At 72.1% G+C, this 57671-nt stretch carries 55 protein-coding genes and 1 riboswitch; of the genes, 49 read left to right on the top strand and 6 right to left on the bottom strand.

What is annotated here, in order from left to right; genetic code table 11:
• Positions 1-120 precede the first annotated feature (120 nt).
• The 10 genes from mltG (at position 121) to nusB (ending at position 9298) form a co-directional block, all read left to right on the top strand.
• Positions 121-1971, top strand: coding sequence for an endolytic transglycosylase MltG (gene mltG, locus PJ985_RS15235; RefSeq protein WP_271684304.1), 1851 nt, complete (start codon positions 121-123; stop codon positions 1969-1971).
• Positions 1971-2816: a shikimate dehydrogenase gene (locus PJ985_RS15230; RefSeq protein WP_271684303.1), complete on the top strand. Its 846-nt coding sequence runs from the start codon at positions 1971-1973 to the stop codon at positions 2814-2816. The genes mltG and PJ985_RS15230 overlap by 1 nt, the downstream gene beginning before the upstream one ends.
• A gap of 121 nt (positions 2817-2937) precedes the next feature.
• Positions 2938-4122 carry a chorismate synthase gene (gene aroC / locus PJ985_RS15225; protein ID WP_271684302.1) on the top strand — a complete coding sequence of 395 codons (1185 nt, stop codon included), beginning with the start codon at positions 2938-2940 and terminating at the stop codon, positions 4120-4122.
• Positions 4119-4634 carry a shikimate kinase gene (locus tag PJ985_RS15220; protein ID WP_271684301.1) on the top strand — a complete coding sequence of 172 codons (516 nt, stop codon included), beginning with the start codon at positions 4119-4121 and terminating at the stop codon, positions 4632-4634. Before aroC ends, PJ985_RS15220 begins: the two co-directional genes overlap by 4 nt.
• The gene (gene aroB, locus PJ985_RS15215; protein ID WP_271684300.1) at positions 4631-5725 is read left to right on the top strand and encodes a 3-dehydroquinate synthase; all 1095 of its coding nucleotides are present in this window, start codon (positions 4631-4633) and stop codon (positions 5723-5725) included. The genes PJ985_RS15220 and aroB overlap by 4 nt, the downstream gene beginning before the upstream one ends.
• Positions 5722-6180 (top strand): type II 3-dehydroquinate dehydratase, encoded by a 459-nt coding sequence (gene aroQ, locus PJ985_RS15210; protein WP_271684299.1) that lies wholly within the window; start codon positions 5722-5724, stop codon positions 6178-6180. Before aroB ends, aroQ begins: the two co-directional genes overlap by 4 nt.
• Positions 6074-7012 (top strand): AAA family ATPase, encoded by a 939-nt coding sequence (locus PJ985_RS15205; protein ID WP_443033491.1) that lies wholly within the window; start codon positions 6074-6076, stop codon positions 7010-7012. Before aroQ ends, PJ985_RS15205 begins: the two co-directional genes overlap by 107 nt.
• 108 nt (positions 7013-7120) lie before the next feature.
• Complete coding sequence (locus PJ985_RS15200; RefSeq protein WP_271684298.1) at positions 7121-8242, top strand: aminopeptidase P family protein; 1122 nt, start codon at positions 7121-7123, stop codon at positions 8240-8242.
• 61 nt (positions 8243-8303) lie between these two features.
• Complete coding sequence (gene efp, locus PJ985_RS15195) at positions 8304-8870, top strand: elongation factor P (protein ID WP_271684297.1); 567 nt, start codon at positions 8304-8306, stop codon at positions 8868-8870.
• A 2-nt stretch (positions 8871-8872) separates the two neighbouring features.
• Positions 8873-9298 carry a transcription antitermination factor NusB gene (gene nusB, locus PJ985_RS15190; protein WP_271684296.1) on the top strand — a complete coding sequence of 142 codons (426 nt, stop codon included), beginning with the start codon at positions 8873-8875 and terminating at the stop codon, positions 9296-9298.
• Between the two features lie 86 nt (positions 9299-9384).
• On the opposite strand, the gene bldD is transcribed toward nusB, so the two are convergent.
• Positions 9385-9885 carry a transcriptional regulator BldD gene (bldD, locus tag PJ985_RS15185; RefSeq protein WP_271684295.1) on the bottom strand — a complete coding sequence of 167 codons (501 nt, stop codon included), beginning with the start codon at positions 9883-9885 and terminating at the stop codon, positions 9385-9387.
• 206 nt (positions 9886-10091) lie between these two features.
• On the opposite strand from bldD, the gene pyrR reads away from it, so the two are divergent.
• From pyrR to PJ985_RS15115, 14 genes are all read left to right on the top strand, one after another.
• On the top strand, positions 10092-10667 hold the full coding sequence (gene pyrR, locus PJ985_RS15180; protein ID WP_271684294.1) for a bifunctional pyr operon transcriptional regulator/uracil phosphoribosyltransferase PyrR: 576 nt from the start codon (positions 10092-10094) through the stop codon (positions 10665-10667).
• Positions 10668-10746: 79 nt separating this feature from the next.
• The gene (locus tag PJ985_RS15175; protein ID WP_271684293.1) at positions 10747-11721 is read left to right on the top strand and encodes an aspartate carbamoyltransferase catalytic subunit; all 975 of its coding nucleotides are present in this window, start codon (positions 10747-10749) and stop codon (positions 11719-11721) included.
• A 2-nt stretch (positions 11722-11723) separates the two neighbouring features.
• On the top strand, positions 11724-13022 hold the full coding sequence (locus tag PJ985_RS15170) for a dihydroorotase (protein ID WP_271684292.1): 1299 nt from the start codon (positions 11724-11726) through the stop codon (positions 13020-13022).
• The gene (locus PJ985_RS15165; protein ID WP_271684291.1) at positions 13019-13654 is read left to right on the top strand and encodes a PH-like domain-containing protein; all 636 of its coding nucleotides are present in this window, start codon (positions 13019-13021) and stop codon (positions 13652-13654) included. The genes PJ985_RS15170 and PJ985_RS15165 overlap by 4 nt, the downstream gene beginning before the upstream one ends.
• Complete coding sequence (carA, locus tag PJ985_RS15160; RefSeq protein WP_271684290.1) at positions 13651-14808, top strand: glutamine-hydrolyzing carbamoyl-phosphate synthase small subunit; 1158 nt, start codon at positions 13651-13653, stop codon at positions 14806-14808. Before PJ985_RS15165 ends, carA begins: the two co-directional genes overlap by 4 nt.
• The gene (gene carB / locus PJ985_RS15155; protein WP_271684289.1) at positions 14801-18112 is read left to right on the top strand and encodes a carbamoyl-phosphate synthase large subunit; all 3312 of its coding nucleotides are present in this window, start codon (positions 14801-14803) and stop codon (positions 18110-18112) included. The genes carA and carB overlap by 8 nt, the downstream gene beginning before the upstream one ends.
• A 63-nt stretch (positions 18113-18175) precedes the next feature.
• Positions 18176-19297: a quinone-dependent dihydroorotate dehydrogenase gene (locus tag PJ985_RS15150; RefSeq protein ID WP_271684288.1), complete on the top strand. Its 1122-nt coding sequence runs from the start codon at positions 18176-18178 to the stop codon at positions 19295-19297.
• Entirely contained in the window at positions 19294-20133 is an 840-nt protein-coding gene (gene pyrF, locus PJ985_RS15145; RefSeq protein ID WP_271684287.1) for an orotidine-5'-phosphate decarboxylase, read from the top strand. The genes PJ985_RS15150 and pyrF overlap by 4 nt, the downstream gene beginning before the upstream one ends.
• A 251-nt stretch (positions 20134-20384) precedes the next feature.
• Positions 20385-20708: an integration host factor gene (locus tag PJ985_RS15140; protein WP_271684286.1), complete on the top strand. Its 324-nt coding sequence runs from the start codon at positions 20385-20387 to the stop codon at positions 20706-20708.
• A 39-nt stretch (positions 20709-20747) separates the two neighbouring features.
• Positions 20748-21341, top strand: coding sequence for a guanylate kinase (gene gmk, locus PJ985_RS15135; RefSeq protein WP_271684285.1), 594 nt, complete (start codon positions 20748-20750; stop codon positions 21339-21341).
• 41 nt (positions 21342-21382) lie between these two features.
• A complete protein-coding gene (gene rpoZ, locus PJ985_RS15130; RefSeq protein ID WP_271684284.1) occupies positions 21383-21658 on the top strand; it encodes a DNA-directed RNA polymerase subunit omega in 276 nt (91 codons plus the stop codon).
• Between the two features lie 114 nt (positions 21659-21772).
• Entirely contained in the window at positions 21773-23011 is a 1239-nt protein-coding gene (coaBC, locus tag PJ985_RS15125; protein WP_271684283.1) for a bifunctional phosphopantothenoylcysteine decarboxylase/phosphopantothenate--cysteine ligase CoaBC, read from the top strand.
• A gap of 106 nt (positions 23012-23117) precedes the next feature.
• A complete protein-coding gene (metK, locus tag PJ985_RS15120) occupies positions 23118-24326 on the top strand; it encodes a methionine adenosyltransferase (RefSeq protein WP_271684282.1) in 1209 nt (402 codons plus the stop codon).
• A 60-nt stretch (positions 24327-24386) separates the two neighbouring features.
• A complete protein-coding gene (locus tag PJ985_RS15115) occupies positions 24387-26537 on the top strand; it encodes a primosomal protein N' (protein ID WP_271684281.1) in 2151 nt (716 codons plus the stop codon).
• 27 nt (positions 26538-26564) lie between these two features.
• Here the strand turns inward: PJ985_RS15115 and PJ985_RS15110 are convergent, their stop codons facing one another.
• Positions 26565-27041, bottom strand: a complete 477-nt coding sequence (locus PJ985_RS15110) for a hypothetical protein (protein WP_271684280.1) — start codon at positions 27039-27041, stop codon at positions 26565-26567.
• A 271-nt stretch (positions 27042-27312) separates the two neighbouring features.
• Between PJ985_RS15110 and fmt the strand changes: the two genes are divergently transcribed.
• From fmt to PJ985_RS15065, 9 genes are all read left to right on the top strand, one after another.
• Positions 27313-28245 carry a methionyl-tRNA formyltransferase gene (gene fmt / locus PJ985_RS15105; RefSeq protein WP_271684279.1) on the top strand — a complete coding sequence of 311 codons (933 nt, stop codon included), beginning with the start codon at positions 27313-27315 and terminating at the stop codon, positions 28243-28245.
• Between the two features lie 59 nt (positions 28246-28304).
• Positions 28305-29708 carry an RsmB/NOP family class I SAM-dependent RNA methyltransferase gene (locus PJ985_RS15100; protein WP_271684278.1) on the top strand — a complete coding sequence of 468 codons (1404 nt, stop codon included), beginning with the start codon at positions 28305-28307 and terminating at the stop codon, positions 29706-29708.
• A gap of 53 nt (positions 29709-29761) precedes the next feature.
• Positions 29762-30436: a ribulose-phosphate 3-epimerase gene (gene rpe, locus PJ985_RS15095; RefSeq protein WP_271684277.1), complete on the top strand. Its 675-nt coding sequence runs from the start codon at positions 29762-29764 to the stop codon at positions 30434-30436.
• 159 nt (positions 30437-30595) lie between these two features.
• Positions 30596-31588: a sugar-binding transcriptional regulator gene (locus PJ985_RS15090; RefSeq protein ID WP_271684276.1), complete on the top strand. Its 993-nt coding sequence runs from the start codon at positions 30596-30598 to the stop codon at positions 31586-31588.
• Positions 31589-31785: 197 nt separating this feature from the next.
• Positions 31786-33222: a GuaB1 family IMP dehydrogenase-related protein gene (locus tag PJ985_RS15085; protein ID WP_271684275.1), complete on the top strand. Its 1437-nt coding sequence runs from the start codon at positions 31786-31788 to the stop codon at positions 33220-33222.
• Positions 33223-33273: 51 nt separating this feature from the next.
• Positions 33274-33729, top strand: a complete 456-nt coding sequence (locus PJ985_RS15080; protein ID WP_271684274.1) for an Lrp/AsnC family transcriptional regulator — start codon at positions 33274-33276, stop codon at positions 33727-33729.
• A gap of 189 nt (positions 33730-33918) precedes the next feature.
• Positions 33919-34719, top strand: a complete 801-nt coding sequence (locus PJ985_RS15075) for a carbon-nitrogen hydrolase family protein (RefSeq protein WP_271684273.1) — start codon at positions 33919-33921, stop codon at positions 34717-34719.
• Between the two features lie 58 nt (positions 34720-34777).
• Positions 34778-36496 (top strand): flavin monoamine oxidase family protein, encoded by a 1719-nt coding sequence (locus tag PJ985_RS15070; RefSeq protein ID WP_271684272.1) that lies wholly within the window; start codon positions 34778-34780, stop codon positions 36494-36496.
• A gap of 145 nt (positions 36497-36641) precedes the next feature.
• Positions 36642-37802 carry a MalY/PatB family protein gene (locus tag PJ985_RS15065; protein ID WP_271684271.1) on the top strand — a complete coding sequence of 387 codons (1161 nt, stop codon included), beginning with the start codon at positions 36642-36644 and terminating at the stop codon, positions 37800-37802.
• Here PJ985_RS15065 and PJ985_RS15060 read toward each other — a convergent pair.
• A complete protein-coding gene (locus PJ985_RS15060) occupies positions 37752-38972 on the bottom strand; it encodes an MFS transporter (protein WP_271684270.1) in 1221 nt (406 codons plus the stop codon). The genes PJ985_RS15065 and PJ985_RS15060 overlap by 51 nt on opposite strands.
• 61 nt (positions 38973-39033) lie before the next feature.
• Here PJ985_RS15060 and PJ985_RS15055 point away from each other — a divergent pair, with 61 nt between their 5' ends.
• The 10 genes from PJ985_RS15055 (at position 39034) to PJ985_RS15010 (ending at position 47122) form a co-directional block, all read left to right on the top strand.
• Entirely contained in the window at positions 39034-40233 is a 1200-nt protein-coding gene (locus PJ985_RS15055; protein WP_271684269.1) for an ROK family transcriptional regulator, read from the top strand.
• Positions 40234-40365: 132 nt separating this feature from the next.
• Positions 40366-40689, top strand: coding sequence for a Type 1 glutamine amidotransferase-like domain-containing protein (locus PJ985_RS15050; protein WP_271684268.1), 324 nt, complete (start codon positions 40366-40368; stop codon positions 40687-40689).
• Between the two features lie 166 nt (positions 40690-40855).
• Positions 40856-40986, top strand: a riboswitch (FMN riboswitch).
• Between the two features lie 182 nt (positions 40987-41168).
• On the top strand, positions 41169-42239 hold the full coding sequence (gene ribD, locus PJ985_RS15045; RefSeq protein WP_271684501.1) for a bifunctional diaminohydroxyphosphoribosylaminopyrimidine deaminase/5-amino-6-(5-phosphoribosylamino)uracil reductase RibD: 1071 nt from the start codon (positions 41169-41171) through the stop codon (positions 42237-42239).
• Positions 42240-42866: a riboflavin synthase gene (locus PJ985_RS15040; RefSeq protein ID WP_271684267.1), complete on the top strand. Its 627-nt coding sequence runs from the start codon at positions 42240-42242 to the stop codon at positions 42864-42866.
• On the top strand, positions 42863-43519 hold the full coding sequence (locus PJ985_RS15035; RefSeq protein ID WP_271684266.1) for a nicotinamide mononucleotide transporter family protein: 657 nt from the start codon (positions 42863-42865) through the stop codon (positions 43517-43519). The genes PJ985_RS15040 and PJ985_RS15035 overlap by 4 nt, the downstream gene beginning before the upstream one ends.
• A gap of 2 nt (positions 43520-43521) precedes the next feature.
• Positions 43522-44811, top strand: coding sequence for a bifunctional 3,4-dihydroxy-2-butanone-4-phosphate synthase/GTP cyclohydrolase II (locus PJ985_RS15030; protein WP_271684500.1), 1290 nt, complete (start codon positions 43522-43524; stop codon positions 44809-44811).
• Between the two features lie 64 nt (positions 44812-44875).
• The gene (gene ribH / locus PJ985_RS15025) at positions 44876-45361 is read left to right on the top strand and encodes a 6,7-dimethyl-8-ribityllumazine synthase (protein ID WP_271684265.1); all 486 of its coding nucleotides are present in this window, start codon (positions 44876-44878) and stop codon (positions 45359-45361) included.
• Between the two features lie 40 nt (positions 45362-45401).
• Positions 45402-45674, top strand: a complete 273-nt coding sequence (locus PJ985_RS15020) for a phosphoribosyl-ATP diphosphatase (RefSeq protein ID WP_271684264.1) — start codon at positions 45402-45404, stop codon at positions 45672-45674.
• Between the two features lie 88 nt (positions 45675-45762).
• Positions 45763-46611 (top strand): ATP phosphoribosyltransferase, encoded by an 849-nt coding sequence (hisG, locus tag PJ985_RS15015; RefSeq protein ID WP_271684263.1) that lies wholly within the window; start codon positions 45763-45765, stop codon positions 46609-46611.
• 19 nt (positions 46612-46630) lie between these two features.
• Positions 46631-47122 carry a PH domain-containing protein gene (locus tag PJ985_RS15010; protein ID WP_271684262.1) on the top strand — a complete coding sequence of 164 codons (492 nt, stop codon included), beginning with the start codon at positions 46631-46633 and terminating at the stop codon, positions 47120-47122.
• A 2-nt stretch (positions 47123-47124) separates the two neighbouring features.
• Here the strand turns inward: PJ985_RS15010 and PJ985_RS15005 are convergent, their stop codons facing one another.
• Together PJ985_RS15005 and PJ985_RS15000 are read right to left on the bottom strand one after the other, a co-directional pair.
• A complete protein-coding gene (locus PJ985_RS15005) occupies positions 47125-48975 on the bottom strand; it encodes an AAA family ATPase (protein WP_271684261.1) in 1851 nt (616 codons plus the stop codon).
• Positions 48972-49607, bottom strand: coding sequence for a uridine kinase family protein (locus PJ985_RS15000; RefSeq protein WP_271684260.1), 636 nt, complete (start codon positions 49605-49607; stop codon positions 48972-48974). Before PJ985_RS15000 ends, PJ985_RS15005 begins: the two co-directional genes overlap by 4 nt.
• Positions 49608-50038: 431 nt before the next feature.
• Here PJ985_RS15000 and PJ985_RS14995 point away from each other — a divergent pair, with 431 nt between their 5' ends.
• Positions 50039-51214, top strand: a complete 1176-nt coding sequence (locus PJ985_RS14995; protein ID WP_271684259.1) for an acyl-CoA dehydrogenase family protein — start codon at positions 50039-50041, stop codon at positions 51212-51214.
• A gap of 81 nt (positions 51215-51295) precedes the next feature.
• On the opposite strand, the gene PJ985_RS14990 is transcribed toward PJ985_RS14995, so the two are convergent.
• Positions 51296-51736 carry a hypothetical protein gene (locus tag PJ985_RS14990; RefSeq protein WP_271684258.1) on the bottom strand — a complete coding sequence of 147 codons (441 nt, stop codon included), beginning with the start codon at positions 51734-51736 and terminating at the stop codon, positions 51296-51298.
• 256 nt (positions 51737-51992) lie between these two features.
• On the opposite strand from PJ985_RS14990, the gene PJ985_RS14985 reads away from it, so the two are divergent.
• The 5 genes from PJ985_RS14985 (at position 51993) to fxsA (ending at position 57663) form a co-directional block, all read left to right on the top strand.
• Positions 51993-52433: an Lrp/AsnC family transcriptional regulator gene (locus PJ985_RS14985; RefSeq protein ID WP_271684257.1), complete on the top strand. Its 441-nt coding sequence runs from the start codon at positions 51993-51995 to the stop codon at positions 52431-52433.
• Between the two features lie 43 nt (positions 52434-52476).
• Positions 52477-54114, top strand: coding sequence for an amidohydrolase (locus PJ985_RS14980; RefSeq protein ID WP_271684256.1), 1638 nt, complete (start codon positions 52477-52479; stop codon positions 54112-54114).
• Between the two features lie 496 nt (positions 54115-54610).
• A complete protein-coding gene (gene lnt, locus PJ985_RS14975; protein ID WP_271684255.1) occupies positions 54611-56302 on the top strand; it encodes an apolipoprotein N-acyltransferase in 1692 nt (563 codons plus the stop codon).
• Positions 56299-57066, top strand: a complete 768-nt coding sequence (locus PJ985_RS14970) for a polyprenol monophosphomannose synthase (RefSeq protein WP_271684254.1) — start codon at positions 56299-56301, stop codon at positions 57064-57066. Before lnt ends, PJ985_RS14970 begins: the two co-directional genes overlap by 4 nt.
• A gap of 3 nt (positions 57067-57069) precedes the next feature.
• Positions 57070-57663 (top strand): FxsA family membrane protein, encoded by a 594-nt coding sequence (fxsA, locus tag PJ985_RS14965; RefSeq protein WP_271684253.1) that lies wholly within the window; start codon positions 57070-57072, stop codon positions 57661-57663.
• Positions 57664-57671: the final 8 nt, after the last annotated feature.

Genomic DNA, 57671 nt, shown 5'->3' with positions numbered 1-57671 from the left:
CGCAGTGCGGTAACGTTCCGCGGAACGCAGCCGTTCGAATACCACGGCCGGCCGCGGTCTGTTCGCGCTTCCGTCCGGGGTGCCGACGACCCGCAGCTGCCTGCCGTCACAAGGGGATCGATGACTGAGTATGGCCGGGGTTCCGGCTCCGAACCGTGGCATCCCGACGACCCGCTCTTCGGGGACCGGGACTGGGAGGACAGGTACGGCACCGCGTCGGGCCGCGCCGGGAGCCAGGCTGCCTGGGAACAGCAGTACGGCGGACAGCAGCAGCCCTATCCGCACCAGAACCACCCCGGACAGCAGCAGTCCTATCCCCAGCAGGACCACCCCGGACAGCAGCAGTACCCCGGACAGCAGCAGTACCCCGAGCAGCAGTACCCCGCGCACCAGCAGTACCCCGCCCAGGGGCAGCAGTACGGTCAGCAAGGATACCCCGGTCAGCAGTACTCCGGGCAGCAGGGACACCACGGACAGCAACACTACTCGGAGCAGCAGTATCCCGGTCAGCACTACTCCGGGCAGCAGTACGACACCCCCGCCGGCGGACAGAACCACTCGCAGCAGTACCACGGCGGGTGGGAGGCCGACCGGGCCTATGGCGGGGATCCCTACGCCCAGCAGCACACCCCGCCGGACGGCACCGGGGAGCACCGTCCCGACATGTACGCCACCGACCGGGCCTATCCGCCGCCCCGGCCTCAGCATCAGCGGCAGGCGCCGGGGCCGGAGCCTGCCCCGCGCCGGCCGGAGGCGCGGGAAGCCGGCCGGGGCCCCGATCCGGACACCGGCTGGGACCCGGGGCCCGACCAGGGGGAGCAGGACTTCTTCGGCGGCCGGGACGACGAGGACGAGGACCGGGACGAGAGCGCGGGCCGCGCCGGTGGGAAGTCCGCCGGCCGGGGCGGAAAGGCGAAGAAGCGGAACCGCAGCGGCTTCGCCTGCCTCGTGATGGCCGTGGTCCTCGTGGGCGGTGTGTCCGCGGTGGTCTACTACGGCTGGCAGACCTACCAGAGCCGGTTCGGAGCCGCACCCGACTACGCCGGGCAGGGCACCGGCGAGGTCCAGGTCGAGATCCCGGAAGGCGCCACGCTGTCCGGAATGGGCAACCTCCTGAGGAACGCCGGTGTGGTCAAGAGTCACGACGCCTTCGTCGAGGCGGCCGGGGCCAACCCCGCGGCGCGGAACATCCAGGCGGGCATCTACACCCTCCGCGAGGAGATGTCCGCGTCGGCGGCGATCGAGATGCTGACCGATCCGTCCGCGCTCAACACCCTCACCATTCCCGAGGGCTGGCGGGCGACCCGGATCTACGAGGCGATCGACGAGCAGCTCGAGCTCCCCGAGGGCACCACCGAGAAGGTTGCGGGCGAGGCAGATCTCGGTCTGCCCGACTGGGCGGAGGGGGACCCCGAAGGCTTCCTCTTCCCCGCGCGCTACAACGTGGGAGGGGACTCCGCGCCCGAGGACGTGCTCCGGCAGATGGTGCAGCGGGCAGAACGTGAGTTCGCCGACCTCGACCTCGAGTCCGAGGCGAAGAAGGTGAACAAGACGGCCCGTGAGGTGCTCATCATCGCCTCGCTGATCCAGGCCGAGGCCCAGGAGGACGACGAGTTCGGCAAGGTCTCCCAGGTCATCTACAACCGGCTGGACATCAACATGCAGCTGCAGTTCGACTCCACCATCAACTACGCGGAAGGCCGATCGACGCTGGATGTGACGGTGGAGGACACCAAGCTCGACAACCCGTACAACACCTACCGGTACTACGGGCTGCCTCCGGGGCCGATCGACAACCCCGGTCACCAGGCCATCGACGCGGCGTTGCATCCGACCGAGGGCGACTGGCTGTTCTTCGTCACCGTCCGCCCGGGCGACACCCGCTTCGAACGGGACCAGGCCGATCACGACAGGCATGTCGCGGAGTTCAACGAGGAGCGGCGCAAGCGGAACCAGGACGGGAACGACTGATGGCCGGTGCTCCGGCTTCCCCCAGGCGGGCGGCGGTGCTGGGCTCACCCATCGCGCACTCGCTGTCCCCGGTCCTGCACCGGGCGGCGTACGAGGAGCTCGGCCTCCGGAACTGGACCTACGACCGCTTCGAGGTGGATGAGTCAGGCCTCCCGGGATTCCTCGACGGGCTGTCGGCGGAATGGGCGGGGCTCTCCCTGACCATGCCGCTGAAGCGCGCCGTGATCCCCCTGCTCGACCGGATCAGCGAGACCGCGGCGTCGGTGGAGGCCGTCAACACTGTGCTGTTCACCGGCGACGGCCGGCGGACCGGGGAGAACACGGATGTCCCCGGCATGCTCGAGGCACTGCGGGAGCGCGGGGTCGACCGGGTGGAGCGGGCCGCCGTCCTCGGCGCCGGGGCCACCGCCTCCTCGGCCCTGGCGGCTCTCGCCCGGATCTGCACCGGCGAGGTGACGGCCTACGTCCGCAGCGCGGACCGGGCCGGGGAGATGCGCCGCTGGGGCACCCGGCTGGGTGTGGAGGTGCGGACCGCTGACTGGTCCGACGCCGCTGAGGCCCTGCACGCTCCGTTGGTCATCGCCACCACGCCGGCGGGCAGCACCGACGCGTTGGCGGGGGCGGTGCCGGAAAGCCCCGGCACGCTCTTCGACGTGCTGTACGACCCGTGGCCGACGGCGCTCGCCGCCGCCTGGTCGGCCCGGGGCGGCCCGGTGGTCGGGGGGCTCGACCTTCTGGTGCACCAGGCTGCCCTCCAGGTGCAGCTGATGACCGGACGCGTCCTCGCGGGGCCGGATCGCATGCGCAGCGCGGTGGAGGCGGTCCGCCCGGCGGGCCGCCTCTGAGCAGAGGGAGGCCGGCCGGCTCTCCGGCCGGTCCGCGACCCGGACGGGCGGCGGACCGGCAGCGCACCCGTGGGATGATCGGGGAGAGCATTCGCACGGTCGAAGTACCCGAGGAGACCCGTTGAGCAGGTTGCGCTGGCTGACCGCGGGGGAGTCCCATGGCCCCGCACTCGTGGCAACCCTGGAGGGGCTCCCCTCCGGCGTGCCGATCACCACGGACATGGTTGCCGACGCCTTGGCGCGCCGGCGCCTCGGCTACGGCCGCGGCGCCCGCATGAAGTTCGAGCGGGATGAGGTCACGTTCCTCGGAGGCGTCCGGCACGGCCTCACTCTCGGCTCCCCGGTGGCCATCATGGTCGGCAACACCGAGTGGCCGAAATGGGAGAAGGTCATGGCGGCCGATCCCGTCGATCCCGGCGAACTCGCCGCCCTGGCACGCAACGCCCCGCTGACCCGGCCCCGCCCGGGACACGCGGACCTGGCCGGTATGCAGAAGTACGGCTTCGCCGACGCCCGGCCGATCCTGGAGCGGGCCTCCGCCCGGGAGACCGCTGCCAGAGTGGCGCTGGGGACTGTTGCCCGCTCGTACCTCGAAGCGACCGCCGGTATCAGGATCGTCTCGCACGTCGTCGAGCTCGGCCGGGCCCGTGCCCCGTACGGCGCTGTTCCGCAGCCCGGCGACGTGGCCGCCCTGGACGCCGATCCGGTGCGCTGTCTGGATCCCGGGGCGAGCAGGGCGATGGTCGCCGAGATCGACCAGGCGCACAAGGACGGCGACACCCTCGGCGGGGTTGTCGAGGTGGCCGTCCACGGGGTGCCCGTCGGTCTCGGCTCTCATGTGCACTGGGACCGCCGGCTCGACGCACGGCTCGCCGCTGCGCTGATGGGCATCCAGGCGATCAAGGGGGTGGAGATCGGCGACGGATTCGGTCTGGCCCGGGTCCCGGGTTCGCAGGCGCACGACGAGATTGTTCCCACCGCGGAGGGCATCCGCCGGACCTCAGGCCGTTCCGGAGGCACCGAAGGAGGGCTCACCACCGGTGAGCTCCTCCGGGTGCGGGCCGCGATGAAGCCGATCGCGACCGTGCCTCGGGCTCTGGCCACTGTTGACGTGACCACCGGTGAGCCGACGAGCGCCCACCACCAGCGCTCCGATGTCTGCGCCGTGCCGGCCGCCGGCATCGTCGCCGAGGCGATGGTGGCCCTGGTGGTCGCGGACGCTGTCGCGGAGAAGTTCGCCGGTGACAGCGTCACCGAGACCCGCCGTAACGTCACCGGGTACCTCGACCACCTGGAGATCCGATGACCGGCCCGGCTGCGGTACTGGTCGGCCCTCCCGGCGCGGGCAAGACGACCGTCGGTACCCTGCTCGCCGACCGCCTGGGACTGCCGCTGCGGGACACCGACGCGGACATCGAGCAGCTCGCCGGCAAGGCCATCCCGGAGATCTTCTACGCCGAGGGCGAGGAGCGCTTCCGTGCGTGGGAGCGGGAGGCGGTCAGGGCCGCACTGGAGGAGCACGAGGGAATCGTGTCACTCGGCGGCGGAGCGGTCCTGGACGCGGGGAACCGCGCCCGGCTGGCCGGCCTGCCGGTGGTATTCCTCGATGTCGCCCTCGCCGATGCGGTGCGCCGGGTCGGCCTCGACGCACCGCGGCCGCTGCTGGCCGTCAATCCCCGGCAGCAGTGGCGCACCCTGATGGAACACCGCAGGCCGTTGTACACCGAGGTCGCCCGCGTGGTGGTCAGTACCGAGGGCCGCAGCCCCGAAGAGGTCGCCCGGACGGTCTTCGACGCATTGGAGCTCAGGACAGCATGACCACCGACACCCCCATCCGAATCTCCGTCAGCGGTACCGCCGGCACCGAGCCGTACGACGTCCTCATCGGACGGGAGCTGCTGGGTGAGCTGCCCGGCCTCATCGGCCGGGATGCCAGGCGCGTCGCGGTGCTGCACCCGGAGGCTCTGGCGGAGACCGGCCGGCTGCTGCGGGAGGACCTGGCCGAGCAGGGCTACGAGGCCATCGCCGTGCAACTGCCGAACGCCGAGGAGTCCAAGACCGCCGAAGTCGCCGCCTACTGCTGGAAAGCTCTGGGACAGACCGGTTTCACCCGCACCGATGTCCTCGTCGGTGTGGGTGGGGGCGCGACGACCGACCTCGCCGGGTTCGTGGCCGCCACCTGGCTGCGGGGCGTGCGCTGGATCGCGGTGCCCACCACCGTGCTGGGAATGGTGGATGCCGCGGTCGGCGGCAAGACCGGCATCAACACCGCGGAGGGAAAGAACCTGGTGGGGGCCTTCCACCCGCCGGCCGGGGTGCTGTGCGACCTCGCGGCGCTGGACTCCCTCCCGGTGCACGACTACGTGTCCGGCCTGGCCGAGATCATCAAGGCGGGATTCATCGCGGATCCGGCCATCCTGGAGCTCATCGAGTCCGACCCGGCAGCCGCCCGCACCCCTGAAGGCCCGCACACCGCGGAGCTGCTGGAGCGTGCCGTCAGGGTGAAGGCCGAAGTGGTGTCGGGGGATCTCAAGGAGTCCGGCCGGCGCGAGATTCTGAACTACGGGCACACACTGGCGCACGCCATCGAGAAGAACGAGCGCTACGAGTGGCGGCACGGTGCGGCCGTCGCCGTGGGCATGGTCTTCGCCGCCGAGCTGGGCCGGATCGCCGGCCGGCTGGACGATGCCACCGCTGACCGGCACCGCACCCTCCTGCAGGCGGTCGGGCTGCCCGTCACCTACCGCGGGGATCAGTGGCCCCGGCTGCTGGAGACCATGAAGATCGACAAGAAGTCCCGGGGTGACCTGCTGCGCTTCATCGTCCTGGACGGTATCGGCCGCCCCGCCGTGCTCGAGGGCCCGGACCCGGCGATGCTGCTGGCCGCGCACGCGGAGATCGCCGCATGACCGCCCCGCCCAGGGTCCTGGTGCTCAACGGTCCCAACCTCGGACGGCTCGGCTCCCGGGAGCCCGATGTCTACGGCTCCACCTCGTATGCCGGCTTGGTGGAGAGGTGCACAGCGCTGGGCGAGGAGCTCGGTTTCGACGTCGAGGTGCGGGAGACCAACGACGAGGCCGAGATGATCCGCTGGCTGCACGAGGCGGCCGACGGGTCGTTGCCCGTGGTGCTGAACCCCGGCGCCTTCACCCACTACTCCTATGCCCTGCGGGACGCCGCCGCCCAGCGCACGGCTCCGCTGGTCGAGGTGCACCTTTCCAACCCGTACGCCCGTGAGGAGTTCCGTCACACCTCGGTTGTCGCGGCGGTCGCCAGCGGGACCGTCGCGGGCTTCGGAATCGGCTCCTACTTCCTGGCTCTGCGCTCTCTCGCCGAGCCGGCCGAGAAGCGGCCGGGCAGCTGAGAAGGTACCGGCCGCGGCAACCCCGCGGCCGGGCAGGCCCGTGCTACCCGGCGTGATCCCGGATAGCGTGTGGCCCCGGCCGGCCGTACACCCGGCCCTTGCACAGAATGCCCCGAGACGGACGGAGTGGCAGCGGATGCATCAGCCAGGCAATGCCCCAGTGCCGCCCCCGGCGCCCCCCGACGGCGGGACGGCCGGTCACATCCAGCTCCCGCCCGCCGGGTTGCTGCCTGCCCCGGCACCCGCTGCCGGGAGTGGGCACGCGGTGGCGGCCCAGGCCGGTGTCGCGGTCCTGCTGATCGGTCCGGCCGGAGCCGGCAAGACCACCGTGGCCCGCTACTGGGCGGAGTCCCGGCCGGTACCTACCGCCCACATCAGCCTGGACGACGTGCGGGAGTGGGTGCGCTCCGGATTCGCGGACCCCCGGACCGGCTGGGACGACCGCTCCGAGGCGCAGTACCGGCTGGCCCGCCGCACCTGCGGATTCGCCGCCCGCAACTACCTCGCCAACGGCATCTCCTGCATTCTGGACGACGCGGTCTTCCCCGACCGCCCGGCGGTCGGCCTGGGAGGCTGGAAGCGTCATGTGGGCCCGGGCCTCATCCCCGTGGTGCTGCTGCCCGGCCTCGAGATCGTTCTCGAGCGCAACGCGGCCCGCAGCGGCACGCGTCGGTTGTCCGACGAGGAAGTGGCCTCCATCCACGGCCGGATGGCCGGCTGGTACGGCTCGGGACTTCCCATCATCGACAATTCCCGGAACGACGTGCCGGCCACCGCCAGAATGCTGGACGACGCGGTGGCCCGCAGCCTCACCACTCCGTCGCAGTGGTGAGCCCGGCCCCCTGACCACCACCGGCGCCGCGGGTCGGAACGCCTGCGAAACGCCCGTCCGGCCGCGTCGGGACGGCCCTCGGCCCGCCGCCCTGCGTACGCTCGGCTCATGCCCGAGGTACACCAGGCCCGACGCTCCCGACTGCGTGCGCGTGTCGAGGCGGCCGACGACGGTGCGATGCTGCTGGTCTCCCGGCCCGCCAACATCCGCTACCTCGCCGGCTCCGCCCCCACCGGCGCGCTGCTGCTCATGGCGTCCGCCACAGCCGCCGGCGGTGACGTGCTTCTCGTCCCGTACGGCGCAGCGCAGGAGCTCGTGGGGCGGCAGGGTGACGACGGGGGTCTGCGCGTCCTGCCGCTGGACGGCGGAGCCGACCCGGTGCTCGCCGCGGCCTCCCTGGCCACCGGGGAGGGCGTGGCCGCGCTGGCGGTCGAGGAGCATCACCTGACGGTCGCCCGGCACCGCGCGCTGGCCGATGCGGCACCTCGGCTGCGCCTGTCCGACCTGGGATGCGCTGTGGAGCAGCAGCGGCTGGTCAAGGACGAGGGGGAGATCGCGGCGCTGCGTATCGCCGCGGAGATCACCGACCGGGCCCTCGGTGAACTGCTGGAGTCCATTCTGGTCGGCCGGACCGAGCGTCACCTCGCCCTGGAGCTCGACCGCCGGCTCGTCGATCACGGAGCTGAGGGTCCTGCTCTGCCCACTTCGGTGGCCGCGGGGCCGCATGCCGGGCTCGCCGGTCACCGTCCCACGGAGCGACGGGTGGAGGAGGGCGATTTCCTGTCCGTCCGGCTGGGAGCCCGGTTCCACGGTTACGGGTGCTGCATCGGCAGGACCTTCGTGATCGGCAGTGCCCCCGACGACTGGCAGCTCGAGCTCTACGACCTGGTGTTCAGCGCTCAGCGGGCCGGGCGTGAGGCCCTGGTGCCGGGCGCGGAGTACCGCGAGGTGGACCGGGCGGCCCGGCGGGTGATCGCCGGGGCCGGGCACGGGGAGGCGCTGGGTCCGCTGACCGGGCGCGGTGTGGGGCTGGAAATCGGGGAGGACCCTCGGTTGTCGCCCGCCGCCATGGGTAGACTGACCCCTTGCGTGCCGGTCACCGTCGAGCCGGGGGTCCACCTCCCCGGCCGGGGCGGGGTCCGGATCGACGACACGCTCGTCGTCCGCTCACTCGCGGACGGCGGACCCGAGCTACTCACCATCACGACCAAGGAGCTTCTCGCTCTCTAGCCTCACGGGGCCGGCGGGAGCCCTTGGTCCCGCAGCAGCAGTCTCAGGAGATTCCGCTACCGTGGCCACCACGAACGACCTCAAGAACGGCATGGTACTCAAGCTCGACGGAGGCCAGCTGTGGTCCGTTGTCGAGTTCCAGCATGTCAAGCCAGGCAAGGGCGGAGCTTTCGTCCGTACCAAGCTCAAGAACGTGCTCTCCGGCAAAGTTGTCGACAAGACCTTCAACGCCGGCACCAAGGTCGAGACAGCCACTGTTGACCGGCGGGGCATGCAGTTCTCCTACAAGGACGGTGCCGACTTCGTCTTCATGGACACGGAGACCTTCGACCAGCTCCCGCTCTCCCCGGAGACGGTCGGTCAGGCAGCCAACTACCTCCTGGAGGGACAGGACTGCACCGTCGCCATCCACGAGGAGAGCCCGCTGTTCATCGAGCTCCCGACGGCTGTCGAGCTCGTCATCGAGTACACCGAGCCCGGGGTCCAGGGGGATCGCTCCACCGGCGGCACCAAGCCCGCGACGCTGGAGACCGGCTACGAGATCGGCGTGCCGCTGTTCATCACCACCGGTGAGAAGATCAAGGTCGACACCCGCTCCGGCGAGTACCTCGGCCGGGTGAACAACTAACCGTGGCTGCCCGCACCAAGGCCCGGCAACGCGCACTGCAGATCCTCTTCGAGGCCGATCAGCGTGCCAGCCCGGCCACCGAAGTCCTCGCGGACTGGGTCCGGCTCGCCCGGACGGACGACCGCCAGCCGCCGGTGAGCGAGTTCACCATGCAGTTGGTCGAGGGGTACGTCGCGCACGCCGACCGGATCGACGAGCTTCTGAGTACCTACTCGGTCGACTGGCCGCTGGACCGGATGCCGGTTGTCGACCGCAACCTGCTGCGGCTGAGCGCCTACGAGCTGATCTGGGAGGACGGGACTCCCGACGAGGTGGCCCTGGACGAGGCGGTGCAGCTCGCCCGGGAATTCTCCACCGACGATTCCCCGGCCTTTGTCAACGGTCTGCTGGGGCGGCTGAAGGACCTCAAACCGACCCTGCGCACCTGAGCGCCGGCAGCCGCGCACTGCCCGCCGGGGGCGGGGACGAGCCGCAAGGTTCGCCCCGCCCCCGGCCGGTGTGCCGGGGGTGAACGTCAGCTGTCCTCGGCCTGCGCGGCGCGCCGGGCGTCCGCCCCGAGCACGCCCCAGCTGATGAGCTGCTCGGTCAGCACGGACGGCGACTGGTCGTAGATCACGGCAAGTGTGCGCAGGTCGTCCTGGCGGATCGAGAGGACCTTGCCGTTGTAGTCACCGCGCTGGCTCTGAATGGTGGCGGTGTAGCGCTGCAGAGGACCGGCCTTCTCCGCCGGCACGTGGGCCAGCCGCTCCAGGTCGAGCACGAGCTTCGGCGGCGGCTCGGCGGCGCCGCCGGGGGTGCTGCCAGGCAGGAGCTCCTGGACGGGCACCCCGTAGAAGTCCGCCAGCTCGGCGAGGCGCTGCACGGTCACGGCACGGTCACCGCGCTCGTAGGAGCCGACCACCACCGCTTTCCAACGGCCCTGGGACTTCTCCTCGACCCCGTGGAGCGACAGCCCCTGCTGGGTGCGGATGGCCCGGAGCTTGGCTCCGAGCTGTTTGGCGTATTCGCTGGACATGTGACTCCCCGGAAGGCTCTGGTGTAACTCACTGTGAGGTTACGCAGCGTGATAAGAGCCGTCAAGCCGGGGCGGAGGAGGAGCCGCTGACCTGGGAGGATGACAAGCACACGGAAGGTCCTGTTATTCTCGGTGCGGGCCTGACCAGGCTCTCCCGACGTCCTTTAAGACCCGTCCCGTGAGGCGGGGAAGGAGGTCCGTTTCGTATGGACAGCAATACCCCTGTGCCCGACCGCTCCGTTCTGGAGCAGCCGGACATCGCGCGGGTCCTCACCCGCATCGCCCACGAGATCGTCGAACGTGCCAAGGGCGCCGACGACGTGGTGCTTCTCGGCATCCCCACCCGAGGGGTCTTCCTCGCCCGCCGGCTGGCCGCTCGGCTCGGGGACATCACCGGCCGCCCGGTCCCCGTCGGCTCGCTCGACATCACCATGTACCGCGACGACCTGCGGCTCGGCCCGGCCCGTGCCCTGGCCCGGACCGACATCCCGGGTGACGGCGTCGACGGGCGACTGGTCGTGCTTGTCGACGATGTCCTCTTCTCCGGCCGCACCGTCCGCGCCGCCCTCGATGCGCTGGGTGACATCGGCCGCCCCCGCGCCGTGCAGCTCGCGGTGCTCGTCGACCGCGGCCACCGGCAACTGCCGATCCGTGCTGACTACGTCGGCAAGAACCTTCCCACTTCGCTCCGGGAAACGGTCAGGGTCCAGCTCACCGAGGAGGACGGCCATGACGGTGTGTTCCTCGGTCAGCGGGCGGACACCCCGGCCGCCGAGCGGTAACGCCGCCACCCGCCCCGCCGGGCCCGCTACGCGCCTGCCCGCAGTCAGCACCCTCCATCACCCCACGGAGCCAGCACGGATGAAGCGCCACCTCATCGCGGCAGCCGATCTCACCCGGGACGACGCCGTCCTGATCCTCGACACTGCCGAGGAGCTGTCCCGGATCGCAGACCGGCCGATCAAGAAACTGCCGACCCTGCGGGGGCGGACCGTCGTCAACCTGTTCTTCGAGGACTCCACCCGGACCCGGATCTCGTTCGAAGCGGCGGCTAAGCGGCTGTCCGCCGACGTGATCAACTTCTCGGCCAAAGGGTCCTCGGTCTCCAAGGGCGAATCCCTGAAGGACACCGCCCTCACGCTGGAAGCCATGGGCGCGGACGCGGTGGTCATCCGGCACCACGACTCCGGGGCGCCGCACCGGCTCGCCACCTCCGACTGGATCCAGGGCAGTGTGGTGAACGCCGGTGACGGCACGCACGAGCATCCGACCCAGGCGCTCCTGGACGCCTTCACCCTGCGTCGCCGCCTCACCGGGCCCGGCACGGGCCGGGACCTCTCCGGGCGCCGGGTCACCATCGTCGGCGACATCCTGCACAGCAGGGTGGCGCGGTCCAACGTCCGGTTGCTGCACACCCTCGGCGCCGAGGTGACCGTCGTCGCTCCGCCCACCCTGGTGCCGGTGGGGGTGCGGCCCTGGCCCTGCGAGGTCAGCTACGACCTCGACTCCGTCCTGGCGACCTCCGATGCCGTCATGATGCTCAGAGTCCAGCGCGAGCGCATGAACGCGGCGTTCTTCCCGACCGAGCGGGAGTACGCCCGCCGCTACGGTCTGAACGGCGACCGGATGGCCCGGATGCCCGACCACGCGGTCGTCCTGCACCCCGGCCCGATGAATCGCGGGATGGAAATCACCGCCGAGGTCGCCGACTCCCCCCGCTGCACCGCGGTCGAACAGGTCGCCAACGGAGTCAGTATCCGGATGGCCGTGCTGTACCTGCTGCTCGGTGGAGCCGAACCCGCCGTTGCCACCCCCCGCACCGAGGAGAACGCGTAACCATGAGCGAAACCACCGGCAGGACCCTGCTCCGCGGCACGCGGGTGCTCGGCGGCGAACCGCAGGACGTCCTGATCGAGAACGGCACCGTCGCCGCTGCCGGCCCGGGGCTGAGCGCCCCCGGCGCCCACGTCGTCGAGGCGGAGGGCCTCATCCTGCTGCCGGGCCTCGTGGACCTGCACACCCACCTCCGCGAGCCCGGACGCGAGGACTCCGAGACCGTTCTCACCGGAACCCGCGCGGCGGCAGCCGGTGGCTTCACCGCCGTGCACGCCATGGCCAACACTTTTCCGGTGGCCGACACGGCCGGGGTGGTGGAACAGGTGTGGCGCCTCGGCCGGCAGTCCGGCTACTGCGATGTGCAGCCGGTCGGCGCCGTCACCGTCGGGCTGGAGGGCAAGCAGCTCGCGGAACTGGGTGCGATGCACGACTCCGCGGCCGGCGTCCGGGTCTTCTCCGACGACGGCAAGTGCGTCGACGACGCCGTGATCATGCGCCGTGCGCTGGAGTACGTGAAGGCGTTCGACGGGGTGATCGCGCAGCACGCCCAGGAACCACGCCTGACCGAGGGCGCCCAGATGAACGAGGGCGTCGTCTCCGCGGAACTCGGTCTCGGCGGCTGGCCGGCCGTCGCGGAGGAGTCGATCATCGCCCGTGACGTCCTGCTGGCGGCCCACGTCGGGTCACGGGTGCACATCTGCCACCTGTCCACCGCGGGATCGGTCGACATCGTGCGCTGGGCCAAGGCCAAGGGCTGGAACGTCACCGCCGAGGTCACCCCCCACCACCTGCTGCTCACCGACGAACTGGTGCGGTCCTACGACCCCGTCTACAAGGTGAACCCGCCGCTGCGCACCGAGGCCGACGTCCTGGCCCTGCGTGAAGCCCTCGCCGACGGCACCATCGACTGCGTGGCCACCGACCACGCCCCTCACCCGCACGAGGACAAGGACTGCGAGTGGGGCGCCGCTGCCATGGGGATGCTGGGTCTGGAGACGGCGCTGTCCGTCGTGCAGCACACCATGGTCGACACCGGGATGCTGGACTGGGCCGGTGTGGCCGACCGGATGTCGTTCCGCCCGGCGGCCATCGGCCGGCTGCCGGGGCACGGGCGCCCGGTAGCGGTGGGGGAGCCCGCCAACCTCACTCTCCTCGATCCGTCATACCGTGGAGCGGTGAACCCCGCGGGATTCGCCTCCCGCAGCCGCAACACCCCCTACCAGGGCCGTGAGCTGCCGGGACGCGTGACGCACACCTTCCTGCGGGGTCGGGCGACGGTCGCGGACGGGAAGCTGACATGAAGACGGTACTGACCGGCCTCCTGGCCGACGGGACGATCGAGCGGAAGTCGCAGGAGGTGACCGACTGGGGCGCCCGGATTGCCTGGACCCTCGCCACCCTGCTGTTCATCGCCCTGCTGTACTGGCTGATGCGCAAGGGATGGCAGCGCCGGGGTGCCCTGCAGAAGGGCCTGCCGGAACTCCCTGCTGCTCCTGCCGCTCCGGGCGAACCCCGGCTGCGCATGACCGGCCGTTACCACGGCTCCACCACCGCCGGAGCGTGGCTGGACCGGATCGTCGTCCACGGGCTCGGCACCCGCAGCAGGGCCGAGCTCAGCCTCACCGGGCAGGGCGTCCAGGTCCTGCGTCCGGGAGCGGCCGACTTCTTCATCCCGGCCGGCCGGCTGCGTGGTGCCCGGCTCGACAAGGGCATCGCGGGCAAGGTCGTCACCGAGGGCGGCCTGCTGGTGATCACCTGGCAGCACGGGGACCGGCTGCTCGACTCCGGTTTCCGGTCCGACCGCACGGCGGAGCACGCCGCGTGGGTGCGGGTGCTCAACGACACCGCCGGTGCCGGCACCGCGGACACCGACATCTCGAACGGCACCGACGCCGCTGCCGCCGCCACGCACCTTCAGGAAGGCGCACGATGACGACTGCCAACGGGGGAGCCGGCCAGGCTCCCGCCCTGCTCGTGCTGGAGGACGGCCGCACCTTCCGCGGCCGCGCCTACGGCGCCGTGGGGGAAACCTTCGGGGAAGCCGTGTTCTCCACCGGCATGACCGGCTACCAGGAGACCCTCACCGACCCCTCCTACCACCGGCAGGTCGTCGTCATGACCGCCCCCCACATCGGGAACACGGGCGTCAACGACGAGGACCCGGAATCCTCCCGCATCTGGGTCTCCGGGTACGTCGTCCGCGACCCCGCGCGGGTGCCCTCCAGCTGGCGCTCGGTCCGGACCCTCGATGAGGAGCTCACCACTCAGGGAGTCGTCGGCATCAGCGGTATCGACACCCGGGCGCTCACCCGTCACCTGCGGGAACGTGGAGCGATGCGGGTCGGGATCTTCTCGGGCCCCGCCCTCGACGAGGACTCCGGCAGCGACCGGGCGTCGCTGCTCGCCAGGGTCCGGGCCGCCCCGCAGATGAAGGGCGCGAGCCTGGCCGAGGAGGTGTCCACCGCGGAGACGTACATCGTTCCCGCGCGAGGGGAGAGGCGCTTCACCGTGGCCGCGGTCGACCTCGGTATCAAGGGCATGACCCCGCACCGGATGGCCGAGCGCGGCATAGAGGTCCATGTGCTGCCCGCCACCGCCTCACCGGACGACATCCGCGCCGTCGGTCCGGACGGGGTCTTCTTCTCCAACGGTCCGGGCGACCCCGCCACCGCCGACCATCCCGTCGCGCTGATGCGGAGCGTCCTGGAAAGCGGAACCCCGCTCTTCGGGATCTGTTTCGGCAACCAGATCCTCGGACGGGCGCTGGGCTTCGGCACGTTCAAGCTCACGTACGGCCACCGCGGTATCAACCTGCCGGTGCAGGACCGCACCACCGGTAAGGTCGAGATCACCGCCCACAATCACGGTTTCGCCGTCGACGCGCCTGTCGACCGCGACTCCGAGACCGAGTACGGCCGGGCCCGGGTGTCCCACGTCTGTCTCAACGACAACGTGGTCGAAGGGCTGGAGCTCCTCGACCGGCCGGCGTTCAGCGTGCAGTACCACCCCGAAGCGGCGGCAGGTCCGCACGATGCCGCCTACCTCTTCGACCGCTTCGTCACGCTCATGGAGGCCCAGCGTGCCTAAACGCACCGATATCCAGTCCGTCCTGGTCATCGGCTCGGGCCCGATCGTCATCGGTCAGGCCGCCGAGTTCGACTACTCCGGTACTCAGGCATGCCGGGTCCTGAAGGCCGAAGGGCTCCGCGTCATCCTGGTCAACTCCAACCCGGCGACGATCATGACTGATCCCGAGATCGCCGACGCCACCTATGTGGAGCCGATCACCCCGGAATTCGTCGAGAAGATCATCGCCAAGGAACGTCCGGACGCCCTGCTGCCCACCCTGGGCGGACAGACCGCGCTGAACGCCGCCATCGCCCTGCACGAGTCCGGCACGCTGGAGCGGTACCGGGTGGAGCTGATCGGTGCGCGGGTCGAGGCGATCCACAAGGCTGAGGACCGCGACCGGTTCAAGGACGTGGTGCGGGCAGTCAAGACCGCCATCGGTCACGGTGAGTCCGCCCGCTCCGTCATCTGCCACTCGATGGAGGAGATTCTCGCCGGAGTGGAGGAGCTCGGCGGCTACCCCGTCGTCGTACGGCCCTCCTTCACGATGGGCGGCGCCGGCTCGGGCTTCGCCCACGACGAGGAGGAGCTGCGCCGCATCGCCGGCCAGGGGCTGACGCTCTCCCCGACCACCGAGGTGCTCCTGGAGGAGTCGATCCTCGGCTGGAAGGAGTACGAGCTGGAGCTCATGCGCGACAAGCACGACAACGTGGTGGTCGTCTGCTCCATCGAGAACCTCGACCCGATGGGCGTGCACACCGGCGACTCCATCACGGTCGCCCCGGCCATGACGCTCACCGACCGGGAGTACCAGCGGCTGCGGGACATCAGCATCGCCGTCATCCGTGAGGTCGGGGTCGACACCGGTGGCTGCAACATCCAGTTCGCGGTCAACCCGGAGGACGGGCGGGTGATCGTCATCGAGATGAACCCGCGGGTCTCCCGCTCCTCGGCGCTCGCCTCCAAGGCCACCGGCTTCCCGATCGCCAAGATCGCAGCCAAGCTGGCCATCGGCTACACCCTCGATGAGATCCCCAACGACATCACCCAGCAGACGCCCGCCTCCTTCGAGCCGGTGCTGGACTACGTCGTGGTGAAGGTGCCCCGCTTCGCGTTCGAGAAGTTCCCGGCCGCGGACTCCACCCTGACCACCACCATGAAGTCGGTCGGCGAGGCGATGGCGTTCGGCCGCAACTTCGCCGAGGCGCTCAACAAGGCGCTGCGCTCCCTGGAGAAAAAGGGGTCCCAATTCCGCTTCACCGGTGACCCGGGGGACAAGGAAGCCCTGCTCAACCTGGCGAGGACGCCCACCGACGGCCGGCTCAACACCGTCATGGAAGCCATCCGGGCCGGTGCCACGGCGGAGGAGGTGGTGGCCGCCACCGGGATCGACCCCTGGTTCACCGACCAGCTCTTCCTCATCCACGAGATCGCCACTGAGATGGCAGCAGCCGAGAAGCTCACTCCCGGCCTGTTGGCGAATGCCAAGCGGCACGGCTTCTCCGACTCCCAGATCGGCGAGATCCGGGGCCTGCGCGAGGATGTGGTCCGCGAGGTCAGGCACGCGCTGGGGATCAGGCCGGTCTACAAGACCGTGGACACCTGCGCCGCCGAGTTCGCCGCCCGCACCCCGTACTGCTACTCCTCCTACGACGAGGAGTCCGAGGTCACCCCCCGGGAGAAGCCGGCAGTGATCATCCTCGGCTCCGGGCCGAACCGGATCGGCCAGGGCATCGAGTTCGACTACTCCTGTGTGCACGCCTCCTTCGCCCTGCACGACGCGGGCTACGAGACCATCATGGTCAACTGCAACCCGGAAACCGTCTCCACCGACTACGACACCTCCGACCGGCTCTACTTCGAGCCGCTCACCCTCGAGGACGTCCTGGAGATCGTCCACGCCGAGCAGCAGGCGGGTCCCGTCGCGGGGGTCATCGTCCAGCTCGGCGGGCAGACGCCGCTCGGGCTCGCCCAGGCGCTGAAGGACAACGGCGTACCCATCGCCGGGACCTCTCCGGAGGCCATCAACCTCGCCGAGGAGCGCGGACAGTTCGGCCGCGTCCTGAGCGAGGCCGGTCTGCCCGCACCCAAGCACGGCACCGCCTTCTCCTTCGAGGAGGCCAAGAAGATCGCGGCCGGCATCGGGTACCCGGTCATGGTCCGTCCCAGTTATGTCCTCGGTGGCCGGGGCATGCAGATCGTCTACGACGAGCCCTCCCTCGCCGAGTACCTCGAGCGCCATGCCGGCCTGGTCTCCGATCACCCGGTTCTCATCGACCGCTTCCTCGACGACGCCATCGAGATCGACGTCGACGCGCTCTACGACGGCCGGGAGCTCTACCTCGGCGGGGTGATGGAGCACATCGAGGAAGCCGGTATCCATTCCGGCGACTCCGCCTGTGCGCTGCCCCCGATCACCCTGGGCGGCTTCGACATCAAGCGCCTGCGGACCTCCACCGAGGCCATTGCCGCCGGGGTCGGCGTCCGGGGTCTGATCAACATCCAGTTCGCCCTGGCCGGGGACATCCTGTACGTCCTGGAGGCCAACCCCCGGGCCTCCCGGACGGTCCCCTTCACCTCCAAGGCCACGGCGGTTCCGCTCGCCAAGGCCGCCGCCCGGATCTCCCTGGGCGCCACGGTGGCGGAACTGCGGGCCGAAGGGCTCCTGCCGAAGTCGGGTGACGGCGGGACCCTGCCGCTCGACGCACCGATTTCCGTCAAGGAGGCCGTCATGCCGTGGAACCGCTTCCGCGACGTGCACGGCCGGGGCGTGGACACCGTGCTCGGGCCCGAGATGCGCTCCACCGGCGAGGTCATGGGCATCGACTCCGTCTTCGGCACCGCCTACGCGAAGTCACAGACCGCGGCCTACGGAGCGCTGCCCACCAAGGGCCGTGCCTTCGTCTCGGTCGCCAACCGGGACAAACGGGCGATGATCTTCCCCGCCCGCGCCCTGATCGAACACGGTTTCGAGTTGCTGGCGACCTCCGGCACCGCGGAGGTTCTCCGGCGCAACGGCATCCAGGCGGCGGTGGTCCGCAAGCAGAGCGAGGGCGAGGGGCCGGGCGGGGAGAAGACCATCGTCCAGCTGATCCACGACGGACAGGTCGACCTGATCGTCAACACGCCCTACGGTACCGGCGGCCGCCTCGACGGCTACGACATCCGCACCGCCGCCGTGGCCCGTTCGGTGCCCTGTCTGACGACGGTCCAGGCGCTTGCCGCCGCAGTCCAGGGCATCGACGCGCTCGCCCGCGGCGAGGTCGGTGTCCGTTCCCTGCAGGAGCACGCCGAACACCTGACGGCGGCCCGCACCCGGTAGGCAGTCCGGGGGCGGGGGCGCCGGCCGGCGCCCCCGCCCCCGCAGCAGCACACGAAGGGCCCCATGTACCCCCTCCTCTTCCGTACCGTCCTCCAGCGGATGGACCCCGAGCAGGCGCACCACGCGGCGTTCCGCGCCATCCGTGGTTCGGCCGCCGTTCCGGGCCTGCGCTCCGCGGTCCGCCGCGTGACCGCGCCGGAGTACCCGAGCCTGCGCACCCGGGCCTTCGGTCTCGACCTGCCCGGGCCCTTCGGCCTCGCCGCGGGTTTCGACAAGAACGCCGTCGGCATCGACGGTCTGGCGATGCTGGGCTTCGACTTCGTGGAGATCGGCACCGTCACCGCACGGCCACAGCCCGGAAACGATCGGCAGCGGCTGTTCCGGCTCCCTCAGGACCGGGCCCTCATCAACCGGATGGGCTTCAACAACGACGGCTCCGCCGCGGTGGCGGCACGTCTGGCGCGGCGCCGGGCCGGTGTCCGCAGCCCTTTCCGGCCCGGCACCGTGGTGGGCGTCAACATCGGCAAGACCAAGGCCGTGCCCGAGGCCGAGGCGGTCGCCGACTACGTCACCAGCACCGAACGACTGGCGGCGCACGCCGACTACCTGGTCGTCAACGTCTCCTCGCCCAACACGCCGGGACTGCGGGATCTCCAGGAGGCCGACCGGCTGCGGCCGCTGCTCGGAGCCGTCCGCGAGGCCGCCGACCGGACCACGGGCCGGCGCGTGCCGCTGCTGGTCAAGATCGCTCCCGACCTCGCCGACGAGGACGTCGACTCCCTCGCCGATCTCGCACTCGACCTCCGTCTGGAAGGCATCATCGCGACCAACACCACCATCTCCCGGGAGCGGCTGCGCACCCCGGCAGGAGCGGTCGCGGCCTGCGGTCCGGGCGGACTGTCCGGTGCCCCGCTGAAGGAGCGGTCCCTGCAGGTCCTGCGCAGACTCCACACGCGGGCGGGGGACCGTCTCACCCTGATCGGCGTGGGCGGTATCGAGACCGCCGAGGACGCCTGGCGCCGGATCCTCGCCGGTGCCTCCCTGGTGCAGGGCTACACCGCCCTGGTGTACGAAGGGCCCGGCTGGCCCCGGGCCCTGCACCGCGGGCTGGCCGAGCGGCTGGCGGCCAGTCCGTACGCGACCCTCTCCGACGCCGTCGGCGCCGATACCCGGACGGACACGTGAACGCCGCTGCGGAGCCCTTCGGCTCCCGGCTGCGACGGGCGATGGACACCCGGGGCCCGCTGTGCGTCGGCATCGACCCGCACGCCTCCCTGCTGACCGGCTGGGGGCTCCGGGACGATCTGGACGGCCTGGAGCGGTTCAGTCGCACGGTCGTGGAGGCGCTGGGCGACCGGGTCGCCGTGCTCAAGCCGCAGAGCGCGTTCTTCGAGCGCTTCGGGTCCCGGGGAACCGCGGTCCTGGAACGGACGGTCGCCGATGCCCGGGCGGCCGGTGCCCTCGTGCTGATGGACGCCAAGCGCGGGGACATCGGTACGACCATGGCGGCCTACGCGGCCACCTACCTCGATCCCGGCTCCCCGCTCTTCAGCGATGCGGTGACACTGAGTCCCTTCCTGGGCTTCGGTTCCCTCCGGCCGGCGCTGGAGGCGGCACGGGCGAGCGGTTCCGGCGTCTTCGTGCTGGCCATGACCTCCAATCCGGAGGGCGCCGAGGTGCAGCTCGCGGTCCGCGCCGATGGGCGCACCGTGGCCGGCACGGTGCTCGGCCATCTCCGGGCCGAGAACGCCGCAGCCGCCCCCATGGGGTCCTGCGGTGCGGTCGTGGGCGCGACTCTGGGAGAGACCGGCGAGGATCTGCGGATCAACGGTCCGCTGCTCGCTCCCGGCATCGGGGCTCAGGGAGCCACGGTCACCGATCTTCCGCGTCTCTTCGGCGGTGCGTTGCACCAGGTGGTGCCCAGCGTGAGCCGCGGGGTGCTCCGTCACGGCCCCTCGGCGACCGCGCTGCGGGACGCCGCGGACCGGGAGCGGGAGCTGCTCGCGGAGGCCCTGAACTGAGCCGCCGCCGCGACGGCGCCCCCGCCGCGGACGCCGAAGGCCCGAAATCGGCGCCAATATGCCCGATAAGCCCTGATCGAGCCACGCTGACCAGGACTTCTCGTCCATTCTCGCTGACTGGAGCGGCAACGGGCGCTAGTCTCCGTGTGGAGGCGTCCGCCGAGGACGTTGCTCGTTGCCCCGCACTGGAGCGGGGCGGCGAGGTTCCACCCCGGTCCATATCCGTCAGTCCTATACCTGAGGTGAACGGCGTGGCTCTTCCGCCCCTTACCCCTGAACAGCGCGCTGCCGCGCTCGAGAAGGCCGCTGCGGCCCGCCGGGAGCGCGCCGAGGTCAAGAACCGGCTCAAGCACTCCGGCGCATCGCTCCATGAGGTCATCAAGCAGGGCCAGGAGAACGATGTCATCGGAAAGATGAAGGTGAGTGCCCTACTGGAATCCATGCCGGGCGTCGGCAAGGTCCGGGCCAAGCAGCTCATGGAGCGGCTCGGGATCTCCGAGAGCCGCCGTGTCCGCGGGCTCGGCACGAATCAGATCGCCGCTCTGGAGCGCGAGTTCGGCGGCGGTCCGTCCTGAGATTTCGCCCCTCCGCGGGGAACCGGGATAATCGCCCGCATGAGCGCTGCATCCCGGGGCAAGCCCCACTCGACCTCGGACGGTCGTCCGCGTCTGACCGTGCTCTCCGGCCCCTCCGGGGTGGGCAAGAGCACGGTCGTCGCGCATCTGCGCAAGGCCCACCCCGAGGTGTGGCTCTCCGTCTCCGCGACCACCCGAAAACCGCGTCCCGGTGAACGGCACGGCGTGCAGTACTACTTCGTCCAGGATGAGGAGTTCGACAAGCATGTCGCCAATGGAGAACTGCTGGAGTGGGCGGAGTTCGCCGGCAACCGGTACGGCACACCCCGGCGGGCCGTGCTGGAGCGGCTGGAGGCCGGTGAGCCCGTTCTTCTGGAGATCGACCTCCAGGGAGCGCGGCTGGTCCGGCAGTCCATGCCCGATGCCCAGCTCGTCTTCCTCGCCCCGCCCGGCTGGGATGAGCTGGTACGGCGGCTCACCGGCCGCGGGACCGAGAAGCCCGAGGTCATCGAACGCCGGCTGAAGGCGGCCCGGACCGAGCTGGCCGCCGAATCGGAGTTCGACACCACCCTGGTCAACACGTCCGTCGAGAAGGTCTCCGCGGAGCTGCTAGCCTTGATGGGGATCTCCTGATCCTTCTTGAATTCTCTTCACCCTCCTCCGGAAGGCAGAGCGTGTCCTCTCCCATCACCACGCCCGAGGGCATCATCAACCCGCCGATTGATGAGCTGCTCGAGGCCACCGACTCGAAGTACAGCCTGGTGATCTACGCGGCCAAGCGGGCCCGTCAGATCAACGCGTACTACTCGCAGCTCGGCGAGGGTCTGCTCGAGTACGTCGGTCCGCTGGTGGACACCCACGTTCATGAGAAGCCGCTGTCGATCTCGCTCCGCGAGATCAACGCCGGTCTCCTCACCTCCGAGGCCGTCGACGGCCCCACGGAGAAGTAACCCACCGCGTCGCACCCGGGCCCGGCAGCATGGCTGCCGGGCCCGTGGTGCGTCCACCGCCGGGTGATGCAGGATGGGGGCGACATCACGTCTGTGCGGGGAGAGAGACCAGCGATGAACAAGCCCAGGGTCGTCCTCGGGGTCTGCGGCGGTATCGCCGCCTACAAGGCGTGCGAGCTCCTGCGCCGCTTCACCGAGTCCGGCCATGACGTGCAGGTGGTGCCCACCGCATCCGCGCTGCGCTTCGTGGGCGAGCCGACCTGGGCGGCCCTCTCCGGCCACCGGGTGTCCAGCGAGGTGTGGGAGTCCGTCCACGAGGTGCCGCATGTCCGGATCGGGCAGGCGGCCGACCTCGTGGTGGTCGCGCCCGCCACCGCCGACCTGCTCGCCAGGGCTGCTCACGGGCTGGCCGACGACCTGTTGACCAACACGCTGCTGACGGCGCGCTGTCCCGTCATCTTCGCCCCCGCCATGCACACCGAGATGTGGGAGCACCCGGCCACCCGGGAGAATGTGGCCACCCTGCGCCGCCGAGGGGCGTTCGTCATCGAACCCGCGGTGGGAAGGCTCACCGGGGCGGACACCGGCCGGGGCCGCCTGCCCGAGCCCGGGGCGGTCTTCGACGCCTGCCGACGGGTGCTCGCCCGCGGGCCACGCGCCCTGGAGCCGGACCTGGCCGGCCGGCACGTCGTGATCAGCGCCGGAGGCACCCGGGAGCCGCTCGATCCCGTGCGCTACCTCGGCAACCGCTCCTCCGGAAAGCAGGGTTACGCGCTGGCACGCACCGCACTGGCGCGTGGGGCCGGGGTGACCCTGGTCGCGGCGAACACCGAACTCCCGGACCCTGCGGGAGCGGAGGTGGTCCGGGTGGGCACCGCGGAGGAGCTCCGGGAGGCGGTGGTCAAGGCCGCGGCCGGGGCCGATGCAGTGGTGATGGCCGCCGCGGTGGCCGACTTCCGGCCCGCCGGCCGCGCCCAGGGCAAGATCAAGAAACGGGAGGGGGTGGACCCGGAGGCGGTGGCGCTCGTCCGCAACCCCGATATCCTCGCCGAGCTCTCCGTCCGGCGGGCCACCCCCGGACAGGTGGTGGCGGGCTTCGCAGCCGAGACCGACGACGTCTTGGCCAACGGCCGTGCCAAGCTGGTCCGGAAGGGCTGCGATCTGCTGGTCGTGAACGAGGTCGGTGACGGACTCGCCTTCGGAACGGACGGGAACGAAGCCGTCATCCTCGAGGCCGGCGGGGCGGAGACCCGGGTCCCCTACGGGCCGAAGGAGGAGCTGGCCGACCGGGTGTGGGACACCATTGTCCGGACTCTGGAAAGCCGTGGAGATCAGCAGCCTGCCGGGGGCTGACCCTCCGCACCCGGAGACCGATACACTGACGCGTGACCGCCCGGCCGATCCGCCGGGACGGCCGTCAGATTCTCAGTCAGCAGCCGCTGCAACCCCAGGGAGCGATGTGTCCCGCCGCCTCTTCACCTCCGAATCCGTCACCGAGGGTCACCCTGACAAGATCGCTGATCAGATCAGTGACACCATCCTCGACGCCCTGCTCAGGGAGGACCCCTCCTCCCGGGTGGCGGTGGAAACCCTGATCACCACGGGCCTGGTGCACGTGGCCGGTGAGGTCACCACCAAGGCGTACGCCCCCATCGCGACGCTGGTGCGGAACAAGGTCCTGGAGATCGGTTACGACTCCTCCAAGAAGGGCTTCGACGGCGCTTCCTGCGGGGTGCAGGTGTCGATCGGCGCGCAGTCCCCGGACATCGCGCAGGGTGTGGACAGCGCGTACGAGCTGCGCGTGGAGGGTGACGAGGACGAACTGGACCGCCAGGGCGCCGGTGACCAGGGGCTGATGTTCGGGTTCGCCTGCGACGAGACGCCCGAGCTGATGCCCTTGCCGATCACGCTGGCGCACCGGCTGTCCCAGCGGCTGTCGGAGGTACGGAAGAACGGCACGGTCCCGTACCTGCGTCCCGACGGAAAGACCCAGGTCACCATCGAGTACGACGGCGACAAGGCGGTACGGCTGGACACGGTGGTGGTCTCCAGCCAGCACGCTTCGGACATCGATCTCGACTCGCTGCTGGCCCCGGACATCCGGGAGTTCGTGGTGGAGCCGGAACTGGCGGCCCTGGTCGCGGACGGGATCAAGCTCGACACCGGTGACTACCGGCTGCTGGTGAACCCGACCGGGCGGTTCGAGATCGGCGGTCCGATGGGTGACGCGGGGCTGACCGGCCGGAAGATCATCATCGACACCTACGGAGGGATGGCCCGGCACGGTGGTGGCGCCTTCTCCGGCAAGGACCCCTCCAAGGTCGACCGGTCCGCTGCCTACGCGATGCGCTGGGTGGCCAAGAACGTCGTGGCGGCAGGGCTGGCCTCACGCTGCGAGGTGCAGGTCGCCTACGCCATCGGCAAGGCCGAACCCGTCGGACTCTTCGTGGAGACCTTCGGTACCGCCGTGATCGAGACCGCCACCATCGAGAAGGCCATCACCGAGGTCTTCGACCTGCGCCCGGCCGCCATCATCCGGGACCTGGACCTGCTGCGGCCCATCTACGCACAGACCGCCGCCTACGGTCACTTCGGGCGCACCCTGCCCGACTTCACCTGGGAGCGCACCGACCGCGTCGACGCCCTCCGGGCAGCCGCAGGCCTGTAGGGCGCCGAAGGGGCGGTGCCGGGGCCCGGCACCGCCCCGCCCGTCTGGTGTACTGGGCCGGTGAGCAGTGAGCAGGACAGCCACCGGCCGAACCCCCCGGCGGCAGACCGCCCGGGGGCGGAGCAGCTCGCACTCATCCGGCAGGAGAGTCCGGCCGGCCCGCCCCGCGCACGGCCCCGCACCTGGCGTGGCGCCGCGCTGGCCGAGCGGCTCCCGGTCGCCCGCGTCCTGGTGGACAAGGGCCTGGTGCACCTCGACCGGTGCTTCGACTACGCGGTGCCCGCCGCGCTGGACGCCGAGGCCCAGCCGGGTGTCCGGGTCCGGGTCCGCTTCGGAGCGGGGGAGCGGAACGGCCGCCGCGAAGGCGGACGGCTCATCAACGGCTTCGTCCTCGAACGCGCCGCGGCGAGCGACTTCCCCGGAGTGCTCGCCCCGATCGCGCAGGTGCTGTCCACCGAACCCGTCCTCACTCCCGGACTGACCCGGCTGTGCCGCGCGGTGGCCGATCGCTACGCCGGCGCCCTGGCCGATGTCGTACAGCTGGCCGTGCCGCCCAGGATGGCCCGCGCCGAGCAAAAACCCTCGCCCGCGCCCCAGGCTCCGCCCCCCGCCCCGGAACCCGGCAGCTGGCAGCGGTACCCGCAGGGCCCCGGGTATCTGCGTGCCCTCGCCCGCGGTGACTCCCCGCGGGCCGTGTGGACAGCTCTCCCCGGCCCCGGCTGGCCCGAGGAGCTGGCCCGCGCCCTGGCCACCTCCCTGGCCACCGGCCGGGGAGCCCTGGCCGTGCTGCCCGACGGCCGGGCAGCGGCCCGCGTCGATGCCGCCCTCACCGCCCTGATCGGAGCCGGCCACCATGTGCTGCTCACCGCCGACTCCGGCCCGGAGGCGCGCTACCGCCGCTGGCTCGCCGTCAGCCGTGGCTCGGTGCGTGCCGTCGTCGGTACCCGGGCCGCGATGTTCGCTCCGGTCCGGAGCCTGGGACTGGTCGCGCTCTGGGACGACGGCGACTCCGCGCACAGCGACGACCACGCCCCTCAACCGCACGCGCGCGAGGTGCTCGTCCTGCGCGCCGCTCAGGAGGGTGCGGCCCTGCTGCTCGGAGGCCACGCCTGCACGGCGGAGGGGGCTCAGCTCGTTGAGACGCGCTGGGCGGCTCCGCTGAGCGCGGAGCGCGTCACGGTGCGCACCGCCGCCCCCAGGGTCCGGACGGTGGATGCCTTCGACGAGGCCCGGGACGCGGCGGCGCGCAGCGCCCGCCTGCCCACCCTGGCCTGGCAGACCCTGCGCGAGGCGCTCCGGCTCGGCCCGGTGCTCGTCCAGGTGCCGCGCCGGGGGTATGTTCCCCGGCTGGCCTGCGAACGCTGCCGGGAGCCCGCCCGCTGTCCGCACTGCCGAGGGCCTCTCGAGGCGACCGGCAGCGGCACCGCGCTGCGGTGCGGCTGGTGTGCCCGCGAGACCGGCGACTGGCACTGCCAGGAGTGCGGCAGCGGCCGGCTGCGGGCCCAGGTGGTCGGGGCCAAGCGCACCGCGGAGGAGCTCGGACGGGCCTTCCCCGCCGTCCCGGTGCGCACCTCGGGCCGCGATCACATCCTGACGTCGGTACCCGACCGGCCTGCGCTCATCGTGAGCACTCCGGGCGCCGAACCCGTGGCGGAGGGCCCCGGGTACGCGGCCGCCCTGCTGCTGGACGGCTGGGCACTGCTCGGCCGGGCAGACCTGCGGGCCGGGGAGGAGGCGCTGCGACGCTGGCTGAACGCAGCCGCCCTGGTGCGGCCGGCCGGGGAGGGAGGCACGGTGGTCGCCCTCGCCGACCCGGCGCTGCGGCCGGTCCAGGCTCTGGTGCGCTGGGACCCCGCCGGGCATGCCGGGCGGGAGCTTGCCGAGCGGGCCGTCCTGGGCTTTCCTCCGGTCTCCCGGATGGCGGCCGTCAGCGGCTCGCCGGAGGCCGTCACCGCACTCCTGCAGACCGCGGAGCTGCCGCCGGACGCCGAAGTCCTGGGGCCGGTGCCGCTGCCGCTCGGCCCGCCCGGCAGCCCGCGCCGGCCGGGCGGCCCGCCCCCCGGGGAACAGTGGGCACGAGCCCTGGTCCGGGTGCCGCCGGGCAGCGGCGGGGCACTCGCCGCCGCCCTGCGGACCGCCCGGGCTGCCCGGCTGACCCGTCGTGACCCGGCCGTCGCCCGGGTCCGTGTCGACCCGCCCGACATCGGCTGACGGTTCCCGGGCCGACCCGTCTCCCGGTCAGCCGCCGTGCGGGGAAGGAAACGGGCCAGGACGGCCGGGAGCGGAGCGCGCCCCGGGCACCAGCGGCGCCGTCGGCGCTGCAACAGACCCCTGCTGCCGGTCCGCAGGAAGCGACGACCGTCCCGACGTCCGGCGCGAGCCGTAGCGGCGGTGCACCGCCTGCTTGGTGACACCCAGCGCCGAGCCGACGGCGTCCCACGAGAAGCCCAGCGAGCGGTCGAACTCCACGGCCGCCGTCACCAGGGTCTCCACGCTGTCCCGGAGCTCCTGGGCCAGCCGCACGGTCGGCGCCGGCGCTCGCCCGTAGACGACGAACCCGGCGGAGGGGCCGGTCTGTCGTGGGCGGTACACATTGCCCAGCTGGGCGGTCAGCGTCCGCAGCGCGTCCGCCTGCCGGCGGACCCGCTCGATGTCCCGCACCAGCAGATGCAGGCTGGCCCGTGCCTGAGCGTCAGGGGTGGCGTGGTCGGCCATCAGAACTAGCCTCTCGAACCGGCGTGAAGGTGCGGACCGCAAGCGGTCCCTGGCGGTCAATCCGACAGGTCCAACGCGTCACCCAAGCAGGGGTCACGCTTCCGGGGCGTGACAACTCACCGGCGGAGCGCCCCGGGGCCCCGCACTCCCGAAGAACCGGGCCGGCTGCGGACGTAGACTGTGGCGCCACCGCTCACCGGGGCCGCAGCCGCACCGGGTCCCGGCCGCCGACCGATTCCGCACGTCCCACACAAGAGGTGACCCCCACACGATGAGGCTTGTCTTCGCAGGCACCCCCGAGGTGGCCATCCCGGCTCTGGACGCCCTGCTGACCTCGGGCCGCCACGAGGTCGCGGCAGTCGTCACCCGCCCGGACGCCCCGTCCGGCCGCGGGCGGCGCCTGGTGTCCTGCCCGGTCGCCCAGCGCGCCGAGGAGGCCGGACTCGAGGTGCTCAAGCCCGCCCGGCCGGGGGACGGGGACTTCCTCGACCGGCTCCGCCAGATCGCCCCGGACTGCTGCCCCGTGGTCGCCTACGGGGCGCTGCTGCCGAGGGCGGCGCTGGACATCCCGCCGCTCGGCTGGATCAACCTGCACTTTTCGCTGCTGCCCGCCTGGCGCGGGGCCGCACCGGTCCAGCACGCCGTGCTGGCCGGCGACGACCTCACCGGGGCCACCACCTTCCGCATCGAGGAAGGGCTCGACAGCGGCCCGGTCTACGGCGTCCTCACCGAGGAGATCCGGCCCCGGGACACCAGCGGCGACCTGCTCACCCGGCTCGCCTTCGCGGGCGCAGGGCTGCTCACCGCCACCATGGACGGCATCGAGGACGGCAGCCTGACGCCGGTCCCGCAGCCCGCCGAGGGCGTCTCCAGAGCCCCCAAGATCGGCGTCGAGGACGCACGGGTGGACTGGACAGCGCCGGCCCAGCATGTCGACCGGGTGGTACGCGGCTGCTCTCCCGCGCCCGGTGCCTGGACCCTGTACGGGGGGGAACGGCTCAAACTCCGGCAGGTGGCCCCGGCACCGGAGCGCACCGACCTGATGCCCGGAGAGCTCAGCCCCGGCAAGCACAGTCTGCATGTGGGGACCGGATCGCACGCCGTCGAGCTGCAATGGGTGCAGCCCCAGGGCCGCAAGCCGATGTCCGCCGCGGACTGGGCCCGCGGTGCCCGCGTCACCCCCGGAAGCCGCCTCGGCACCTGAACCCGCCTGCGCCGCATCCGCGCAGGCCCGCCCTCACCTTCATCGGAGCACCACCTCTCGTGAGCAACCGGCCGCGCCGTCCCGCCCAGCCCTATCGCCGTCCCCGCAAGGATCCCGTACGAGTCCTCGCGTACGAGGCCCTGCGTGCCGTCGACGACCGCGACGCCTACGCCAACCTGGTGCTCCCGCCCCTGCTCCGCAAGGCCCGCGCGGCAGGTGGTTTCGACGACCGCGACGCCGCCCTGGCGACCGAGCTCGTCTACGGGACGCTGCGCCGGCAGGGCACCTACGACGCGGTCATCGCCAGGTGTGTCGACCGGCCGCTGCGTGAGGTGGACCCGCCCGTGCTGGACGTGCTCTCGCTCGGCGCGCACCAGTTGCTCGGCACGCGCATCCCGGCGCACGCGGCGGTCAGCGCCAGTGTCGAACTGGCCCGCGCCGTTCTCGGCGACGGCCGGGCGAAGTTCGTCAACGCGGTGCTGCGCAAGGTCGCCGCCCATGACCTGGACGGCTGGCTGGAGCGGGTCGCCCCACCCTACGAGGACGACGCCGAGGCCCACCTGGGCATCGTGCACGCCCATCCCCGCTGGGTGGTCTCCGCACTCTGGGACGCCCTGGGCGGCGGCCGGTCGGAGATGGAGGACCTGCTCGAGGCCGACAACGAGCGCCCCGAGGTCACCCTGGCCGCGCGTCCGGGGCGGGCCACCGCAGCCGAGCTCCTGACCGCGGACGCGGAGCCCGGCCGCTGGTCCCCCTATGCGGTGCGGCTGGCGGAGGGCGGTGACCCCGGAGCCCTGGAAGCGGTGCGGGACGGGCGGGCGGGAGTCCAGGACGAGGGCAGCCAGCTGGTCGCCCTCGCCCTCGCCGACGTCCCCCTGACCGGACGCGACACCCGCTGGCTCGACGGCTGTGCCGGACCCGGTGGCAAGGCCGCGCTGCTCGGCGGGCTGGCCGCTGCCCGCGGGGCCGTGCTGGTCGCCGCCGAGAAACAGCCGCACCGTGCCCGGCTGGTCGCCCGTGCGCTGGAGGGCAATCCGGGGCCGTACCAGGTGGTCACGGCCGATGGCACCCGCCCGGCCTGGCGTCCGGGGACCTTCGACCGCGTTCTCGTGGATGTGCCGTGCACCGGGCTCGGGGCGCTGCGCCGCCGTCCGGAGGCCCGCTGGCGGCGCCGGCCCGAGGACCTGGCACGCTTCGCGCCCCTGCAGCGCGGCCTGCTCCGCGAGGCACTCGCCGCGGTGCGGCCCGGCGGAGTGGTCGGGTACGCCACCTGCTCCCCGCACCTGGCCGAGACCCGTGCCGTCGTGGACGACATCCGCCGGGAGGTGCCCACCGAGTGGGTTGATGCCCGGCCGCTGCTGCCCGGTGTCCCCGGACTCGGCGACGGCCCGGACATCCAGCTGTGGCCGCACCGGCACGGCACCGACGCGATGTACCTCGCGCTGTTGCGGCGGACCGGCTGAGGGCGCGTGACCCGGGCGTCCCGGCCGTGTGGATGATACTGAATACTGAGACCATGGCACAGATCAATCCCAGCATGCTGTCCGCCGACTTCGCCCGGCTCGCCGAGGAGGCCGAGGCCGTGAAGGGCGCCGACTGGCTGCACGTCGACGTCATGGACAACCACTTCGTGCCCAACCTGACCCTCGGTGTCCCGGTGGTGGAAGCGCTGGCGAAGGCCACGGACACCCCTCTGGACTGCCACCTGATGATCGAGGATCCGGACCGCTGGGCGCCCGCCTACGTCGAGGCGGGCGCCGGCTCCGTGACCTTCCACGCCGAGGCCGCCGCGGCGCCCGTGCGGCTGGCCCGCGAGATCCGGGCCAAGGGCGCCCGCGCCTCCCTCGCGCTCAAGCCGGCCACTCCCGTCGAGCCCTATGAGGACCTGCTACCCGAGCTGGACATGCTGCTGGTCATGACCGTGGAGCCCGGCTTCGGCGGGCAGGCGTTCCTGGACCTCACCCTCCCCAAGATCCGCCGGGCGAGGCAGCTCATCGACCGCCACGGTCTGGATCTGTGGCTGCAGGTCGACGGTGGGGTGTCCGCCGAGACCATCGAGCGCTGCGCCGAGGCCGGGGCCGATGTCTTCGTCGCCGGCTCGGCCGTGTACGGGACCGATGACCCGGCAGCGGCCGTGCGGGCCCTGCGTCACCAGGCCGACGAGGCGGCGGCGCGTCGGGCCACCCGGTGACCCGTTTCCAGCCCGCCGCCGCGGAGCCGGTCGGCGGCTCCCCGGACCGGCTTCCCCCGCGCGCCGAATCTGCGAGGATGAGCACGCGGAGAACGACCGGGACACAAGCGGGAGAACAGTGAGGTGAGCGTGGTGTCGACCGGAAGGTCAGCCACTCGAATGGGCCCGGCGGAGCTGATGCAGGCCGCGGCCATGGCCCGCCGCTTCTACCTGGAGGGGAAGTCGAAGATCCAGATCGCGGACGAGTTCGGGGTCAGCCGGTTCAAGGTGGCCAGGGTGCTCGAGTCCGCCGTCGAGCACGATCTGGTGCGGATCGAGATCAGGGTGCCCGCCGAACTGGACGCCGACCGCTCCGACGCCCTTCGGGCCCGCTACGGGCTGCGCCACGTGGTGGTGGCCGAGGCTCCGGCCGATTCCTCCGACCTCACTTCCGATCCGGAGAACCTTGGTGAGATCGCCGCGGACCTGCTGGGCGAGCTGGTTTCCGAGGGCGATGTACTGGGGCTGGCCTGGGGCCGTTCCACCATCCACATGGCAGCGGCTCTGCGGGAGCTCCCGCCGTGCACCGTCGTCCAGCTCACCGGTGTGTACGACGCCGGCACCGCGGAGCGCGGCTCAGTGGAGGCGGTCCGCCGGGCAGCGGCCGTCGCAGGTGGAGAGGCTCACCCGATCTACGCGCCGATGCTGCTGCCCGATCCCCAGACAGCGGCGGCGCTGCGCGGTCAGACGGGCATCGCCGGGGCCTTCAAGTACTTCGACAAGGTGACCATCGCCGCGGTGTCCATCGGCTCCTGGGAGCCCGGCATCTCCACCGTGCACGACATGCTGACTCCTCAGGAGCGGGCGCACTACGCATCCCTCGGGGTGTCGGCCGAAATGTCGGCCCACCTCTTCGACGCCGACGGCCGCCGGATCGGCCGGGACCTGGGGGAGCGCTGCATCACGGTCGAGGCAGAGCGGCTGCGCCGGATCCCCGAGGTCGTCGCCATCGCAGGCGGCCGGCGCAAGGCCGATGCCATCGCCGCGGTGCTGCGTTCGGGCCTGGTGACGAGTTTGGTGACGGACACCGCGGCAGCCGACCAACTGCTGGCCGCGGCACCGGGACACCGTCCCGCGCTGGAGCGGGTGGACCCCGACCGCACCCCGGCCTGAGGGCGCTCGCGCGGGTGTCGGGCCGCCGGCCGCGCCCGCCCCTGCGACAGAACAGCCGTTCGCCCTCGGAGCCCCGATCGGCGATAATGCGGGAGGAGCCGCAGCCCGTGCGCGTGGGTACCGCGCCGTACCTGCGCAACGGCCCGTGCTGACTCCCCACCCGCCAGACCCAAACAACCGCAGGTGAGTGAGCCGGCATGAAATTTCTTCACGACGCCAAGCCCCCGTACGACCTGACGTACGACGACGTCTTCATGGTGCCCCGCCGGTCCGCGGTCGGCTCCCGGCAGAGTGTGGACCTGACCACCCCTGACGGGACGGGGACCACTATTCCCCTCGTGGTCGCGAACATGACGGCCGTGGCGGGGCGCCGGATGGCCGAGACCGTCGCCCGCCGGGGCGGCCTCGCCGTCATTCCCCAGGACATCCCGCTGGACGTGGTGGCCGAGGTCATCGGCTGGGTGAAGCGGCGGCATCCCGTGCTCGACACTCCGATCGTCCTGGCACCCTCGCAGACCGTGGCGGACGCGCTGTCCCTGCTCCCCAAGCGCGCGCACGGGGCCGGGGTGGTGGTCTCCGGCGGCCGCCCGGTGGGTGTCGTGACCGAGTCCGACCTGACGGGCGTGGACCGTTTCACGCAGCTCAGCGAGGTCATGAGCAGGGACCTGCTGCTGATCGACGCAGGAGTTGATCCCCGGGAGGCCTTCAACCGCCTGGACTCCGCCCACCGGAGGACCGCTCCGGCGGTCGACGCCGAGGGCCGCCTGGTCGGCATTCTCAACCGGAAGAACGCCCTGCGCGCCACGCTCTACACTCCCGCGACCGACGGTGCGGGCCGGCTGCGGGTCGCCGCGGCCGTCGGTGTCAACGGTGATGTCGCCGGCCGGGCGGCCGGCCTGCTGGAGGCCGGGGCCGACGTGCTCGTCGTGGATACCGCGCACGGCCACCAGGAGTCCATGCTCTCGGCACTGCGGGAGGTGCGCCGCCTCGACCCGCAGGTACCGGTGGCCGCGGGAAACGTCGTCGCCGCCGAAGGGGTCAGGGACCTCATCGGGGCCGGTGCCGACATCGTCAAGGTGGGCGTCGGCCCGGGCGCCATGTGCACGACCCGCATGATGACCGGCGTCGGCCGCCCGCAGTTCTCCGCCGTACTCGAGTGCGCCGCCGAGGCGAAGCGGTACGGCAAACACGTCTGGGCGGATGGTGGGGTCCGGCATCCGCGTGACGTCGCCATGGCACTGGCCGCCGGGGCGTCCAATGTGATGATCGGCTCCTGGTTCGCGGGGACCCACGAGTCGCCCGGGGACCTGCAGCAGGCCGCGGACGGACGGCTGTACAAGGAGAGCTTCGGCATGGCGTCGGCCCGGGCGGTCCGCAACCGCACCAGCGAGGAGTCGGCCTACGACCGGGCCCGCAAGGGACTCTTCGAGGAGGGCATCTCCACCTCCAGGATGTTCCTCGACCCGGCCCGCCCGGGCGTGGAGGACCTGATCGACACCATCATCGCCGGCGTCCGTTCGGCCTGCACCTACGCCGGTGCGGCCGGCCTCGAGGAGTTCACCGAGCGGGCCGTCATCGGGGTGCAGAGCGCCTCCGGCTACGCGGAGGGCAAGCCGCTGCACGCCAGCTGGTAGGAAGGGGAACCGGCCCGCGTCCCGCCGGCCCCCACGTGTTCTACTGCGGTGGTGCGACTGAACGACCTGGACGAACGCATCGTGCGCGCCCTTGCCGAGGACGCCCGGCGGTCCTACGCCGACATCGGCGCCGAGGTGGGCCTTTCCGCGCCCGCCGTCAAGCGCCGCGTCGACCGGCTGCGGGAGCAGAAGGCCATCACCGGGTTCACCGTGCGGGTGGACCCCACCGCGCTCGGCTGGGAGACCGAGGGCTTCATCGAGATGTACTGCCGTTCGAACACCTCTCCGCGGGATATCCGCCGCGCCCTGTCCGGCTACCCGGAAGTGGCGTCCGCGTCGACCGTGACCGGGGACGCGGACGCCGTCGTCCAGGTCTTCGCCTCCGACATGCGGCACTTCGAACAGGTCCTGGAGCGGATCGCGAACGAGCCTTTCGTGGAACGCACCCGCTCGGTACTGGTGCTCTCCCCCCTGCTGCGACGCTTCGCCACCGGCCCGTCCGCCTGACGGCTCCGCGGACTCCGGGCCGGTGGAAGAGCGCCGGCCAGAAGGCCTGCGCAACGAATCGCCGTCGGGACGGGCAAAGACGCAACGGATACCCGGTCGGAGCGCAAGGAAGGCGGCTTGTTGCGCGGGCGGACCGGCCCGTACCGTCGAAGGGCCCCTGACATCCGCACATCCGGCCCGCGAGGTTTCATGACGCCGCTGCGCATTGCGCTGTTCCAAGGCCCTGCCGGGGTTCCCGCGACCCCCGCTCAGAGCCTGGCCGCGCTCGATCGCGCCGCCCGCCGGGCCGCCGCCGGCGGGGCCCGGCTGCTGGTCACGCCCGAGCTGTCGCTCACCGGGTACGCCATCGGTGCCGCCGTCCCCGAGCTTGCTGAGACCGCTGATGGTCCTGCGGCCGGGGCGGTGGCACGCATCGCCGCCGCGCACCGGGTCGGCATCGTCTACGGCTACCCGGAACGCAGCGGGTGCGGGGTGCACAACTCCGTTCAGCTCATCGGCCCGGACGGTAGCCGGCTTGCCGGCTACCGCAAGACCCACCTGTACGGCACGTTCGAGACCACGTACTTCACCCCGGGTGACGAGCTCGTCGTGCAGGCGGAGTTCGACGGTCTCCGGGTGGGGCTGCTGATCTGCTACGACGTGGAGTTCCCCGAGACCGTGCGGGCGCACGCGCTGGCCGGCACCGAGCTGCTGCTGGTACCCACTGCCCTGATGCGGCCCTACGAGTTCGTCGCGCACACCCTGCTGCCCGCCCGCGCCTGGGAGAACCAGCTGCACCTCGCCTACGTCAACCGCTGCGGGCCGGAGGGTGACTTCGACTTCGCCGGACTCAGCTGTCTGGCCGGTCCGGACGGCACGGTGCGCGCCCGGGCGGGAGCCGGCGAGGAGCTCCTGCTGGCGGAAGTGGATCCCGCCCTGCTGCTGTCCTCCCGGGCGGCCAACCCCCATCTGCGTGACCGGCGGCCCGGCCTCTACGGGCCGCTCGCCTGAAGCCTGCCGCACCCCGCCCGCTGGTACCGCCCCGCACAACCCGCAGGAGAAGTACGCCATGACGTCCACCGTGCCCACCGCCGTCCACGACGAGCAGGCCGACGCCCACGCCCGGCCGCCGCTCACCATGTTCGGTCCGGACTTCCCGTACGCCTACGACGACTACCTGGCGCATCCCGCGGGACTCGGGCAGCTGCCGGCCACCGAGCTCGGCACCGAGGTCGCCGTCATCGGAGGCGGACTGTCCGGGATCGTCACCGCCTACGAGCTGATGAAGATGGGCCTGAAGCCGGTGCTCTACGAGGCCGACCGGATCGGCGGTCGGCTGCGGACGGAGACCTTCGAGGGCTGCGACCCGGACCTCACCGCCGAGATGGGGGCCATGCGGTTCCCGCCGTGCTCCACCGCGCTGAACCACTACATCGGTCTGGTGGGGCTGGAGACCCGGCCGTTCCCCAATCCGCTCGCCCCCGGCACGCCCTCGACGGTGGTCGATCTCAAGGGGGTCAGCCACTACGCCCGCACCCTGGACGACCTTCCCGAGGTCTACCACCGGGTGATGGAGGCGTGGAACAGCTGTCTGGAGGAGGGGGCCGGTTTCTCCGACATGCAGCGGGCGATCCGGGAGCGGGACGTGCCGCGGATCCGCGAAATCTGGGCAGGTCTCGTCGACAAGCTCGACAACCAGACATTTTACGGCTTCCTCTGCGACGCCCCGTCCTTCCGGTCCTTCCGCCACCGGGAGATCTTCGGCCAGGTCGGCTTCGGCACCGGCGGCTGGGACACCGACTTCCCCAATTCCATCCTGGAGATCCTGCGGGTGGTGTACACCGGCGCGGACGACGACCACCGCGGCATCGTCGGCGGCAGTCAGCAGCTTCCGCAGCGGCTGTGGGAGCGCGAGCCGGACAAGACCGTGCACTGGCCGCCGGGCACCTCGCTGCGCTCGCTGCACGGTGGGGCGCACCGTCCGGCCGTCACCCGGCTGCACCGCACCGCCGGCAACCGCGTCACCGTCACCGACGCGGCCGGGGATGTCCGCACCTACCGGGCCGCGGTCTTCACCGCGCAGTCCTGGATGCTGCTGTCCAAGATCGACTGCTCCGACGAGCTGCTGCCCATCGATCACTGGACCGCCGTGGAGCGCACCCACTACATGGAGTCCTCCAAGCTCTTCGTCCCGGTGGACCGCCCCTTCTGGCTCGATCAGGCCGTCGACGCCAGGGGCGAGCCGACCGGCCGGGACGTGATGAGCATGACGCTCACCGACCGGATGACCCGCGGCACCTATCTGCTGGACAACGGCCCCGGCCGGCCGGCCGTCATCTGCCTGTCGTACACCTGGTGCGACGACAGCCTGAAGTGGCTGCCGCTGGACGCGAACGAACGACTCGAGGTCATGCTCAAGTCGCTGCGCGAGATCTATCCGGGTGTCGACATCCGCAAGCACATCATCGGCAACCCGGTCACCGTTTCCTGGGAGAACGAGCCCTGCTTCATGGGAGCGTTCAAGGCCAACCTGCCCGGCCACTACCGTTACCAGCGCAGGCTGTTCACCCACTTCATGCAGGACGGGCTGCCCGAGGACCGGCGGGGTCTGTTCCTCGCCGGGGACGACATCTCCTGGACCGCCGGCTGGGCGGAGGGTGCCGTGCAGACCGCCCTGAACGCGGTCTGGGGCGTGATGCATCACCTCGGCGGCGCCACCGACCCGGCGAACCCCGGCCCGGGTGACCTCTTCGACGAACTGGCCCCCGTCGAGCTGCCGGAGGACTGAGCCCGCCCGGCGGGGGAGTGAGGGGGCCGGGCGGACGCCTCCGGAAACTTCGCGCGGGGCTGGCCGGACGGGTCCCGACCGGTCACCATGGGGGTCGGGGCCCCGGGCCCCGGTCCGTGACCCGCCGGCACCGGAGGCAGCCACCGTGAACCCCGAAGCGCCGCCCGGCAACCCCCTGACCCGGCTCACCCCGGCGGAACTCCGCAGGCGCACCAGCGCGAAATGGCGGGCCTACCCCGAGGACGTGCTGCCGGTGTGGGTGGCGGAGATGGATGTCCCGCTCGCGGAGCCCGTCAGCCGGGTGCTGACCGAGGCGATAGCGCTCGGGGACACCGGCTACGCGGCGGGCACCGGCTACGCCGAAGCGCTGGGCGGCTTCTCGGCCAAGCGCTGGAACTGGGAGGTGGAGCCGGCGCGCACCGCGCTCGTCGCCGATGTCATGCAGGGCATGGTCGAGTTGCTGAAGCTCGTCACCCGGCCCGGCGACGCGGTGGTGGTCAGCCCGCCGCTCTACCCGCCCGTGTACTGGTTCGCCCGGAACCTCGGACGCACCGTCGTCGAGGCCCCGCTGGACGGCGCCGGACGGCTCGACCCGGCCGTCCTCGAGGACGCCTTCCGAGGTGCCGTCGCGGGCGGCCGCAGCGCCGCGTACCTGCTGTGCAGCCCGCACAACCCCACCGGGACCGTGCACACCGCCGCGGAGCTGGCCGCCCTCGCCGGGCTGGCGGACGCGTACGGAGTGCGGGTCATCGCCGATGAGATCCACGCACCGCTGGTCCCTCCGCCGGCGGAGCACGTCCCGTATCTCTCGCTGCCCGGTGCCCAGCAGGGGTTCGCCCTGCTCTCGGCGTCCAAGGCATGGAATCTTGCCGGACTGAAGGCAGCCGTCGCGGTCGCGGGCACGGAAGCGGCGGAGGATCTGGCCCGCCTCCCGGAGGAGGTCGGGCACGGTCCGAGCCACCTGGGCGTAATGGCGCACAGCGCCGCGTTCGCCGAGGGCGGCGCGTGGCTGGACGGCCTGCTGGCCGGACTGGACGAGAACCGCGGGCTGCTGGCGAGCCTGCTGGCCGAGCAGTTGCCACAGGTCCGGTACCGACAGCCGGAGGGCACCTATCTCGGCTGGCTCGACTGCCGGGAGCTGGGGCTCGGTCCCGACCCGGCCGCGGTCTTCCTGGAGCGGGGCCGGGTCGCCCTCACCGCGGGAACGGACTTCGGCACCGGCGGCGCCGGGCATGCCCGGCTGAACCTGGCCACCTCACCGGCCCTCCTCACCGAGGCCGTGCGCCGGATGGCCGCCGCCGTCTGACTCCGGTCCGGCAGCCGCCACCGTGCTCCGGCTGCCCCGGGCCAGCACACCGGCGGAGAGCATCAGCAGCGCCGTCGCGGCCGTCACCACCGCGAAGGACACCCGCAACGAGCTCAGCTCTCCGATCAGACCGATCAGTGTCGGTGCCAGGAGCCCGGTGGTGTACGTGATGGTGGCGACTCCGGCGATCGCCTGACTCGGCCGCGGACCGCTGTTCCCGGCCGCTGCGAACGCCAGCGGCACGACCACCGCGATGCCCATCCCGATCAGCGCGAACCCCGCGACGCCGGCGGCCGGGGTGGAGGCGGTCACCGCGAGCAGACCGCCGAGGGTGGCCAGCGCCCCGCTGAGGCGAACGGTCCGGACCGGGCCGAGGCGCCGTACCACCGCGTCACCGGCCAGCCTGGCCGTCGCCATGGTGCAGGCGAACGCGGTGTAACTGGCCGCGGCCACCGTCTCCGAGGCCCCGGTGATGCTCCGCAGATAGACCCCGGACCAGTCCATGCTCGCGCCCTCGGCGAGCACCGCGCACATCCCCACCGCGCCGATCAGCAAGGCGGAGCGCGGTGGCAGCGCGAAGCGCGGGGGTGCAGCTTCGCCCGGGGCCGGGCGGATGTCCAGCAGACCGCGGCCGGCCGGGGGAGCAAGGACGGCCAGCACCAGAGCAGCCGCCGTGAGGTGGATCCGTGCGTCGAGCCCGAGGTGGACCACCAGGACGCCGGCCGCCGATCCCAGTAGCGCACCGACGCTCCACAGTCCGTGCAGCCCGGACATGATCGACCGTCCGTAACCGAGCTCCACCTCCACACCCTGGGCGTTCATCGCCACGTCGCACATGCCGGCGGTCGCGCCGAAGACGGCGAGTGCCGCGCACAGCGTGACCAGCCCCGGGGCGAGCGCGGGCAGGGCGAGCGCCAGGCACCACAGGACCAGCAGGCGTCGCACCGCGGCCAGGGCGCCGTACCGGTGGAGGACCCGGCTCGCCAGCGGCATCGCGAGCGAGGCGCCGAGGGCGGGGAACGCCAGCGCGACCCCCAGCTGGCCCGTACTCAGCTCCAGGTGCTCCTGCAGCCAGGGAATGCGCGTGGCGAAGCTGCCGGTCACGGCTCCGTGCACGGCGAAGACTGCCCCGGCTGAGCGGCGGGCGGTCCGGAGGGAGGCGGAAGGCATGAGCGGTAAACTATCAGGAAGCCTGCCTGTTAGTAATACGGAATCTGCGAGGATCCCGGCCATGACCACTGCGCGCACCGCCACCCCCAGCACGGCACGCGCCATCAACGACCGCATCGCCCTGGAGCTACTGGCGGAGCGGGGCCCGTTGACGGCCGCCCAGCTCAAAGAGGCGACCGGCCTCTCCCGCCCGAGCGTCGCCGATCTGCTCGAACGCCTCGTCCGAAGCGGTCTGGTAACCGTCGTGGGGGAGTCCGGTGCCGACCGCCGCGGTCCGAACGCCCGGCTCTACGACCTTCTCGCGGACCGTGCCCATGTCGCCGCGCTGGACGTGCGCACGCGCAGTGTCACGGTCGCGCTCGCGGACCTGACCGGGCGGACCGTGGCGCGGGCGGCGCTGCCGGTCACCGCGGACCCCGGCCCGGACGGCTCCGGGGTGGTGACGGCGGCCGTCGGCACCCTGGACCGCGTGCTCCAGGACTCCGGCGTCACCGCCCTGCACACCGTGGTCATGGGTGTCCCCGGCCTCGTCGACCCGGCCACCGGGGCGCTCCGCCGGGTCAGCGCCCTGCCCGCCTGGCACGGCGAGCTGGTCGACGCCCTGCGCGGCCGGCCGGGCGGCCGCGTGCTGCTGGAGAACGAGGTGAATCTCGCCGGAATCGCCGAGCACCGGCTCGGGGCGGCCCGTGACCGGGACGCTTTCGTCCTGCTGTGGCTGGGACACGGCGTCGGTGCCGCCGTCGTGCTGGACGGGGTGCTGCGGCGTGGTGCTTCCGGAGGAACCGGGGAGATCGGCTTCCTGCCCGTGCCGGGCACCGGCGGCCTGCCCTCGGCCACCGGCTGTGACGGAGGTTTCCACGCCCTGGCGGGGGACACGGCGATCCGCGCACTGGCCCGCGAGCACGGTCTCGCGGTGCCCGCGACCGCCGAGGAACTGGTCCGCGCGGCAACCGGTGCCGGGGCAACCGGCCGGCACCGGGAATTCCTGCAGACCCTCGCCGGCCGGATCGCGGTGGCCGGTGCCGCGGTCACCTCGGTGCTCGACCCCGGATGCCTGGTTCTCGGCGGCGAGGTCGGACGCGCCGGTGGAACGGTCCTGGCGGCCGCGGTCGAAGGCCGGCTGGGCGCGCTGTCCCCCCTGCGCACCGAGGTGCGGCCCGCCACGGTCGAGGGCAGCCCGGTGCTCAGCGGCGCCCTGGTGACGGCGCTCGACGCCGCCCGCACGGAGTTGTTCACCGCGGACGCCGCGCAGCGTCCGTGAACAGCCGGGTCAGGCAGCCCCGCGGACGACGCCGGTGACGGTGCGGACCGAGGTTGATGCCCGCCTGCGTCGCCGACTCGGGGTTCGGTGATCGTGGGGTATCGGACCCCGGTCGCATGATCGCCACATGCCATGGTCGTCGAGAGAGTCCGAGCGGGTCTGCCCTACATCGGCGCGAGCGCGGGATCGATCGTCACCGGCCCCAGCATCGAACCCGTCTCCCCCATGGACGACCCCGCCGAGGCGCCGGACCTCACCGACCGCACCGGACTCGGTCTCGGTCTCGTCGACACGGTCATCATTCCGCACGCCGACGGTGCACTGCCGCCCTACCCGCCCGAGCTCATCGCCCAGGTCAGGCAGACCTACGGAACCGACTACCCGCTCACCTTCCTCGACGACGACCAGGCGCTCCTCGTCGAGAACGCACCGTCGGGCCTGATCTCCTCACCCTGACCGACCGCCCCTGCCGGGATCCGCGTCCGCCCGGCCACCGAGTCCGCATCCCGCACCTGCCGTCGCCGTGATGTGCGACTGCCCGGTATCTGTGAGCCACCGCACAGAAGCTGTCCGCGTGGGGGGCAGCCGGACGTGGCAGACTGAGGGGAGGAATCAATGACGCAAGCGCACTCCGGGGTCGGTGAAAATCCGAACCGGCGGTTACAGTCCGCGACCCGTCCGCAGCCAGCGGCCGGTTGACCAGGTGAAACTCCTGGACCGACGGTGAAAGTCCGGATGGGAGGCAGTGCGCGGCGGAGCAGGACGACAGGTGACCGCGCTGAGCGGTTCGCCGGTTGTGCCGAGGTGTGCCCGTGCGGGCTGCTCGTCGGCGCCGTCCCGGCTCCGTCCATGTTCCGCGCCCCGGAGTCCCTTGCCCGAGAAGGCAGGAGCATCCGGTGGGCCCCGCGGCAGTGCATGACACCGAGCACGCGGCGATGCGCCGCGCCCTTGTCCTGGCCGCCCGTGGACGCGGGCTCACCAGCCCCAACCCCGTGGTGGGCTGCGTCATCCTGGACGCCTCCGGTCGTGCCGTGGGCGAGGGCTGGCACAAGCGGGCCGGCGGAGCGCACGCGGAGATCCACGCGCTCGCCGAGGCCGGGGACGACGCCCGCGGCGGGACCGCCGTCGTCACTCTCGAGCCCTGCGACCACACCGGACGCACCGGCCCCTGCACCGGCGCGCTGATCGAGGCCGGGCTCTCCCGTGTGGTCTACGCGGTCGCGGACCCGCATCCGGCGGCCCGTGGTGGCGCGGACACTCTGGCCGCCGCCGGACTGGACGTCGAAGGCGGGTTCATGGCCCCCGAGGCCGAAGCCGTCAATACCGCGTGGCTCACCGCGGTCCGCCGTGGCCGCCCGCACGTGCACTGGAAGTACGCCGCGACCCTGGACGGCCGCGTGGCCGCCGCCGACGGCAGCAGCCGCTGGATCACCTCCCCCGAGTCCCGCGCCGACGTCCACCGGCTGCGTGCCGAGTCCGACGCCGTGCTCGTCGGGTCCGGCACCCTCCGCACCGATGACCCCCACCTCGCCGTCCGCGGCGTCGAGGGCGCAGCCCAGCCGCTGCGCGTGGTCGCCGACACCCGGGCGACGGTGCCGCCCACCGCCCGGGTGCTCGACGCCGTCGCACCCACCCTGATCGCCGTGGCCGAGGGCGCGGACACCCGGCACCTGCCGGACACCGACGTCGTGCGGCTGCCGCCCGGTGACCAGGGCACCGGCCTCTCCCTGACCGCCCTGCTCGCCGAGCTGTACCGGCGTGATGTCCGCTCCGTCCTGCTGGAGGGCGGCCCCACCCTCGCGGGCGCCTTCGCTGCGGCAGGTCTCCTCGACCAGGTCACCGGCTACCTGGCGCCCGCTCTGCTCGGCGCCGGCCCGCAGGTCCTGGGGGACGCCGGGATCACCAGCCTGGCGCGGGCCCTGCGGCTCCAGGTCACCGAGGTCGTCCGCATGGGGCCCGACGTGCGCGTCACCGCCGTTGCCGTCACCACCACCGAGGAGTTCTGAGTGTTCACCGGAATCGTCGAAGAGCTGGGCGAGGTCATCGCAGTCGAGGAGCGGGGTGACTCCGCCCGCTTCCGGGTCCGCGGCCCCCTGGTCACCCAGGACGCCCGCCACGGTGACTCGATCGCCGTCAACGGGGTGTGTCTGACCGTGGTGGAGACGGTCGGCGGTGAGTTCACCGCCGACGTCATGGCCGAGACCCTGCACCGTTCCGTTCTCGGCTCACTGACTCGCGGCTCCCGGGTCAACCTCGAACGACCCCTGGCCCTGGGGGGCCGGCTCGGCGGGCACCTCGTCCAGGGGCACGTCGACGGCACCGGTCACGTGCTCGCGCGCACTCCCGGTGAACACTGGGAGATCATCCGGATCGGGCTGCCCGCCGCACTCTCGCGCTACCTCGTCGAGAAGGGCTCGGTCACCGTGGACGGCGTCAGCCTCACCGTTGTGGAAGCCGCCGCCGACTCCTTCACCGTCAGCCTGATCCCCACCACCCTGAACCTGACCACCCTGGGGACCAAGCAGCCGGGAGATCCGGTCAACCTCGAGGTCGACGTCCTGGCCAAGTATGTCGAGCGGCTCCTCGAGCGGCGGGACGCCACCGCTCCCGGGCAGTCGGAGGCGGTCCGGTGAGCCTGCTGGACTCGCTCAACGGCACGGCCTTCGAGGTCTTCGGCCAGCGCGTCATCTGGTCCGACATGATCGGCAACCTCCTCGGGCTGACCGCCCTCGCCCTCGGCTGGCGCCGGTCCGTCTGGACCTGGCCGGTCCAGATCGCCTCCGGTCTCGTCCTCGTCGCGGCCTACGCCTCGGCCCAGCTCGGCGGCGGAGTCGGCAAGCAGCTGCTGGTCATCACCGTCGCGGTGTGGGGCTGGCGGCAATGGCAGCACGGACGGAAGGCGTCCGACGACGGCAGGGTCGCCGTCCGCTTCGCCACCCGGCGGGAACGCGGCCTGCTGGCCGCCGGCGCCGTCCTGGGCACCCTCGCCGTCGGAGGCCTGTTCACCGCGGTTCCGGAGCTGTCCTGGAACCCCTGGCCGGACGCCTACATCTTCGTCGGCACACTCGTCGCCATGGTGGCCCAGGCCCGTGGCCTCGTGGAGTTCTGGTTCGCCTGGCTGCTGGTCGACCTCGTCGGTGTCCCGCTCGCCTTCAGCAGCGGTCTGGCGTTCTCCGGCTTCGTCTACCTCGTCTACCTCGTTCTCGTCCTCTGGGGCCTGCGCGACTGGTGGCTGCGCTCGCGCCGGGCGCAGGCGCAGCCCCTCCTGGAAGGAGCAGCACCATGACCATGACCTCCAGCCGGCACCTCGCCCCGCAGACAGAGTGCGAGGACCTCGCCCTCGACCCGGTGGCCCACGCGGTCCGGGACATTGCCGCGGGCCGCCCCGTGGTGGTCGTCGACGACGAGAACCGGGAGAACGAAGGCGACCTCGTCATCGCGGCCGAGCACGTCACCCCCGAGACCGTCGCTTTCATGATGTCCGAGTGCCGCGGGCTGATCTGCGTGCCGATGGAACCCACCGCCCTCGACCGGCTGGATCTGCCGCAGATGGTCGGCGACAACACCGAGTCGATGGGCACCGCCTTCACCGTCTCCGTCGACGCCACCGCAGCCCACGGTGTGAGCAGCGGCATCTCCGCCGCGGACCGGGCCGCCACCATCCGGCTGCTCGCCGACCCGGCCGCCGTGTCCGCCGACTTCGCCCGTCCCGGGCACGTCTTCCCGCTGCGGGCTCGCCCCGGCGGGGTACTGGTCCGTGACGGCCACACCGAGGCGGGTGTCGATCTGGCCAGGCTCGCCGGACTCCGCCCGGCCGCCGCCATCGTGGAGATCGCCGGTGAGGACGGCGTCATGCTGCGTCTGCCGGAGCTGGTGCCGTTCGCCCGCAAGCACGGTCTGGCGATCATCTCCATCGAGGACCTGATCCGCTACCGCAAAGCCGCCGAGCCGGCTGTCCGCCGCGAGGCGGGCACCTTCCTGCCCACCGTGCACGGCGACTTCCGCGCCCACGGATACCGATCGACCGCCGACGGTGTGGAGCACATCGCCCTGGTCACCGGAGACCTCGGGGACGGCACCGACGTCCTCACCCGGGTGCACTCCGAGTGCCTGACCGGGGACATCTTCGGCTCCCAGCGCTGCGACTGTGGTCCCCAGCTGCGGGCCTCCCTGGAACGGGTGCGGGCCGAGGGCCGTGGCGTCGTCGTCTACCTCCGGGGACACGAGGGCCGTGGCATCGGGCTGATGTCCAAGCTCCGCGCCTACGAGCTGCAGGAGCGGGGCCGGGACACCCTCGACGCCAACCTCGAACTCGGCCTCCCCGCCGACGCCCGCGACTACGCCGCCGCCGCCCAGATACTGACCGACCTCGGAGTCGGCTCCGTGCGGCTCATGACGAACAACCCGGAGAAGACCGCCGCCCTCGTCCGGAACGGGGTGCGGGTGTCCGTCCGGGAGCCGATGCCCGTGCACGCCGGCGAGCACAACCTGCGTTACCTCCGCACCAAACGCGACCGGATGGGGCACGACCTGCCCGGTCTGGACGCCGCACCGGTCTCCGCCTGCATCAACCAGTGACGGCCAGCCGGCCGTCACGACGACCACCGCACCATCACACCAGCACTTCGGACGAGGAGAGACGTTGAGCGGCAAGGGCGCCCCCGAACTGACCGTGAAGAACTGCCAGGACCTGCGCGTCGCGGTCGTGGCCGCGCAATGGCACGACACCGTGATGGACGGCCTCGTCACCGGTGCCCTGCGCGCCCTGCGCGACCTCGGCATCGACGAGCCCACGCTGCTGCGCGTCCCCGGCAGCTTCGAGCTGCCCGTGGTCACCAAGGTGCTGGCGGGCCGCGGATACGATGCCGTGGTGGCGCTGGGCGTCGTCATCCGTGGCGGAACCCCGCACTTCGAGTACGTCTGCCAGGGTGTCACCCACGGCCTCACCCAGGTCAGTGTCGACACGGGTGTTCCCGTCGGCTTCGGCGTGCTGACCTGCGACACCGAGGAGCAGGCCCTGGACCGGGCCGGCCTGCCGGGATCACGTGAGGACAAGGGCCACGAAGCGGTCACCGCGGCGGTCGCCACCGCGGCGATCCTCCGAACGGTGTCCGAACCCTGGCGCTGACGCCGGCCGCGGGCCCGGCACCCCGTAGGCTGGGACCACCATGGCCCAGAAGACATTTGAGGAGCTCTTCACCGAGCTCCGGCACAAGGCCGCCACCGGCGACCCCAGCACCTCCCGCACCGCCGAACTGGTCGCCTCCGGCGTCCACACGATCGGCAAGAAAGTCGTTGAGGAAGCCGCCGAGGTCTGGATGGCGGCCGAGTACGAGGACACCGACCGGACCGCCGAGGAGATCTCGCAGCTGCTGTATCACCTGCAGGTGATGATGGTCGCCCGCGGGATCTCCCTCGACGACGTATACGCTCACCTCTGAGCCCGACGCCGTGACCCCCGCCCCCGCCACCGCCGGCGCCCGCCCTCCGTCCCACCGCGCCGAAGCCGACACGAAGGAACCTCGCCCCATGCTGCGCATCGCCGTCCCCAACAAGGGTTCCCTGTCCGAGCCTGCGTCGGCGATGCTCCGGGAGGCGGGCTACCGTCAGCGCAAGGACAACCGGGAGCTCGTCCTCGTCGATTCCGACAACCAGGTCGAGTTCTTCTTCCTCCGGCCCCGCGACATCGCTGTGTACGTCGGTTCCGGGAAGCTGGACATCGGCATCACAGGACGTGACCTGCTTCAGGACTCCGGCGCCGAGGCGGAGGAGATCCTGGAGCTCGGCTTCGCCGGGTCGACCCTCCGCTATGCCGCCCGGCCGGGCGGCGTCACCGACGTCACCGAGTTCGAGGGCCTGACGATCGCCACCTCCTTCTCCGGCGTGGTGACCCGTCACCTCGCCGACCACGGAGTGAAGGCGTCCGTCGTGCACCTTGACGGCGCCGTCGAGACCGCGATCCAGCTCGGGGTCGCGAGTGTGATCGCCGACGTGGTGGAGACCGGCACCACGCTCCGCAACGCCGGACTCGAGATCATCGGTGAACCGATCCTCGCCTCCGAGGCCGTGGTGATCCGCCGCACCGGTGAGGGCACCGAGGGCGTGAGGACGCAGCAGTTCCTGCGCCGTATGCAGGGCGTGCTGGTCGCCCGCCGGTACGTGATGATGGACTACGACATCCGGGCCGGACTCGTGGAGAAGGCCGTCGCCCTGACGCCGGGACTCGAATCACCCACGGTGTCCCCGCTGCACGACAAGGGGTGGGTCGCCGTGCGGTCCATGGTCCCCACCCAGCATGCCCAGCGCATCATGGACGACCTGTACGACCTCGGTGCCCGGGCCATCCTCACCACGGGCATCCACGCCTGCCGCCTGTGAACCGGTAAGGACCCTCTCCGTGACCTCCTCCGAGCACTCCGCTCAGACCTCCACCGGGTTTACCGACTTCCCGGTGACCTTCCGGCCCACCCGTACCCGCCTGGTCCTCCAGGCGGGCGGCGCCGTCACCTTCGCCGTGCTGACGCTCATCGCCGTGCTGCTGCCGGCCGGGGGGGCCGTGCCCTGGGGGCCGGTCGAGCGGGCAGCGATCGTCCTCAGCGCGTTGCTCGTGTGGGCTCTGCTGGCATTGCTGAGCAGGCCGCACGCGGTCGCCGGACCGGACGGGCTGACCGTGGTCAACCTGACCACCAAGCGTCACCTGGAGTGGGCGCAGATCGTCCGGGTCAACCTGCGCACCGGCGACTCCTGGGTGTCCCTGGACCTGGACGACGGCACCCCGATGCCCGTCATGGGCATCCAGCCGGGGCTGGAACGCCAACGGGCCCTTCGTGATGCCCGTACCCTGCGCTCCCTCGTGCAGCGCTACGGCACCGGACCCACCGACCGCTGACGTCAGGCCGGCGGCAGCCCGCCCGCCGCACCGCTGTTCCCCCGGCCCGACAGGACCTCGCCGTACGCCTGCATCAGATCCGGCAGCCGCAGGGTCGAGAGGTCCCGCCGGTCCGGCGGCGCGGAGAGCCGGGCCAGCCGCACGTCCCGGAACGAGCAGCTCGCCTCGTACAGGGTCCGCAGGAAACGCCCGTTGCCCAGGTCGTCGACCCACCCCTCGGCGACCACGTGCTCGCTGATGCTCCGCAGCTCCTCAAGCGCTTCCGCATCCCATACATCCCCGTTCTCCCCGGCCAGCAGCTCTCCGATCGCCGTCAGCTCGTCCGGCCGGTAGCTGGGGAAGTCCACGCGGGAGGAGAACCGTGACCCGAGGCCGGGGTTGGTGGCGAGCAGACGTTCCATGCCCTCCGGGTAGCCCGCCAGAATCACCACCAGATGCTCCCGGCAGTCCTCGGCCCGTTTGAGCAGTACCTGAAGCGCCTCGTCACCGTAGGCGTCACCGGTGCCGTACCCGGAGTGGACCAGCCCGTACGCCTCGTCGATGAACAGCACTCCGCCGAGGGCCGAATCGATCAGCCGATTCGCCTTCACCGCGGTCTGGCCCAGGAACTCACCCACCAGGTCGCCCCGCTGCGCTTCCACCAGGCGGTCACTGCTGAGCACTCCCAGCGCGTGGAACACCCGGCCCAGGATCCGGGCCACGGTCGTCTTGCCGGTGCCCGAGGGGCCGGTGAACACGTAATGCCGCTTCGGCGGCTGCACGGGGAGGCCCTGGCCGGACCGGAACCGGGCCATCCGCAGCTGGGCCGACACCGCCCGCACCTGTTCCTTGACCGGTTCGAGCCCGACCATCCGCTCCAGTTCGCCGAGAGCCCGGTCGAGCAGCCGGGGGTCGGGAACCGGAGGCAGGCCGCCGGCCGGGGCTCCTGGCCGGGTGGTGTGGCCGGCCTGGGAGCCCGGGGCGCTCCCAGGTGCTGCCTCCCTGCCGAGCGGCGCCGCCATTCGCGTCCCGGACCCCTCCGGCGGACCACCCGCTGACGGAGGGACGAACGGTGCGACCGTCTCCGGCAGGCCGTCACCGCCGTCGCCGTCGGCCAGGGCGGCCACCCGGTCCGCAGTGTCCATGAAGTCGGGATCGGACTTCTGCACCGCCCGGTACAGCGGAATGGCCGCGGCGCCGCGGCCACTGCCCTCCCGGGCCCTGGCCAGCCAGTACCGCAGCTCCTTGCGCTGCGGCTGCTCGCTGCGGCACCGCATCAGCGCGGCGGCCAGCAGCGGCTCCGCCTGGTCGAACATCTCCATCCGGACCCGCGCCATGCCGGCGAACAGTCCCGCCTCGACGCACAGTTGAGGGTCGTCGAGCAGCGACGACGTGTGCCGGAACAGGCCTTCCCAGTCCTTGGTCAGGTAGCACCGGCAGGCATGCAGGAAGCGAGTCCCGGTGTCGGACTCCAAGGGCGGGCACTGGGCCAGGGCCAGGTCGAGTTCCGGCATGCGCCGGCCGTCGAGCAATTGGGAAGCGTGAGCCAGCAGCAGATCGCGCGGGGTCTCCAGAACCGGCTGGACCCACCACCCGAGCCAGTACCAGGAACTCAGCGGACGCCGGTAGTGCGTCCGCTGCTCGCCGAACCGGTCCCGGTGCTCGTACATGCGCACCAGGGCGGTGGTGACGTCGGAGCGCAGCGCGTGCAGCCCGAGCCAGGCGTCGGCCATCGCCGGGTCCTCCCGCACCGCGGACCGGAAGGCGTCCTCCGCTTCGGAGTAGGCGGCCGCTGTGTAGGCCTCCACCCCCCGAAGCCACGCGAGATCGGCGGCTGTCCGCCGACTGTGCATGTCCGGCGTGCCAGAACTCATGACGTCCCCCACAACGGGTTCCTCCGCAGCCCGCCCCCAGCGCCCGGAGGCCCATGCCAGCTGGCATGGTAGCCCCCGCTCCAGGGTGCAAGCAGGATATCGGCCCAGGGTCTTGACGGGTCGTCGGCGAAATGCCGCCGCTCCGCGCGCTGCCAGTTCCGCCAGAAGGCCGCCAGGCGGGGACCGTCCCGGCGCCGTCCCCGGCTCCAGGCCTCGGCTTCGGACACGTCCACCCACAGGAGGAGGGACAGGTGAGGGCGCACCGCGCGCCGGCCCGCTCCGACCCCTTCCAGGAGAACCACGGGTGCGGGCGGGACAACAGCCGTGCGCGTGAAAGCACGCCGCTCCCAGTCGTATACCCCGGGGTGTGCCGCCTCACCCCGGGCGAACGGTTCGAGTACCTGTGCGGTGAGCCGGTCCGTCCAGGCGAACAGTGCGTCGTGCGAAGCGATGCTGTCGAGAGGTATGACCGGGGCGGCACCCAGCTCGGCAGCCAGCCGGGCGGCGAGCGTGCTTTTCCCGGAGCCGGCGTGTCCGTCGATTCCCACCAGGCGCACCGGCCCCACAGAGGGCGGCAGCGCCCGGAGACGGGACGCCGTCACGGCCGGTGCGGGGCCGCTGGAGGAGTTCATCCTCCGCAGCGTACGGGTATGCCCATATGCCCGGACAGTGTCGGCCGAGTCGGCGCCGCCCTTCACCGGCCGCCGTGCTCGCGTTTCCCACCACCCGCCCGCTTCGCCGGCGCCCGGCCCGCGGAAGGGTCCGGCCGCTCCGCAGGGTGATGCGACACCCGGGGAGAGCACCGGACCACGCGCGGTGCCCGGCGCCGGGTCCGCCGGCGCCTCACGGCTCGACGGGGGTGCGCCGGGAGTGCAGGAAGAGGCATCATGGTGATCATTGGCGGCCGTGTACGCCGACCGCCCGATCAGGCATACTCCGAACCGCCGGACCGCAGGTCACCGGCCGTCGTGACCCGACGGGCGGGCCCGTGGCCGGCGCCCCCGGCAGCGTCGCCACACCCTTGGCGGTCCTGCCGCAGCGCCCGACAGGGAGGAACTGCGACATGACGCTCGCCCCCGGTCCGAAGCCGGTACCGCGCAGACTGCCCACCGAGGAAGCCCGTGACCTCATGACCCTCGTCCGGGAACTCTCCCGGCGGGAGATCCAGCCTGTCGCGGCGGCTGAGGAGGAGGCCGGCCGGTTCCCCCGGGAGACCTTCGGCCGGCTCTCCTCCATGGGTCTGCTGGCCCTGCCGTACGCCGAGGAGTTCGGCGGGGGCGACCAGCCCTACGAGGTTTACCTCCAGGTACTCGAGGAGCTGGCGGCCGCACGGCTGACCGTGGGCCTGGGGGTCAGTGTGCACACGCTCGCCTGCCATGCCGTGGCCGCCTTCGGCACCAAGGAACAGCGCACCGAACACCTGCCGGCCATGCTCGGTGGCGGGAAGCTCGGTGCCTACTGCCTGTCGGAGCCGGCCGCAGGTTCCGACGCGGCAGCCCTGCGCACCCGCGCGGTGCGCGACGGCGACGAGTGGGTGATCGACGGCACCAAGGCCTGGATCACCCACGGTGGCATCGCCGATTTCTGCACCGTCCTGGCAAGGACCGGGGAACCCGGACCACGGGGGATCACGGCCTTCCTCGTGCCGGGGGACGCACCCGGCCTGTCCGCAGCGCCGCCCGAGCGCAAGATGGGCGTCACGGGCTCTCCCACCGCGCAACTGCATTTCGACGGGGTGCGCGTACCGGACGCCCGGCGTATCGGCGAAGAAGGGCAGGGCTTCACCATCGCACTGGCCGCGCTGGACTCCGGCCGGCTCGGCATCGCGGCCTGTGCCATCGGCGTGGCGCAGGCCGCGCTGGAGGAGGCCCTGGCGTTCACCTCGGCACGGAAGCAGTTCGGCCGCCCGGTGGCCGACTTCCAGGGGGTGCGTTTCATGCTCGCCGACATGGCCACCCAGATCGAGGCCGGCCGTGCTCTCTGTCTCGCTGCGGCCCGGCTGCGGGATGCCGGGGAGCCGTTCTCCGCCCAGGCGGCCATGGCGAAGCTGTTCTGCACCGACACGGCGATGCGGGTCACCGGGGACGCCGTCCAGCTGCTCGGTGGGTACGGCTACACAGCGGACTTCCCCGCCGAGCGTTACCTGCGGGAGGCGAAGATGCTGCAAATAGTGGAAGGCACCAACCAGATCCAGCGCATGGTCATCGCGAGGCACCTCGCCGGACCCCCCGCCGGCTGAGACTCCTGCCGTGAGCGGCGGCGCACCGCGCCGCTGCGGTGAAGCCCCGCCCGGCGGACGGCGTCAGGCGGGGAGCGGGGGTCAGGCTGCTTGTTCCATCCGGACGGCTCGGACGGGGCGGGATCCTTCCCCGCCCACGTGGGAGAACGGCTGCAGTCGCCAGTCCAGGCTCTCCGGCAGCGCCACCAGCAGCGGCTGCTCGTCGCCGGGGGAGTCCCCTGGAGCGAAGGCCCCGGCGCTGCTCACCGGCACCGCGCGGCCCGAACCCCGGCAGACAGTCAGCCCGAAGGGGTTCCACCGGGTGGGACACCAGGCGTGCTCCGGCAGCGCCGCATCGGGCTGTTCGAGAGGAATGGACTGGGCACAGTCCGGGCAGATCACCCGGACTGCGAAGCTGAGCGGCGGCTCCGCCCACTCGGAAAACTCCTCCGCCGCGTCGGACCGGCCGGCCCCTTCCCCGAAGTCATCGGTGTCGAAGTCGTCGGTGCGGAAGGTGCGGTGGAGCGGCTTCGCGGTGCGCATGACATCCCCCTTGAACGGCGCTGTGGCCTCGGCCACAGCAAGCACTTCCCGCCGTGACCGGCAGGTAATCGCGGCAGGGTCGCCGACCCGTCGGGGTCGTTGTGGTGTTCGTCACACCAGTGGGTGACGCCCTGACCCCGTGCTGCCGTCGGACGCCGGAGCAGCGCGGCACGGCAGCCCTTTCCGCAGTGCGGGACCCGCGGACCAGCGCCGCCCCGGTCCCCCCGGCGGGCTCCCTCCGGTAGGTTGTTGCGCCGTGGAGGAACTCGACCGGCGCATTGTGGAGCTGCTCGTCAGGGACGGGCGGATGAGCTACACCGACCTGGGCAAGGCCACCGGCCTGTCCACCTCGGCGGTGCACCAACGGGTGCGTCGCCTGGAGCAGCGCGGGGTCGTCCGGGGGTACGCGGCGCTCGTCGACCCCGAGTCCGTGGGGCTGCCGCTCACCGCCTTCATCTCGGTGAAGCCTTTCGATCCCAGTGCCCCCGACGACATCGCCGACCGTCTCGCGGATGTCCCCGAGATCGAGGCCTGCCACAGTGTCGCGGGAGACGAGAACTACATCCTCAAGGTGCGAGTCGGTACACCCACCGAACTCGAGCACCTGCTCGCGCGCATCCGCACCCTGGCCGGGGTCTCCACCCGCACCACCGTCGTCCTCTCCACCCCCTACGAAGCGCGCCCCCCGCGGATCTGACCCCGCGCACCCCGCCCGGACGCCGGGCGGGAGACTGGCAGTCATGACCGACAGCACCGCTTCCGCCCCAGGCCGCACCGTCCTCCTGCGTGGCGGGGAGATCCACAGCCCTGCCGATCCCTTCGCCACAGCGATGGCTGTCCAGGGAGAACACCTCGCCTGGATCGGCTCCGAGGGCGGCGCGGACACCTTCGCCGCGACGGCGGACGAGGTGGTCGACCTCGACGGAGCACTCGTCACCCCCGCGTTCACGGACGCGCATGTGCACACGACCGCAACCGGGCTGGCCCTCACCGGGCTGGACCTGACCGGGGCAGCCGGCCCGGGCGACGCCCTCGCCCGGATCCGCGCGCATGCCGCGGACCACCCCCACGACGAGGTGCTGCTCGGTCACGGCTGGGATGCCACCACCTGGCCCGGGCAGCGGCCTCCGGGCCGCAGCGAGCTGGACGAAGCGGCCGGTGGGCGCCCCCTGTATCTCACCCGTGTCGATGTCCATTCCGCTCTCGTCACCACGAGCCTCCTCAACCGGATCCCGGAGGCCGGCGGTATGCGCGGCTACCACCCCGACGGCCCGCTCACCGACGCCGCTCACCACGCGGTGCGCCGGGCCGCGCAGGCGACGGTGACCGCGGCTCAGCGGCGGGCCGCCCAGCGCGCGGCACTCCGCCGCGCCGCCGAGCTCGGCATCGGAGCGGTGCACGAGTGCGCCGGCCCCGACATCTCCGGGGAGAACGACTTCACCGAACTGCTCGGTCTTGCCGCCGAGGAGCCCGGCCCCCGGGTCTTCGGCTACTGGGCGGAGCTTCTCACCGACGCTCGGCAGGCCGGTCGCATCCGCGAACTCGGTGCGGTCGGTGCGGCCGGCGACCTCTTCGCCGACGGGTCTCTGGGGTCCCACACCGCGCACCTGCACGCCCCCTACGCGGACGCCGCGCACACCGGAACCGCGCACCTGGACGCCGCGGCGGTCGCCGCACACGTCTCGGCCTGCACCACGGCCGGCATCCAGGCGGGCTTCCACGCCATCGGCGACGCCGCCCTGACCGCCGTCACCGAGGGCGTGCGCACCGCCGCCGACCGCCTGGGCAGCGAACGGATCCGAGCCATGCGGCACCGGGTCGAGCACGCCGAGATGCTCACCGCCGACACCGTCGCAGCCTTCGCCGAGTTCGCCCTCACCGCTTCCGTGCAGCCCGCCTTCGACGCCGCATGGGGCGGCGAGGAAGGAATGTACGCGCAGCGTCTGGGTCCGGAGCGGGCCCGTACGCTGAACCCGTACGCGGCGCTGCTGCGCGCGGGCGTCCCGCTCGCCTTCGGGTCCGACGCGCCCGTGACCCCACTGGACCCGTGGGGCACCCTGCGGGCTGCCGCGTTCCACCGCACGGCCGGGCACCGTATCTCCGTCCGGGCCGCCTTCGCGGCCCACACCCGGGGCGGCTGGCGCGCCCTGGGCCGTGATGACGCGGGTGTCCTGGTCCCGGGAGCTCCGGCCGACTACGCCGTCTGGCGGACGGATGCCCTCGTGGTGCAGGCCCCCGACAACCGGGTCGCCCGCTGGTCCACGGATCCGCGGTCGGCCACGCCGGGGCTCCCGGACCTCAGCCCGGGCACCGAGCTGCCCGAATGCCTGCGCACCGTCGTGGCGGGCCGGACAGTGCATGATCGCCTGAACGGGTGATCCACCGGCTCCCGCGTGCCGCCGGAGGACCCTCCGGGCAGCCGGGTCGCGCCGGTGCCCCGGCACTGACCTGCTGTTTTGACCAAAGCCCCCAGGTCAGCCACGTATTGACAGGCAGCGGTCCTCCAGCGGTAGGTTCGGCCGAGTCCACCAAGAGGACGTCCGGCCGGCGCTCCTCCGCGCAGTCGTCGAACGCTGCTGGATCGCAGGGCGGGTGCCGGAGCGGCACTCCGCCCCCGGGAACCAGGTCCAGCACCCGCGGCACGGGGGCGGAGGGTCTCGTCGGGCCGGCTGGTGCGACCCGGGTGGGGCCCGGATGCTCAGTAGACAACGGCTCTCGGTCGACCCGCAGCCAGCGGGTCCCAGGTCGGCCCGAAGGGCACCGGGCCCCGACCCGCAGCCGCGGCTGCGCCTGCAGGACACCCCGGATCTCTTCCAGCCCCATCCGGGGTACGGTCGACCTCGTCACCGCTCTTGCTGCAGGAAGGCCGCGACCGTGCCATCGGCCCCCGACACCGCCACCGATCCCGAGACCGAGGGGAGCGGCGGACGCACGCAGACGAACGGTGAGCCGCGCGGAACCGCCCGCGCGGAAGCCGCAGCGGGGCCGCCCGAGACCGGTGCCCGCCGTGTCACGGCGGGGGTTCGCCTCCACGGCCCCAGAACTGCCCTTGCCGCCCTGAGCGGCGTCGCCCTCGTGGTGTCCTTCCCCCCGTACGGGGTATGGCCGCTCTCGCTCCTGGCCGTCGCCGCCCTCTCCCTGCTCACTCATGGCCGGTCCGCCCGGCAGGGCGCCTGGCTGGGCTTCGCTCTCGGTTTCCCCTTCTTCCTCGGCCTGCTCAAGTGGCTGCACGTGATCGGCTGGGACGCCGTGATCGGGCTCTCCCTTCTCCAGGCGCTCTTCTTCGTGCCGCTCGGCGCAGGCCTCGCCGCGACCTCCCGACTTCCGGCGTGGCCGCTGTGGGCGGCCTGCCTGTGGGTCGCCGAGGAGTGGGCCCGCGGCCGCGTGCCGCTGGGCGGCTTTCCCTGGGGCCGCCTCGCCTTCGCCAACACCTCGTCGCCGTTCACCCCGCTGGCCGCCCTTGGAGGGGCGCCGTTGGTCACCTTCGCCGTCGCGCTGACGGGAGCCCTGCTCGGCTGGGCAGCGTTCGCGGCGCACCGGTACCGCGCGCAGCGCGCGCCCCGGCCCGCCGGTCCGCTGCCGGCTCTGGCTGCCACCGGTCTGGCCGCGGCCGTGGCGCTGGCCGGATACGCGGTACCGGTTCCCACCGCTGCGGCCGACACGGTGCGGATCGCGGTGGTGCAGGGCAACGTCCAGCAGCCGGGCATGGACTTCCTCGGCCGGCCGATGCTGATCCTCAACAATCACGTCGAAGCCACCCTGGACCTCGCCGAGGACGTGCGGGAGGGCCGGACCGAGCAACCGGACCTCGTCATCTGGCCGGAGAACGCCTCCGACCTCGACCCGTACCGGCACCGGGAGGCCGGCGCCGCGATCGACCGTGCCGCACGTGCCGTGGGGGTGCCCATCCTCGTCGGTGCGCTTGTCGACCATCCCTCCGAGGAGGGGTTCGTGGAGAACCAGGGCATCGTCTGGGATCCCCGGACCGGCCCCGGAGCCTCCTACACGAAGCAGCATCCGGTGCCCTTCGGCGAATATGTCCCGTTCCGGGACCAGCTCAGCCCCTTCATCAGCAGGCTGAACCGCGTGAGCCGGGACTTCTACCCCGGAGAAGGGCCCGGAGTACTCGATGTCGGCCCGGCCCGGCTCGGGGACGTCATCTGCTTCGAGGTGGCCTATGACGGGATCGTCCGGGACACCGTCAACGCCGGTGCGCGTGCCCTGGTCATCCAGACCAACAACGCCACCTACGGGCACACCGGCCAGCCGGAGCAGCAACTGGCCATGTCCGAGCTCCGGGCCGTCGAGCACGGCAGGGCGGTCGTCACCGCGGCTCCCAGCGGCATCAGTGCCGTGGTGGCTCCCGACGGCACGGTCCAGCAGCGCACCGAGGAGTTCACCCAGGACGTGCTCACCGCCGACCTGCCGCTGCGCGACGGCCGGACCGTGGCGGACCGGGTGGGCGCCGGACCGGAGTGGGGTTTCGCAGCCGTGGGCCTGTTCGCCTGGGCCGTGGCCGGCCTCCGGGGCCGCCGGGGCAGGAGCGGGGCGGAGGCGGCGGCGTGACGGACGGCCGCCGGACCGGGCCCGGCGCCGCGGGCCCGGTCCTGGTGATCATCCCGACCTACAACGAGGCCGGAAACCTGGGTCCGCTGGTGCGGCGCCTGCGCGCCTGCGTTCCCGACGCCGACGTGCTGATCGCGGATGACAACAGCCCCGACGGCACCGGCAAGGTCGCGGACGAGATCGCCGCCCGTGACGACCGGGTGCGGGTGCTGCACCGGCCCGGCAAGGAAGGGCTCGGCGCGGCCTACCTCGCCGGCTTCCGCTGGGGCCTGGAACGTGGCTACCGGGTGCTGGTGGAGATGGACGGTGACGGTTCCCACCAGCCCGAGGAGCTGCCCCGCCTGCTCACCGCCCTGCGCGCGGCGGACGTCGTGCTCGGTTCCCGCTGGGTTCCCGGCGGACGGGTGGTCCACTGGCCCTGGTACCGCGAGGCGCTCTCCCGCGGTGGCAGCATCTACTCCCGGCTGCTCCTCGGGCTTCCCGTCCGGGATGTCACCGGCGGGTTCCGGGCGTTCCGCAGCGAGGTGCTGGACGAGCGGCTGCTGGCCGATGTCGCCTCCCAGGGGTACTGCTTCCAGGTCGATGTCGCGCACCGGGCCGTCCGGGCCGGACACCGCGTGGTGGAGGTTCCCATCACCTTTGTCGAACGCGAACACGGCGACAGCAAGATGAACCGTGCCATCGTGATCGAGGCGCTCTGGCGGGTCACGGCCTGGGGAGTGGTGGCCCGCTTCAGAAATGCGGCCGGACGCAGGCACACTTGACCCATGACGACCGGCACTCCGCAACCTTTCGATCCCCGGCGCTCTCCCGGCGGGGGCACACCCCCGTCCAGGAGACGGCGTCCCGTTCTGCTGCCGCTGACCATCGCAGGGTGGGCGCTGCTGGAGATCTGGCTGCTCACCGTACTGGGTGACGCGGCCGGTGGACTCACCGTCTTCCTCGTTTTGCTGGCCGGGTTCGTGCTCGGTGCCGCCGCCATCAAGCGGGCCGGGCGCCGGGCCTGGCGGCGGCTGGCGGAGACCATGCAGGCCCCGGACGGCAGCGTCATGGAGCGGAGCAAGGGCGGGGGCAACGCACTGGCGATGCTCGGCGGCCTGCTGCTGATGATCCCGGGGCCGCTCTCCGACGTCGTCGGCCTGGCGTGCCTCTTCCCGCCGACCGCCGCTCTGCTGCGGCGCGCCACCGGACGTCTGCTGTCCTCGGGGTCCGGGCCGCTCGGCACCGCGTACCAGGAAGCGCGGGTGGCTCAGGAGCAGGTGCGTATCCACCGCCCCGACGGCAAGGTCGTGCCGGGTGAAGTGATCCGGGAGGAGGAAGAGGGCGGACCGGACGCTCCGGAGGAGAAACTGCGGCCCTGAGGTGAGCA

The sequence above is a fragment of the Streptomyces sp. ACA25 genome, assembly GCF_028200735.1.
Taxonomy (GTDB): domain Bacteria; phylum Actinomycetota; class Actinomycetes; order Streptomycetales; family Streptomycetaceae; genus Streptomyces.
The sequence above is the reverse complement of the archived record's forward strand: the minus strand, read 5'-3'. Positions and strand labels throughout refer to the sequence as shown.

Bases quoted from the DNA above. Each gene is read 5' to 3' on its own strand.
- mltG (WP_271684304.1), top strand. From the start codon at position 121: ATGACTGAGTATGGCCGGGGTTCCGGCTCCGAACCGTGGCATCCCGAC.
- PJ985_RS15230 (WP_271684303.1), top strand. From the start codon at position 1,971: ATGGCCGGTGCTCCGGCTTCCCCCAGGCGGGCGGCGGTGCTGGGCTCA.
- PJ985_RS15220 (WP_271684301.1), top strand. From the start codon at position 4,119: ATGACCGGCCCGGCTGCGGTACTGGTCGGCCCTCCCGGCGCGGGCAAG.
- aroB (WP_271684300.1), top strand. From the start codon at position 4,631: ATGACCACCGACACCCCCATCCGAATCTCCGTCAGCGGTACCGCCGGC.
- aroQ (WP_271684299.1), top strand. From the start codon at position 5,722: ATGACCGCCCCGCCCAGGGTCCTGGTGCTCAACGGTCCCAACCTCGGA.
- PJ985_RS15200 (WP_271684298.1), top strand. From the start codon at position 7,121: ATGCCCGAGGTACACCAGGCCCGACGCTCCCGACTGCGTGCGCGTGTC.
- bldD (WP_271684295.1), bottom strand. From the start codon at position 9,885: ATGTCCAGCGAATACGCCAAACAGCTCGGAGCCAAGCTCCGGGCCATC.
- pyrR (WP_271684294.1), top strand. From the start codon at position 10,092: ATGGACAGCAATACCCCTGTGCCCGACCGCTCCGTTCTGGAGCAGCCG.
- PJ985_RS15175 (WP_271684293.1), top strand. From the start codon at position 10,747: ATGAAGCGCCACCTCATCGCGGCAGCCGATCTCACCCGGGACGACGCC.
- PJ985_RS15170 (WP_271684292.1), top strand. From the start codon at position 11,724: ATGAGCGAAACCACCGGCAGGACCCTGCTCCGCGGCACGCGGGTGCTC.
- PJ985_RS15165 (WP_271684291.1), top strand. From the start codon at position 13,019: ATGAAGACGGTACTGACCGGCCTCCTGGCCGACGGGACGATCGAGCGG.
- carA (WP_271684290.1), top strand. From the start codon at position 13,651: ATGACGACTGCCAACGGGGGAGCCGGCCAGGCTCCCGCCCTGCTCGTG.
- PJ985_RS15150 (WP_271684288.1), top strand. From the start codon at position 18,176: ATGTACCCCCTCCTCTTCCGTACCGTCCTCCAGCGGATGGACCCCGAG.
- gmk (WP_271684285.1), top strand. From the start codon at position 20,748: ATGAGCGCTGCATCCCGGGGCAAGCCCCACTCGACCTCGGACGGTCGT.
- coaBC (WP_271684283.1), top strand. From the start codon at position 21,773: ATGAACAAGCCCAGGGTCGTCCTCGGGGTCTGCGGCGGTATCGCCGCC.
- PJ985_RS15110 (WP_271684280.1), bottom strand. From the start codon at position 27,041: ATGGCCGACCACGCCACCCCTGACGCTCAGGCACGGGCCAGCCTGCAT.
- fmt (WP_271684279.1), top strand. From the start codon at position 27,313: ATGAGGCTTGTCTTCGCAGGCACCCCCGAGGTGGCCATCCCGGCTCTG.
- rpe (WP_271684277.1), top strand. From the start codon at position 29,762: ATGGCACAGATCAATCCCAGCATGCTGTCCGCCGACTTCGCCCGGCTC.
- PJ985_RS15090 (WP_271684276.1), top strand. From the start codon at position 30,596: ATGGGCCCGGCGGAGCTGATGCAGGCCGCGGCCATGGCCCGCCGCTTC.
- PJ985_RS15085 (WP_271684275.1), top strand. From the start codon at position 31,786: ATGAAATTTCTTCACGACGCCAAGCCCCCGTACGACCTGACGTACGAC.
- PJ985_RS15075 (WP_271684273.1), top strand. From the start codon at position 33,919: ATGACGCCGCTGCGCATTGCGCTGTTCCAAGGCCCTGCCGGGGTTCCC.
- PJ985_RS15070 (WP_271684272.1), top strand. From the start codon at position 34,778: ATGACGTCCACCGTGCCCACCGCCGTCCACGACGAGCAGGCCGACGCC.
- PJ985_RS15060 (WP_271684270.1), bottom strand. From the start codon at position 38,972: ATGCCTTCCGCCTCCCTCCGGACCGCCCGCCGCTCAGCCGGGGCAGTC.
- PJ985_RS15055 (WP_271684269.1), top strand. From the start codon at position 39,034: ATGACCACTGCGCGCACCGCCACCCCCAGCACGGCACGCGCCATCAAC.
- PJ985_RS15050 (WP_271684268.1), top strand. From the start codon at position 40,366: ATGGTCGTCGAGAGAGTCCGAGCGGGTCTGCCCTACATCGGCGCGAGC.
- ribD (WP_271684501.1), top strand. From the start codon at position 41,169: ATGCGCCGCGCCCTTGTCCTGGCCGCCCGTGGACGCGGGCTCACCAGC.
- PJ985_RS15030 (WP_271684500.1), top strand. From the start codon at position 43,522: ATGACCTCCAGCCGGCACCTCGCCCCGCAGACAGAGTGCGAGGACCTC.
- PJ985_RS15020 (WP_271684264.1), top strand. From the start codon at position 45,402: ATGGCCCAGAAGACATTTGAGGAGCTCTTCACCGAGCTCCGGCACAAG.
- hisG (WP_271684263.1), top strand. From the start codon at position 45,763: ATGCTGCGCATCGCCGTCCCCAACAAGGGTTCCCTGTCCGAGCCTGCG.
- PJ985_RS15005 (WP_271684261.1), bottom strand. From the start codon at position 48,975: ATGAGTTCTGGCACGCCGGACATGCACAGTCGGCGGACAGCCGCCGAT.
- PJ985_RS15000 (WP_271684260.1), bottom strand. From the start codon at position 49,607: ATGAACTCCTCCAGCGGCCCCGCACCGGCCGTGACGGCGTCCCGTCTC.
- PJ985_RS14995 (WP_271684259.1), top strand. From the start codon at position 50,039: ATGACGCTCGCCCCCGGTCCGAAGCCGGTACCGCGCAGACTGCCCACC.
- PJ985_RS14990 (WP_271684258.1), bottom strand. From the start codon at position 51,736: ATGCGCACCGCGAAGCCGCTCCACCGCACCTTCCGCACCGACGACTTC.
- PJ985_RS14980 (WP_271684256.1), top strand. From the start codon at position 52,477: ATGACCGACAGCACCGCTTCCGCCCCAGGCCGCACCGTCCTCCTGCGT.
- fxsA (WP_271684253.1), top strand. From the start codon at position 57,070: ATGACGACCGGCACTCCGCAACCTTTCGATCCCCGGCGCTCTCCCGGC.